General features: G+C 48.1%; 49 protein-coding genes (2 of these 49 running past the window's edge). 15 read left to right on the plus strand and 34 right to left on the minus strand.

Annotated features, from left to right (window positions below; translation table 11 throughout):
• Together V2I46_04870 and V2I46_04875 are read right to left on the minus strand one after the other, a co-directional pair.
• On the minus strand, positions 1-70 hold the 5' portion of the coding sequence (locus V2I46_04870) for an indolepyruvate oxidoreductase subunit beta (GenBank protein MEE4176823.1). The gene continues 512 nt to the left of window position 1, outside the view; the window shows 70 of its 582 coding nt (coding positions 1-70); it begins with the start codon at positions 68-70; its stop codon lies off the left edge, out of view.
• A 25-nt stretch (positions 71-95) separates the two neighbouring features.
• Entirely contained in the window at positions 96-1,718 is a 1,623-nt protein-coding gene (locus tag V2I46_04875) for a thiamine pyrophosphate-dependent enzyme (protein ID MEE4176824.1), read from the minus strand.
• 179 nt (positions 1,719-1,897) lie between these two features.
• Between V2I46_04875 and V2I46_04880 the strand changes: the two genes are divergently transcribed.
• Positions 1,898-2,503, plus strand: coding sequence for an ACP phosphodiesterase (locus V2I46_04880; GenBank protein MEE4176825.1), 606 nt, complete (start codon positions 1,898-1,900; stop codon positions 2,501-2,503).
• Here the strand turns inward: V2I46_04880 and rfaD are convergent, their stop codons facing one another.
• The 3 genes from rfaD to V2I46_04895 all read right to left on the minus strand — a co-directional run bounded on the left by rfaD (position 2,504) and on the right by V2I46_04895 (position 5,352).
• Entirely contained in the window at positions 2,504-3,469 is a 966-nt protein-coding gene (rfaD, locus tag V2I46_04885) for an ADP-glyceromanno-heptose 6-epimerase (protein ID MEE4176826.1), read from the minus strand. It lies immediately after the preceding gene.
• A 12-nt stretch (positions 3,470-3,481) separates the two neighbouring features.
• Complete coding sequence (locus V2I46_04890) at positions 3,482-3,832, minus strand: MerR family transcriptional regulator (protein ID MEE4176827.1); 351 nt, start codon at positions 3,830-3,832, stop codon at positions 3,482-3,484.
• A 548-nt stretch (positions 3,833-4,380) separates the two neighbouring features.
• Entirely contained in the window at positions 4,381-5,352 is a 972-nt protein-coding gene (locus V2I46_04895; GenBank protein MEE4176828.1) for a M23 family metallopeptidase, read from the minus strand.
• A gap of 179 nt (positions 5,353-5,531) precedes the next feature.
• Between V2I46_04895 and alaS the strand changes: the two genes are divergently transcribed.
• Positions 5,532-8,150: an alanine--tRNA ligase gene (gene alaS / locus V2I46_04900; GenBank protein ID MEE4176829.1), complete on the plus strand. Its 2,619-nt coding sequence runs from the start codon at positions 5,532-5,534 to the stop codon at positions 8,148-8,150.
• 16 nt (positions 8,151-8,166) lie between these two features.
• Here the strand turns inward: alaS and V2I46_04905 are convergent, their stop codons facing one another.
• The 3 genes from V2I46_04905 to V2I46_04915 all read right to left on the minus strand — a co-directional run bounded on the left by V2I46_04905 (position 8,167) and on the right by V2I46_04915 (position 13,632).
• Entirely contained in the window at positions 8,167-11,052 is a 2,886-nt protein-coding gene (locus V2I46_04905; protein ID MEE4176830.1) for a PD-(D/E)XK nuclease family protein, read from the minus strand.
• A gap of 93 nt (positions 11,053-11,145) precedes the next feature.
• A complete protein-coding gene (locus V2I46_04910; protein ID MEE4176831.1) occupies positions 11,146-11,883 on the minus strand; it encodes a sugar phosphate nucleotidyltransferase in 738 nt (245 codons plus the stop codon).
• A gap of 288 nt (positions 11,884-12,171) precedes the next feature.
• Positions 12,172-13,632 (minus strand): RNase adapter RapZ, encoded by a 1,461-nt coding sequence (locus V2I46_04915; GenBank protein ID MEE4176832.1) that lies wholly within the window; start codon positions 13,630-13,632, stop codon positions 12,172-12,174.
• Positions 13,633-13,760: 128 nt separating this feature from the next.
• Between V2I46_04915 and V2I46_04920 the strand changes: the two genes are divergently transcribed.
• The 3 genes from V2I46_04920 to V2I46_04930 all read left to right on the plus strand — a co-directional run bounded on the left by V2I46_04920 (position 13,761) and on the right by V2I46_04930 (position 18,047).
• Positions 13,761-14,267, plus strand: coding sequence for a ferritin family protein (locus tag V2I46_04920; protein ID MEE4176833.1), 507 nt, complete (start codon positions 13,761-13,763; stop codon positions 14,265-14,267).
• Between the two features lie 157 nt (positions 14,268-14,424).
• Positions 14,425-15,129, plus strand: a complete 705-nt coding sequence (locus V2I46_04925; protein ID MEE4176834.1) for an RluA family pseudouridine synthase — start codon at positions 14,425-14,427, stop codon at positions 15,127-15,129.
• Positions 15,130-15,164: 35 nt separating this feature from the next.
• Positions 15,165-18,047: a hypothetical protein gene (locus tag V2I46_04930; protein MEE4176835.1), complete on the plus strand. Its 2,883-nt coding sequence runs from the start codon at positions 15,165-15,167 to the stop codon at positions 18,045-18,047.
• On the opposite strand, the gene V2I46_04935 is transcribed toward V2I46_04930, so the two are convergent.
• The 9 genes from V2I46_04935 to V2I46_04975 form a co-directional block, all read right to left on the minus strand.
• On the minus strand, positions 18,037-19,116 hold the full coding sequence (locus V2I46_04935) for an MraY family glycosyltransferase (GenBank protein MEE4176836.1): 1,080 nt from the start codon (positions 19,114-19,116) through the stop codon (positions 18,037-18,039). The genes V2I46_04930 and V2I46_04935 overlap by 11 nt on opposite strands.
• A 22-nt stretch (positions 19,117-19,138) precedes the next feature.
• Entirely contained in the window at positions 19,139-19,681 is a 543-nt protein-coding gene (gene rfbC, locus V2I46_04940; GenBank protein ID MEE4176837.1) for a dTDP-4-dehydrorhamnose 3,5-epimerase, read from the minus strand.
• Positions 19,681-22,119 carry a polysaccharide biosynthesis tyrosine autokinase gene (locus tag V2I46_04945; protein MEE4176838.1) on the minus strand — a complete coding sequence of 813 codons (2,439 nt, stop codon included), beginning with the start codon at positions 22,117-22,119 and terminating at the stop codon, positions 19,681-19,683. Before V2I46_04945 ends, rfbC begins: the two co-directional genes overlap by 1 nt.
• 3 nt (positions 22,120-22,122) lie before the next feature.
• Positions 22,123-22,872: a polysaccharide biosynthesis/export family protein gene (locus V2I46_04950; GenBank protein MEE4176839.1), complete on the minus strand. Its 750-nt coding sequence runs from the start codon at positions 22,870-22,872 to the stop codon at positions 22,123-22,125.
• A gap of 81 nt (positions 22,873-22,953) precedes the next feature.
• Positions 22,954-24,156 (minus strand): glycosyltransferase, encoded by a 1,203-nt coding sequence (locus tag V2I46_04955; protein MEE4176840.1) that lies wholly within the window; start codon positions 24,154-24,156, stop codon positions 22,954-22,956.
• A gap of 61 nt (positions 24,157-24,217) precedes the next feature.
• Entirely contained in the window at positions 24,218-26,104 is a 1,887-nt protein-coding gene (asnB, locus tag V2I46_04960) for an asparagine synthase (glutamine-hydrolyzing) (GenBank protein MEE4176841.1), read from the minus strand.
• 103 nt (positions 26,105-26,207) lie between these two features.
• Positions 26,208-27,599, minus strand: a complete 1,392-nt coding sequence (gene lpdA / locus V2I46_04965) for a dihydrolipoyl dehydrogenase (GenBank protein ID MEE4176842.1) — start codon at positions 27,597-27,599, stop codon at positions 26,208-26,210.
• A gap of 28 nt (positions 27,600-27,627) precedes the next feature.
• A complete protein-coding gene (locus tag V2I46_04970; GenBank protein MEE4176843.1) occupies positions 27,628-28,401 on the minus strand; it encodes a geranylgeranylglyceryl/heptaprenylglyceryl phosphate synthase in 774 nt (257 codons plus the stop codon).
• A gap of 21 nt (positions 28,402-28,422) precedes the next feature.
• Positions 28,423-29,061, minus strand: a complete 639-nt coding sequence (locus V2I46_04975) for a 4'-phosphopantetheinyl transferase superfamily protein (GenBank protein ID MEE4176844.1) — start codon at positions 29,059-29,061, stop codon at positions 28,423-28,425.
• A gap of 173 nt (positions 29,062-29,234) precedes the next feature.
• Here V2I46_04975 and ahcY point away from each other — a divergent pair, with 173 nt between their 5' ends.
• On the plus strand, positions 29,235-30,656 hold the full coding sequence (gene ahcY / locus V2I46_04980) for an adenosylhomocysteinase (protein MEE4176845.1): 1,422 nt from the start codon (positions 29,235-29,237) through the stop codon (positions 30,654-30,656).
• Between the two features lie 355 nt (positions 30,657-31,011).
• On the opposite strand, the gene V2I46_04985 is transcribed toward ahcY, so the two are convergent.
• On the minus strand, positions 31,012-31,437 hold the full coding sequence (locus V2I46_04985; protein ID MEE4176846.1) for a hypothetical protein: 426 nt from the start codon (positions 31,435-31,437) through the stop codon (positions 31,012-31,014).
• Between the two features lie 175 nt (positions 31,438-31,612).
• Here V2I46_04985 and V2I46_04990 point away from each other — a divergent pair, with 175 nt between their 5' ends.
• The 4 genes from V2I46_04990 to V2I46_05005 all read left to right on the plus strand — a co-directional run bounded on the left by V2I46_04990 (position 31,613) and on the right by V2I46_05005 (position 33,897).
• Positions 31,613-31,891 carry a hypothetical protein gene (locus V2I46_04990; GenBank protein MEE4176847.1) on the plus strand — a complete coding sequence of 93 codons (279 nt, stop codon included), beginning with the start codon at positions 31,613-31,615 and terminating at the stop codon, positions 31,889-31,891.
• Positions 31,892-31,904: 13 nt separating this feature from the next.
• Entirely contained in the window at positions 31,905-32,438 is a 534-nt protein-coding gene (locus V2I46_04995) for a hypothetical protein (GenBank protein MEE4176848.1), read from the plus strand.
• A gap of 496 nt (positions 32,439-32,934) precedes the next feature.
• On the plus strand, positions 32,935-33,408 hold the full coding sequence (gene greA / locus V2I46_05000) for a transcription elongation factor GreA (GenBank protein ID MEE4176849.1): 474 nt from the start codon (positions 32,935-32,937) through the stop codon (positions 33,406-33,408).
• 93 nt (positions 33,409-33,501) lie between these two features.
• A complete protein-coding gene (locus V2I46_05005; GenBank protein MEE4176850.1) occupies positions 33,502-33,897 on the plus strand; it encodes an HIT family protein in 396 nt (131 codons plus the stop codon).
• 3 nt (positions 33,898-33,900) lie between these two features.
• On the opposite strand, the gene ruvC is transcribed toward V2I46_05005, so the two are convergent.
• A complete protein-coding gene (ruvC, locus tag V2I46_05010) occupies positions 33,901-34,461 on the minus strand; it encodes a crossover junction endodeoxyribonuclease RuvC (protein MEE4176851.1) in 561 nt (186 codons plus the stop codon).
• Here ruvC and V2I46_05015 point away from each other — a divergent pair.
• Positions 34,461-35,498, plus strand: a complete 1,038-nt coding sequence (locus V2I46_05015) for a lysylphosphatidylglycerol synthase domain-containing protein (GenBank protein MEE4176852.1) — start codon at positions 34,461-34,463, stop codon at positions 35,496-35,498. The two genes, ruvC and V2I46_05015, sit on opposite strands and share 1 nt — an antisense overlap.
• A gap of 4 nt (positions 35,499-35,502) precedes the next feature.
• Positions 35,503-36,624 (plus strand): glycosyltransferase, encoded by a 1,122-nt coding sequence (locus V2I46_05020; GenBank protein ID MEE4176853.1) that lies wholly within the window; start codon positions 35,503-35,505, stop codon positions 36,622-36,624.
• A 16-nt stretch (positions 36,625-36,640) separates the two neighbouring features.
• Here V2I46_05020 and V2I46_05025 read toward each other — a convergent pair whose 3' ends face one another.
• The 3 genes from V2I46_05025 to V2I46_05035 all read right to left on the minus strand — a co-directional run bounded on the left by V2I46_05025 (position 36,641) and on the right by V2I46_05035 (position 40,837).
• Positions 36,641-38,689, minus strand: a complete 2,049-nt coding sequence (locus V2I46_05025; GenBank protein MEE4176854.1) for an OmpA family protein — start codon at positions 38,687-38,689, stop codon at positions 36,641-36,643.
• A gap of 86 nt (positions 38,690-38,775) precedes the next feature.
• On the minus strand, positions 38,776-39,936 hold the full coding sequence (locus V2I46_05030) for a hypothetical protein (GenBank protein ID MEE4176855.1): 1,161 nt from the start codon (positions 39,934-39,936) through the stop codon (positions 38,776-38,778).
• 325 nt (positions 39,937-40,261) lie between these two features.
• On the minus strand, positions 40,262-40,837 hold the full coding sequence (locus tag V2I46_05035; protein ID MEE4176856.1) for a cation transporter: 576 nt from the start codon (positions 40,835-40,837) through the stop codon (positions 40,262-40,264).
• A gap of 400 nt (positions 40,838-41,237) precedes the next feature.
• Between V2I46_05035 and V2I46_05040 the strand changes: the two genes are divergently transcribed.
• On the plus strand, positions 41,238-41,429 hold the full coding sequence (locus V2I46_05040; GenBank protein ID MEE4176857.1) for a hypothetical protein: 192 nt from the start codon (positions 41,238-41,240) through the stop codon (positions 41,427-41,429).
• Between the two features lie 431 nt (positions 41,430-41,860).
• Here the strand turns inward: V2I46_05040 and V2I46_05045 are convergent, their stop codons facing one another.
• From V2I46_05045 to V2I46_05100, 12 genes are all read right to left on the minus strand, one after another.
• Positions 41,861-42,736: a protoheme IX farnesyltransferase gene (locus V2I46_05045; GenBank protein ID MEE4176858.1), complete on the minus strand. Its 876-nt coding sequence runs from the start codon at positions 42,734-42,736 to the stop codon at positions 41,861-41,863.
• A complete protein-coding gene (coxB, locus tag V2I46_05050) occupies positions 42,729-43,670 on the minus strand; it encodes a cytochrome c oxidase subunit II (protein MEE4176859.1) in 942 nt (313 codons plus the stop codon). Before coxB ends, V2I46_05045 begins: the two co-directional genes overlap by 8 nt.
• Before the next feature lie 9 nt (positions 43,671-43,679).
• Positions 43,680-43,964, minus strand: coding sequence for a cytochrome C oxidase subunit IV family protein (locus V2I46_05055; protein MEE4176860.1), 285 nt, complete (start codon positions 43,962-43,964; stop codon positions 43,680-43,682).
• A gap of 13 nt (positions 43,965-43,977) precedes the next feature.
• Positions 43,978-44,574: a cytochrome c oxidase subunit 3 family protein gene (locus V2I46_05060; protein MEE4176861.1), complete on the minus strand. Its 597-nt coding sequence runs from the start codon at positions 44,572-44,574 to the stop codon at positions 43,978-43,980.
• Positions 44,575-44,602: 28 nt separating this feature from the next.
• Entirely contained in the window at positions 44,603-46,216 is a 1,614-nt protein-coding gene (locus tag V2I46_05065) for a cbb3-type cytochrome c oxidase subunit I (GenBank protein MEE4176862.1), read from the minus strand.
• An 18-nt stretch (positions 46,217-46,234) separates the two neighbouring features.
• Entirely contained in the window at positions 46,235-47,017 is a 783-nt protein-coding gene (locus V2I46_05070) for an SCO family protein (GenBank protein MEE4176863.1), read from the minus strand.
• 12 nt (positions 47,018-47,029) lie between these two features.
• Positions 47,030-48,190, minus strand: a complete 1,161-nt coding sequence (locus tag V2I46_05075; GenBank protein MEE4176864.1) for a hypothetical protein — start codon at positions 48,188-48,190, stop codon at positions 47,030-47,032.
• Between the two features lie 12 nt (positions 48,191-48,202).
• Entirely contained in the window at positions 48,203-48,787 is a 585-nt protein-coding gene (locus V2I46_05080) for a cytochrome c (protein ID MEE4176865.1), read from the minus strand.
• Between the two features lie 17 nt (positions 48,788-48,804).
• On the minus strand, positions 48,805-49,317 hold the full coding sequence (locus V2I46_05085) for a DUF3341 domain-containing protein (protein MEE4176866.1): 513 nt from the start codon (positions 49,315-49,317) through the stop codon (positions 48,805-48,807).
• Positions 49,307-50,686 (minus strand): NrfD/PsrC family molybdoenzyme membrane anchor subunit, encoded by a 1,380-nt coding sequence (nrfD, locus tag V2I46_05090; GenBank protein MEE4176867.1) that lies wholly within the window; start codon positions 50,684-50,686, stop codon positions 49,307-49,309. Before nrfD ends, V2I46_05085 begins: the two co-directional genes overlap by 11 nt.
• A gap of 38 nt (positions 50,687-50,724) precedes the next feature.
• On the minus strand, positions 50,725-53,682 hold the full coding sequence (locus V2I46_05095) for a 4Fe-4S dicluster domain-containing protein (protein ID MEE4176868.1): 2,958 nt from the start codon (positions 53,680-53,682) through the stop codon (positions 50,725-50,727).
• Between the two features lie 63 nt (positions 53,683-53,745).
• Positions 53,746-54,978, minus strand: coding sequence for a cytochrome c3 family protein (locus V2I46_05100; protein ID MEE4176869.1), 1,233 nt, complete (start codon positions 54,976-54,978; stop codon positions 53,746-53,748).
• A 578-nt stretch (positions 54,979-55,556) separates the two neighbouring features.
• On the opposite strand from V2I46_05100, the gene V2I46_05105 reads away from it, so the two are divergent.
• Together V2I46_05105 and V2I46_05110 are read left to right on the plus strand one after the other, a co-directional pair.
• A complete protein-coding gene (locus tag V2I46_05105) occupies positions 55,557-56,792 on the plus strand; it encodes an adenylate/guanylate cyclase domain-containing protein (GenBank protein MEE4176870.1) in 1,236 nt (411 codons plus the stop codon).
• A gap of 123 nt (positions 56,793-56,915) precedes the next feature.
• On the plus strand, positions 56,916-57,671 hold the start of the coding sequence (locus V2I46_05110; protein ID MEE4176871.1) for a response regulator. It continues 1,590 nt past the right edge of the window; 756 of the gene's 2,346 nt are visible here — the first part of the coding sequence; the start codon lies at positions 56,916-56,918; its stop codon lies off the right edge, out of view.

Below are 57,671 nucleotides of genomic sequence, written 5' to 3' on the forward strand. Positions count from 1 at the left end.
AGCCAATGGTGGCGGCAATGGATAAGATGCCTTGCCCGCCCACACCGGCTAAAATGATATCGATTTTCATAATGCTATGCTTTTCTGTTTTTGAATTATTTTCCAGCGGCTTTTGTTTTTTCCTTGAATTTCTCGCGCATGCGTTTGTTGAGGGTCTGTATGCATTCACGGCGGGGGATGATGACCGATACGCCATCGTATTCCATCTCCTCTCTGATGACCTTCATATTCTCCTCATGTTTCTTCCGCAAGGGTTTGATGACACGGATGTGGTCTTCCTCTACCCCGATGCCTTTGCATATCTGTTCGATCTTGCCCAGTGCGGCCGAGGGCTGTCCGCCGGTCATCCCTGTGGTGGCATTGTCGAGGATAATCACGGTGATGTTGGACTTGCTGTTTACGGCGTCCAAAAGGCCGGTCATGCCCGAATGGGTAAAAGTGCTGTCGCCAATGACGGCCACGGCAGGCACCAGTCCGGCATCGGCAGCTCCCTTGGCCATGGTGATGGACGCGCCCATATCCACACAAGAGTTGATGGATTCATAAGGGGGTAAAGCGCTGAGGGTATAACAGCCAATGTCGGAAAAGACTCTGCCTTTCCCATAGGTCTCAATGACTTCATTTAGGTCAATAAAACTGTCGATATGCGGGCAACCAGCGCAGAATGATGGCGGACGGGGAGCCACCAGCGAAGGAATGCCAAGGGTTTCTTCCTGAGCTATTCCAAGGGCAGCAGCCACGAGGGTGGGGTTGAGTTCGCCGGTACGCGGAAGGGTTCCGTCCAGGCGACCTTTTACCGTTTTCCCGAGATTGAGAAATCCTTTGATCATCTCTTCGGCAATGGGATAACCCTCTTCCAGCACCAGTAAGCTGTCACATTCTTCATAGAGCTTGCGAATATGCTTTTCAGGCAAGGGGTATTGCATCACTTTCACCACAGGATAAGGAACAGAGCGATCGGAGTAGTTTTCCATGAGATAGTTAAAGGCCAGCCCGCAAGCAATGATTCCCATGCGCTTATCCTTACCGGGAACGTATGCGTTGAATGAGGATTGTTCTGATTCCTGCAGGAACATCGGCTGGTTCATCACCAGTTTCTGGTATTGCTTCCTGGCAATGGCTGGCAGCAATACAAACTGGCGGAGGTTGGCGGGTAGTCCTGCCTTGTTCTGTGGGCGGGCAGGTTTACGCACGACCCCGGAGCGGGAGTGCGCCAGGCGGGTGGTGATGCGGATCATCACGGGAACCTGAAACTTTTCTGATAAGTCAAATCCGTAATGTACCATATCGTAGGCCTCCTGCTGGTTCGAGGGCTCCAGGATGGGGATCATGGCAAATTTGCCATAGAAGCGCGAGTCCTGCTCGTTTTGAGAGGAGTGCATGGACGGGTCATCAGCCACGAGGAAAATGATGCCACCATTTGCTCCCGTGATGGAAGAGTTGATAAAGGCATCAGCGGCCACATTGAGGCCCACATGTTTCATGCAGGTCATCGTGCGCTGGCCGGCATACGACATCCCCAGGGCTGTTTCGGCTGCCGTTTTCTCGTTGGCACACCAACTTGCCACGATGCCTTTTTCGCGGGCTTCTTTGGAGGCCATTACATACTCATTGATCTCGGTTGACGGGGTGCCAGGATAGGCATAAATGCCCGACATGCCAGCATCAATGGCTGCCTGTGCAATGGCCTCATCGCCCAATAACAACATTTTTTGCATAATTATTACAGATTATATTTTTTTGGACTAATTTTTGTTGTTTGGCAAAACTAAAGAAAAAATTACATCTGCCCGGTAAACTTTGGCAAATTGGCAAAACAAAACCAAAATTCAGGAGTTTACTTAAAAAAGTAGTGCACGCATTTTTGTATCTTTCGGAGGAAAACTAATAGAATTTAATGAACTTTCTGGCCCATATTTACCTTTCCGGCGAAAACGAGGATATTCTCCTGGGGAATTTTATCGCCGATATGGTAAAAGGGCGCCAGATAGACAACTTCCACCAGGGCATTGTGGATGGCATCATGCTCCACCGCAAGATTGACACCTTTACCGACACCCATCCCATTGTTGACCAGAGCAAAAACCGCCTGCGCAACAAATATCGCCTGTATGCCGGGGTGGTTGTGGATATGTTTTACGATCATTACCTGGCCAAGAACTGGAGTGATTACTCCCGTTATTCGCTGACGCGTTTTGTTAAAGAAGCCTACCACGTCCTGCTGAAAAACTATTTTCTTTTACCTGTCAGGGCAAAAAATATGCTGCCCTATATGGTATCCTCTAACTGGCTGGTTAATTATGCCAGCCTGGATAGCATGGAGCAACTTTTCGAAGGAATGGCCAGGCGTACCCCCTTTAAGTCGGGGATGGAGAATGCGGTGGATGACCTGAGGCTGTATTATGGAGATTTTGAAAACGAGTTCAGGACCTTTTTTCCTGAGCTGGTTGATTATGTGGCGAAACAAGGGATCTCACACCAACACCATTACAACGGCCGCTGATCAATAATATGTCCCTGGCAGCAGGTAATCCTGAACGTAATCGGCAATGGCGTCTTCCAGTGAATAGAAGGGAAGCGTATACCCCACATTCCTGAGTTTATCCATTTTTGCTTCGGTGAAATACTGGTATTTATCGCGGATGTCTTCGGGGGTGTCAATGAACCGAATTTCGGGCTCCTTGTCCATAGCCCGGAAAGTGGCATTTGCAAGATCGAGGAAGGTCCTGGCCATTCCTGTGCCCAGGTTATAAATGCCCGGCTGTTCTTTGTGGAGCAAAAAGTAGAACAAAACATTCACTACGTCCTTGACATAGATGAAATCGCGCTTTTGCTCACCGTCATTATAATCGGGGTGGTGTGAGCGGAAAAGTTCCATCTTCCCGGTGTCCTTAATTTTGTTAAAGGCGTGGTAGACAACAGAGGCCATTCTTCCCTTATGATATTCGTTTGGCCCGAATACATTGAAGAATTTAAACCCAGCCCAGAAATAAGGCTTTTCTTTTTGCTGCAAGGCCCAGAGGTCGAAGTTGTTTTTGCTTTCCCCGTAAAGGTTCAGGGGTTTTAGCATTGGGATCTGCTGATGATCATCATCATAGCCGTTTTCACCCGCGCCATAGGTCGCTGCCGAAGAAGCATACACCAGGGGAAGCTCAAAACGGGCGCAGACAGTCCACAAATGTTTTGAATAGTTCAGATTCAGTTTGTCGAAAATGGCTTTCCTGGTCTCAGTGGTATCGGTCCGGGCGCCCAGGTGAAAGACAAAGTTTACTTCCCGGTAATGGTCTCGAAGCCATTCCAGAAAAAACTCCCGGTCAATTTTCTGCCGGAAAACTTTATTGTTCAGGTTCAGGTTTTTTTTAGGATTTGAAAAGTCATCAACCAGGACGATATCCGTATATCCCTTGTTATTTAGTTTGTTAACCAAACAACTTCCAATGAATCCTGCGGCACCGGTTACTACGATCATGGGTTCAAAAAATTAATGATTATCCTGTTTGATTTCTTTTTTCAGCTCAAGCAAGAAGTCGCGAATCTTGTCAAGCGACTTCACAATTTCAAAATCGCGCTGCACGTCCCGGGGGTTGTCCTTAAGTTTTTCACGGGCCCCTTGCAGCGTGTATCCGCGTTCTTTAACCAAATGGTAAATGAGGTGAAAATGATCCACATCCTTTGGGGTAAAGTAGCGGTTGCCTTTTTTATTCCTGTATGGCTGGATGATATCGAATTCCTTTTCCCAGAATCGAATCAGCGAAGTGTTGACCTTAAACATCCTGGCCACCTCGCCTATAGAGTAATACATCCTTTCAGGCTTATGATCGGGTTTTTGCATTTCGGCCGTATTGATATCGTAAAATTAAGGGAAAATCGCTAAAGGAAGAAAAGTTATTGATAAAACAGGACCCGGGTGATTTTTCTCTAAGCGGCATAATCCCTTTTGCGGCTCACAAGCCTTCCCCGGAGACCCTTTTTAGTTGGGGAGCAGCAATGCAGATTCGGCACCGGACCAAAAAAGGCTCGTTACAGGCTCAAAGTTAAAACGTATTTTACACGTAGATAAGACGTAGTTCAGACGTGCAAAAACGTTTAAACTACGTCTGAACTACGTGTTAACTACGTCTGAACTACGTCTGAACTCTGAACCTGAACCCTGGGAAAACGGGTATTGGAAGAAGGGGATCAATGGTCAACCGAGAATAGGAACCTGATGAAGAAACCGGCCTTGGAGCTGTGGGGGAGCGTTAGTAGTCTGGATTCTTTTCCCTCCTTATCCATTGAGGATAAGTGTTTTTATGGGAGAAGGCGGGCTTCCCGGGAACAATAAAAAAGCAGGCCGGGGGATGCGTCCCTGGCCTGCTTTTCATGCCTGAAAATATGCGATTAGGAAAGCGACTGGTTTACCCGTGAAGCCACCTCAAAGATGATTTCGAATTCTTCAGGCGACAAGTCGTTATAGAAATAATTTACCGGGTTAACCTTTTTCCCGTTCCTGACCACCTCATAATGCAGGTGGGGCCCGATGGAAAGGCCGGTATTGCCAACCAAGCCAATGATTTCACCTCGTTTTACCGTTTGCCCGGGACGGACTTTGATCTGGCTCAAATGGGCATAAATGGTCGTATAACCATAACCGTGGTCAATTTCGACCATCAGGCCATATCCCGAATTATTACGCAAGGCCCGTTTAACCACACCATTGCCAGTGGAGTAAATGGGTGTTCCCGTAGGTGCAGTAAAGTCAACGCCTGTATGCATGCGCAGGGATTTGTAAATGGGGTGGATTCGATATCCAAAACCAGAAACAAGGCGCTCGGTTCCTTTAGCTATGGGGATGATGGCAGGAATGGAGGCAAGCATGTCGGCTTTATTCTTGGCCATTTCAAACACTTCGTCGTAGGAGCGCGACTGTACGTACAGTTGCCTTGATATCCGGTCAATGCGTTCCATGGTTGAGGATACCAGTTCACTGTTGTCAAAACCTTCGAGATGGCTGTAGCGGTCAGTTCCACCAAAGGCTGCTTCTCTTATGGTACGGGGAATGGGTTCGGCTTCGAAAATAACCCTGTAAATGTGATCGTCGCGTTCCTGGATATCCGCAATGACAGAGTTTAGAATGTCGAGGCGGTCATTAATGATCTGGTATTGGGTTTTGTACTGATCAATTTCACGACGCAGTTTTTTCTCCTTGGGGGAGTCAAAGAAAGTATAGCCAATGCTGAGAACGATAACTGAAAACACCATCCCCGCAAAAACGATCCTTAAAAATACCTTTAGCTTATCCCAGAAAGTTTCATGGACTTTTTCAACGGCCAGGGACTTGGTGTTAAATTGATACTTAACTTTTTTACTCATGAGTTGAGTAGTTTCTTTCTGAAGGGATTTTTATTAATTAAGGCTTATTGCTTTGATTATGTGAAAGTAACAACGCAGCCTTTGAAAGGATGTTGCAAAACTACGGAAAATTAAATTAATTTTGCGGTTTGACCTTCAAAAAAATATATAAAAATTTCTTTAAAACAGGCTCATTATCAATGAACTCCATACAGATTCGCCAGGCTTTTCTCGATTTCTTTGCCTCCAAGCGACACTTCATCGCTAAATCGGCCCCAATGGTCATAAAAAATGATCCGACCTTAATGTTTACCAATGCAGGGATGAACCAGTTCAAGGATATTTTCTTGGGGAATTCTCCTGCAACACATCTTAGGGTGGCTAATTCTCAAAAATGCCTCAGGGTTTCGGGTAAGCACAATGACCTGGAAGAGGTAGGGCACGACACCTATCACCACACGATGTTTGAGATGCTTGGCAACTGGAGCTTTGGCGATTATTTCAAGAAGGAAGCCATTGCCTGGGCCTGGGAACTGCTCACGGATGTGCTTGGCCTGGAGAAGGATCGCTTGTATGTAACCGTTTTTGGTGGAGACCCAACAGACGGACTTGAGCCTGACCACGAGGCCTTTGATTTCTGGAAGGAGATTGTGCCGGAAGACCGTATCCTGTTTGGCTCAAAAAAGGATAATTTTTGGGAAATGGGCGACACCGGTCCCTGTGGCCCCTGTTCGGAGATTCACATTGACCTTCGTGATGCAGCGGAGCGGAAGGCCATTTCGGGCAATGAACTTGTCAACAGCGATCATCCCCTGGTGGTGGAGATATGGAACCTGGTGTTCATTCAGTTTAACCGCCTGAATAACGGCGAGCTGAAAGGCCTCCCCGCCAAACACGTTGACACGGGCATGGGATTTGAACGCCTTTGCATGGCCCTGCAGGGAAAGAAATCGAACTACGATACGGATGTATTTCAGCCTTACATCCACAAGCTTGCTGAAATGGCTGGCATTCCATACGGGCAGGGGAAGATGAGCGACGTGGCCATGCGGGTGGTTTCCGACCACCTGCGGGCGGTTGCTTTTGCCATTGCCGATGGCGAGCTCCCCTCGAACAACAAGGCTGGCTATGTCATTCGCCGAATCCTCAGGCGGGCCATTCGCTACGGCTATACTTTCCTTGAGTTCCGCGAGCCATTCGTTCATCAGCTGGTGCCGGTGCTGGTAGAGCATATGGGGCAGGCTTTCCCCGAACTTGCAGCCCAGCAGGATCTCATTAAGCGTGTAATCGCTGAGGAGGAGAGTACATTCCTGCGGACCCTTTCGGTGGGTATTCATAAATTTGAACAATACCTTTCGGCAAATCCGGAAAAGAAGATTATCGACGGTCAGTTTGCTTTCGAATTGTTTGACACCTATGGTTTCCCCATTGACCTGACACGCCTTATGGCTCGTGAACACGGCTGGGATGTTGATATGGAAGGGTTCCAGTCGGGCATGGAAGCGCAAAAGAAACGCAGCCGTGCGGCAGCCACCATTGAAACAGGCGACTGGATTGAGATCACACCCCTTGCCAGGGAAACCCGTTTCCTGGGCTATGATGAACTGGAAGCTGAAGTGAACCTGGTAAAATATCGTGAAGTCAATTCCAAAGGAAGGAAATATTTTCAGCTGGTGCTCGATCAAACGCCCTTTTATGCAGAATCGGGCGGACAGGTTGGTGACCGCGGCTTCCTTGATGGCGATGGGGTCAGGATTGAAATTGTTGATACACAGAAAGAGAACAACCTGGTGGTTCACATTGCAGAGGCGCTTCCCGGGAAACTGCCGGATCGGTTTGTGGCCAGGGTGGATGAAAAGAAAAGACAACAAACGGCCAACAACCATACCGCAACCCACCTGCTCCACGCTGCCCTGAAAGAAGTCCTGGGCCAGCACGTGCAACAGAAAGGTTCGTTGGTGAATGAAGAACGGCTGCGTTTCGATTTCTCCCATTTCTCGAAAATGACCCAGGAGGAGATTGAGCGGGTGGAGCAGATTGTGAATGCTAAGGTCCGTGAGAATATTTTCCAGGAGGAACACCGCGAAATGGAAATGGCAGAAGCGCAGGAGATGGGAGCAGTGGCCTTGTTTGGAGAAAAGTATGGCGACAAGGTAAGGGTTGTTGCCTTTGACAAGGGTTTTTCTGCTGAACTTTGCGGAGGAACTCACGCCCATTCAACCGGACAAATTGGCCTGTTCAGGATTGTTTCGGAAGGCGCCATAGCAGCGGGTATCAGGAGGGTGGAAGCCATTACGGGCGAAGAAGCCGAAAGCTTCGTCAACCAGAAGATCAGGGAGCTTGATACCCTGAAGGCCATGCTTAAAAACCCCAAAGATGCTGTTCAGGCCATTGAACAATTGCTTGAGCAGAATGAAATGCTCAGGAAAAAGATTGAATCCCTGCAAAAGGATCAGGCCGGCCTAATGGTGGAAGAGATCGTTGCCAAGGCTGAAAAAGTGGGAGCGGTGAATTTCATTGCGCAGAAAGTGGATTTGGATCCTAAAATGGCCAAGGATCTGGCTTATTCCATAAAGGAAAAGGTCGATAATTTTTTCCTGGTGCTGGGATATGTCAGTGATGGCAAACCTGGTATCGTGGTGATGATCTCCGAAGAATTGACGAAATCCAAAGGGCTTCATGCCGGAAATATTGTCAGGCAACTGGCCGCTCACATTCAGGGCGGTGGCGGGGGACAGCCCTTCTTTGCCACGGCTGGCGGCAAAAACCCGGATGGGCTGGATAAAGTTCTTGCTGAGGCCAGGAAGCTTTTGGCTTGATTTTTGCCTTCTTTCTTTAGCTTTCAAAGCGGCCGCAGAGCGCCTGGAAAGGACAGTATTTGCAATTGTCTTCGTTGGGCGTTTGCATAAATGGCTCTTCTGGTTCCAGCATTCTGCTGACTAATTTCTCAAGCTGCTCCTGGAATGCTGTTTCCGGGTTCACGCCTTCCTGAATTATACTGGCATCCACTTCTGATTTGAGGAAGCCGGGTTTGAGATTGCGCATCGAGAAAATGCCTGATTCTACTTCTGGTACATCCGGATTCATCTGGCGGTAAAGCCAGGCATAGGCCTGTACCTGGAAGGCCTTTTCATATTTAACGTCTTCAACCAGTTCGTCAAAACTTTTGATCTTCAGGTCGCTCGCCTCCACTTTGCCGGTCTTGTAATCCACCACCCGGACTGTTGAACCCAGTCGGTCGATGCGGTCGGCTTTTCCAGCGATCGTCACATCCATCCATTCGCCATCGGCCATTACCTGTATGCTCCCCTGCAGAACGCCTTCCGTATTTAGAATGGTGAGGTAAAGGCCACGCTGCTTGTAATTGGAAATGAGAGAGGCTTCGGCTTTCAGAAAATTCTCAACATATCGTTTGGCCAGGTTGAAAAGCAAAAGGTTTTTCCCGCTGGTGATTTCTCCATCCGGATAATGTTTTCTGAAACGGTGAATTGTCGCTGCCTCGACCTGATCCTGCATGGCAGAAATGTGTTCGGGTTTAACGACTTGTCCGGTCAGTGGGAAATACAAGTCTTCAAGGACCCCGTGGACGACATTCCCCAGGGTGCTGGCCTCAATGGTTTCTTCCACTTCTTCGGCTTCCCTGAGGCGGGCCACCTTTTCAAGGTAAAACTTCAGCGAACAGCGAATGAAAGTGTTCAGAGCGGATGGGGAAAGCCCCCGGGCAGCCATTTGCTTCAGACGTTCAAGGATCTCTGGCGTTTTTGGGATGCTGATCTCCTGGGTGCCCGTTTTAATCGAAGGCCTTAGGCTCACCAGTTGGTTGTGGAGTTCAATGTCAGGATTATACGACTTGATCTCGTGCTCAATCTGGGTGATGAAGCGGCTTTTTTCATTGCTTCCCATACCGCCTGACTCGGTATTGTAGATGAGGAAAACATTATCAGCCCGCTGCAGCAGGCGATAGAAATGGTATGCGTAAACCGAATCCCGGTCAGCGGTTACTTGTAGCCCGAACTTTCTTTTTACCTCAAAGGGGATAAACGAATTGCTTGTTTTTGATTTGGGTAAAACATCTTCATTTGCTGACAAAAGAATGATGTTTTTGAAATCGAGGTTGCGGGTTTCGAGCACTCCCATCACCTGGAGGCCTTGCACAGGCTCCCCTGAGAAAGCCATCCGGGTTTCAGACACCGATTGTTTGATGATCTGCCAGAAGATCCGGAGGGTGCGTATTGTTTTCCCCTCGTCCAAAACGGTTTCCATCCTTGAAAGTATCCTTCCAAAATAATACAGGGCCTCGAAATCTATGAAGAAAGGGCTTTGCTGCAGACTCCCGAATGCCTGGTCTGCTTTTTGACGAAATGCCTGGTCAAGTTTATCGCTCAGGCTTCGAAAGACAGGGATGATTTCGTCAAGAGCCGTGAGCCAGTTTTGTGAAAGGAAATGGAATAAATCCGGAAACCCAGTTTCAATTTCTTCAAGGTGGGTGAAGTCTTCATACTTATAGAATATCTTGTTTGAAAGGCTGATCTTCTGGATCAGGATGTCAAGATTTGCCTGGCCCGAATGCATCTCAAACAATATGGCAGCACAGGGATTGGATAACAGCCGCAATAAATCCTTGTAATAAAACGATGGCGCTTTACCCTCGAGGGTGGTTTTCAGACGGTCAGCGGTGAGGTATAACTGGATGATTGCTTCAAAGAATCCAAACAGGTTGGTTTTTACCAGGGGATAACCCATCGTAATGTTGATGGCGGCAGCCTTTTCGGGTAGGGCATTCAGGACGGGTAGCAAAAGGTTTTCGTTGGCCAGCACAATGGCAGTCTGCTCATCCATTACGAGGTCTGAATGGAAATCGAGGATATTGCCTGCCAGCTGAGCCTGGTTTAAGTCGCGGGCAATTCCCAGCACCTGAATCTTTTTGGGTGTGCTAAACCAGGATGCTTTCTCTTTGTTGAGGGGAATGTCCCATTTTTTTCGGTATCTCCTGATGAAATGCCCGGCTTCGTGCTGAGGATTGTCCTCATAATAGGGATCGGAATCGCTTAAGATCTCAGCCAGGCCGTCCTTAACCAGGCTGTTAATAATGCTTTCTTCAGCCTGGTTGAGGGCATTGAAGCCGGCAAAGATTACTTTTTCATACGGAAAAAGGCGGGGATTTTCTTTGAGAAGCGTTGCCGCCTTCCTGTATGACATTCCCTGGTATGCAAGATTTTTCTCCTTAAGGTAAGCGATGAAAGCCTTGTGGTAGAGTTTGAACTTTTCGAAGAAGGAGAGGTAGTTTTTCTGGAATTCACTAAGCGCTAAGCCTTCTGGATTCCAGGTTTCAATGTACTTGATATCGACCAGGTAAGTAAACAGCTCGTCAGGGTTCTCAAGGGATGAATCAATTTCATCAAAGTCCCTGAGCAGGACGCTGCCCCAGCGCAGGAACTCATCCAGGGGGTCGCTTTTATCCCCCTCAATGGTTTGATAAACATGATAAAAATGAAACATCAGGCTCAGGTTATCAGCCACCTGATAACCGCTGATCCGGTTTACGAAGTCCTCAATACTCAGGAAGGCAGGAGACCAGGTGGGCTGGGTAACCCTTTTGGCGATGTGCTTGCGCAGGAAAAGCCCTGCCCGCCGGTTAGGGGTTACCAGGCAGATATCTCCAGTATTGCTGCCATATTTCTCAAGGACGTGAACCGCAACTTCTTCAAGAAAACTTTGCATAAGGATTGGGCCGGTTTCTGTTTAGGATGGCAAATTACTCAGTTTTACTGAAACCTCTTTAGGAAAATCAAAGAATTATTGCAGGGATTGAAATCAGAATAGATCCGGATGGCTGGCAAACATAGCTTCTGCATGGGCCAGCTTCTGAGGGGTTCCAATATCGGCCCAGTATGCCGGATCGTGCTCAAAGGCTAGGATTGGGTGCTGACTGGCCAGCCTGAGGTATACCTCGTTGATGGAAAATATCCCCTGCTCAACGATCAGGTTAAGCAGTGCCGGCTGTATGATGTGAATGCCGCTGAATGCCTTAGGCTCCGGCTCCTGTCCGGGTTTGTGATCACAGAGAATTTTTTGATTCGTATTGATATTCTCCCATCCTGCAAGGTGGTTGTTGTTCCAAAGGAAATAACGGGAAGTACTTCTTTGGGATACAGCAAGTGTTGCCAGTGCCCCCTGTGATGTATGGAAATCCAGCATTTCCCGGAGGTCAATGGCGGAAAGCACGTCTACATTGTGCAGGATAAGCGGTCCCTCGCCTGTCAAATGATCTTTGGCTTTCAGTAATCCCCCGCCCGTGTCGAGCAACTGGCTCGTCTCATCAGAGAGGATGAAGCTTACTCCCGGATAATTTAATTGTGCAATGAACGCCTGCATTTTTTCAGCGTGGTGGTGAATGTTAACAACGATTTCGCTAACCCCAAGTGGTATCAGTTTTTCAGCCAGCCGCTGAAGCATTGGTTTGCCCCCAATTTCCACAAGGGCTTTGGGGGTATGTTCACTAATGGGATGCAGGCGTTTTCCTATCCCTGCAGCGAAGATCATCGCTTTCATTTCCAGGGTCCTTTCAGATACATTTGAATTTATTTCCCCTCAGGTTTGCAGAGGTGTTTTTCCTTGCTTGCTTTCAATCCGCATTTCTTGCAACGGAATTTTTCTTTTCCCGCTTTTTCATCCAGACCTTTGCAACGTTTCTTTTTTCCCATAGCTCAATAGAAAATGAATTTATTTTCCAGGCAATTTTTCCAGGGTCAATATCTTTGTTCTTATTTCAGATGTAATCGTTCTATTGGTATCAGTGTTTTTTCCCAAAAAAGCCTGAAAGGACAATCTTGCCATACATCAGTTGCTTTTGGGCCAGTTATGGGCTTCCCGGTGCTTGAGGTCGATGTTGACATCGTATTTTTCTCCCAGGTATTTTGCCAATTCTTCAGCGCAATAAACCGAACGGTGCTGTCCCCCTGTGCAGCCAAAGTTAATCATCAGGTTGTTGAATCCCCGTTCAAGGTAGTTATTTACCGCATTTCCAGTAATGTTCCTGATGTTCCCCAGGAAATCAGCCACGCTGTCTTCCTTTTTAAGAAAACGAATAACGGGTTCGTCTTTCCCCGTATAGGGCTTAAACTTATCTTCCCTGCCTGGATTGGGCAAGGCGCGACAGTCGAAAACAAAACCCCCGCCATTTCCCCATTCATCCGCCGGGATGCCGTTCTTGTAGGAGAAGCTCCGGATATGAAGCGTAAGCCCTTTTGCAGGCTGGGGAAGTATATCAGAAGGAGCTGTTGCGGCCATTTTTTCGATGATGCTGCTAAGATGTGGGGTGATCTTTGGGAGGAAATCCATTTCAGCGAGCCAGCGCAAGTTCTTCAGGGCATAAGGCACGCTTTGCAAAAACAAGGCTTTTTTCTCAACCCCGCCCCTGAAACCATAACTCCCCAGGGCTTGGAGGATGCGCATCACTACGAAGTCGTAAAAGGTTTTTTTGAAAAGGGCCTGGTCAAAAGAAACCCATTTGTTGAGGCTTTCAACGTAATAGTCGAGCAGCACCTGGCGCTGTTCAAAAGGGATATTGGCTTTGGCGTCAAAAAGCAGGGAGGCCACATCGTATTGCAGGGCACCCTTGCGGCCACCCTGGTAGTCTATAAAATAAGGCTCCCCTTCAACAATCATGATATTTCTTGACTGGAAGTCGCGGTACAGGAAGAATTCGGATGGCACACTTACCAGATGCTTGGTAAACCGTTCAAAGTCATCTTCCAGTTCCTGTTCGTCGAATCCGATGCCAGAGATTTTAAGAAAATAGTATTTAAAATAATTGAGATCCCACATCATTGAATGCCTGTCGAAAGCATGACGGGGGTAACAAATGCTGAAATCAAGGTCTTGTTTGCCCTTTACCTGGAAAGCTGGCAGCCAATCGAGCGCCTTCCGGTAAAGATCCATCGTTTGATTGTTGAATGTTTTTACGGCTGGGTCGTGTGGCAAGAGGGAAAAAAGGGTTGTATCACCAAGGTCAGAAACCAGGTAGCATAAACCATCAGCATCTCTGGTAAAAACCTCTGGAACAGGGAGCCCCAACTTCTCAAAATGGTGGGAGAGGGTTAAAAAAGCATTGTTCTCGCGAATGTCAGGGTTAAAGGCTCCAATACAGGTTTTATCCTGGTAATATATCCGGAAATACTTCCGGTTTGATCCCGAGGGTGCCAGGGGGGCTATCCGGTCAGGTTTCTGGTTTTGCCACGATTCAAAGAGATTGGTAATCGCCTGTTCAATGTTCCACTGCATATCCTGAAAATTAAACATCAAATTTACATTTTTTTGCCGCCCCATGGGTGATAATTTGAAAGCACAGGGTCATAAATGCCCATTCTTGAGAGAAAAAAACTATATTTGCTTCAGGATAATTCATTTAAAATCTTAATAAAGAAAAAATGGAAAGTAATAAGGTAACCGGCATTCTGAAACAGGCCATTATTATGGAAAGCCGTGGCAAATCGCTTTATGCCATGGTTGCCGGGCAAACCAAGAGTGATGACGTCCGCAAGATCTTTGACATCATGGCCAAAGAAGAACAGCTTCACATTGATTTTCTTTCAAAACAATTTGTGAGCTATCAGAAAAGCGGCAAGTTTGATAAACTAAGCCTTGAAGAGGCTACGGGTGAAGATGCCATTGCCAATATGATTCTTTCTGAAAAGGTTAAGAAGGATATTTCAGGCGCAGGCTTTGAGGCGGCCGCCATTTCCGCCGCCATCGACATGGAAACAAAATCCATCGAGGTTTATTCCGCCAGGGCTAAAGAAGCCAACGATCCCAATGAGAAAGAACTATATGAGTGGCTGGCTGACTGGGAGAAAGGACACCATAAAATGCTCATTGAACTTAACAAGGAGCTAACCGAAAAGGTTTGGTATGATAATAACTTCTGGCCATTCTAACAAACTGAAAAGCATAGGTTTCACCGCAACCTTCCCTGACTTTAACAAATGGAGGTTGCGGTTTTCTTTTTCCGCAAACAGGTATGCGAAACAATTCTTAAATTTGATAGGGTGAAGGAAAGCTGTTCCTTCTTACCAATCATAAAATCATTATTTGATGTCAACAGACCAGTCCGACCTGACCAGCAGGATTCTTTTCGAGGATAATCACCTCCTGGTGCTTAACAAATTGCCCTCAGAAATCGTGCAGGGTGATAAAACAGGTGATCAGCCCCTGGTGGAAACTGCCAAGGAATACATTGCAACTGAGTACCAGAAACCTGGCAACGTATTTCTTGGGGTGGTTCACCGCATCGACCGTCCTACCAGTGGACTGGTGATCTTTGCACGCACATCCAAGGCTTTGGCCCGGATGAATGAAATGCTGAAAACCAGGGATGTTTCAAAGAAGTACTGGGCGGTAGTGAAAAACATTCCCCCCGAGACCGATGGGAAGCTCATTCATTTTCTCAGGAAAAACGAGAAGCAGAACAAATCCTACGTTGTGAATGCTGAAGCTCCGGGTGCCAAGAAAGCTGAAATGATATATAAGGTGTTGATGCAGGGCGACCATTATACTTTGGTGGAAGTGGAACTTCTGACGGGGCGGCATCATCAGATCAGGGCACAGTTTGCAGCCATAGGATGCCCGATAAAAGGCGACCTGAAGTATGGGGCTGATCGCAGTAATGCCGATGGCAGCATCCACTTGCATGCCAGGGAACTTAAATTTATTCATCCGGTTAAAAAGGAATGGATACATTTGATTGCGCCTGTGCCAGATGAAACCTTATGGCAGTTTTTTGAGCAAAGGATGCAGTAGAAATAATCAATTCAAAATAAAAGCAAGACGTCTCAATGGGTACGACTTCATATAACCGGATGATTGTTTTTTTCTTTTTATTGTCTTTGCCAATGCTTGGTTCTGGCCAGTATTTTATTTGGGGCCAGGATCCAGCTTCCCTGAAGTGGAAACAGATCCAGACCGAGCATTTTCAGGTCATCTTTCCTGAAGATTTTGAAAAGCAGGGGGCTTTTTTATCCGATGCGCTAGAGTATTCCTATGAGGTGGGTACCCGAACCCTTGGCCACCGGCCCAGGAAGGTGCCCGTTATCATTCACAACCAGACCGTTGTGGCAAATGGTTTTGTTTCCTGGGCTCCGCGCCGCCTGGAGATGTTCTCCAATCCCCCTCAGAACAACTATTCGCACGACTGGCTGGAACAACTAGCTGTACACGAATTCAGACACATCGTTCAGGTTGATAAGCTAAACCAGGGTGCCACACGCTTTCTTTCCTTCCTGATCGGAGAGCAGGCGCCTGGAGCGGTATTTGGATTATTTGTTCCCATGTGGTTTGCTGAAGGAGATGCCGTTGCTGTTGAAACCGGACTCTCCAATAGCGGTCGCGGCCGTTTGCCTTCTTTTGAGCAGGGCCTTAGGGCACAGGTCATTGAAAAAGGCCGGTATTCGTTCGATAAAGCATTCTTTGGATCGTTCAAGGATTATGTGCCTAATTACTATGAACTGGGGTATCAGTTAGTTACCGCTGGAAGGTTAAATTATGGGGTTGACATCTGGGATAAGGTGCTGACCAATGTTGGAAGGAAACCACATCCCCTGTTTCCCTTTTCCCATAGTTTAAAAAAATATGCAGGAGTAAACGATGCCCAGCATTACAGGCAAACCTTTGAGGCGCTGGATTCGGCATGGAGGGTTCAGGACCGGCGCAATGAAGTGACGCCTCTGGAAATCATCAGTCCACCCAATAAGCTTTATGCCGATTACCGTTATCCTTCCTTTGTCAATGACACCCTTCTCGTTGCACTGAAGACAGGTTTTGAGAAGATACCCCAGGTTATTTCCATTGGTCGTGAGGGTGAGGAAGAAGTCCTGTTTTCACCCGGATTGATCAATGCCCATGGCTTTTCAGCAGGGAGCGGTAAAATCGTATGGAGTGAGCAACGCACAGATCCCCGATGGGAACACCGTTCCTGGTCGGAGGTGCATTGTTACGATCTTGAAACACTGAAGCACAGCAGATTAACCCGCAGGACGCGTTTCTTTGCACCTGCCATTTCTTTTGATGGAACAAAGATTGCCGTTGCAGAGGTTACCGATAAGAATGAATATGCATTGGTGGTCCTTGATGCTGCAAGCGGCCAAGAGATTAGCCGCTTGACAACCCCTGCCAATGATTTTTTAATGACCCCTGCCTGGCACCCTGATAACCGTACCTTGCTGGCCATTGCCCTGGATGAATCCGGGAAAAGGATTGTTGCCGGGGATATGTATACCGGTGACTTCTTCACAGTTTTTCACGCTGGATATACTGAGATTTCAAGACCTTCCTTTACTGAAAAAGGTGAGATCCTGTTTAACGGGGCCTTTTCTGGACTTGAAGGGATTTTCCTCTTAAATCCAGAAACCGGCACCGTTGGCCAGGTAGTTTCTTCAAAGTACGGCGCAAGGGATGCAGTACTTCAGCCCGGCATACCTAACCTTTTCTGGTCAGAATACACAGCTGGTGGTTATGTGGTTGCCAAAAGGGAAGAGATGACCGCTGAAGCTTTTCATTCTTTGGAAAAAGTTGTTGATCACTCCCTGAAATTCCACGCTGCCCTCAGAGATCAGGAAGGTGCCCTGGTGACTCAAAGCCATATTCCAAGAAATGAAAGGGAAATAAAACCGTATTATAAATTCCCGAACCTTTTCAACCTGCATTCGTGGTCGCCCGCATACATCGATGCCGGAAACCTGGATGTGAAACCCGGAGCAGCACTCTATTTCCAGGATGTACTCAGCACTTCGGTTGCCGTTTTAGGATATGATTATGACCTGAATGAAGAGGTAGGGACCTATTCTATCAACTACAGTTACGAGGGCTGGTATCCGGTTCTGAACTTTTTCGCAGGGACAGGTTTAAGGCGTGCACAGTACCAACAGGGAAACGATATGATTCCTTTTCACTATCGGGAGAATGCTTTGAAGGTGGGCCTGAGCCTTCCCTTGTCTTTCCGACATTATGAATGGTATTATGGGGTCAGCCCGCTGGTCAGAATGGCTTTTACCCAGGTGGGCGCAACCAATAGCAGCCCGGACTTTTTCCGGAGGAATAATATGCGGTCGATGGAGTATCGCTTCTATGCCTATCGTCAGCAAAGATCTGTACAAAGGGATATCAGGCCTCGTTGGGCCCAGGTCGTTGATGTCAATTACCGGCACACTCCATTTTCAGGAGCTGATATGGGCAGTGTTTTCTCCGCAAGAGTTACAGGGTTCTTCCCGGGAATTCTTCGTCATCATTCCTTGAGGCTTTCGGCAGGATGGCAGGAACATATCTCAGGGACCCCTGTGGAGCAAACCATAAACTACCGTTTTTCCAATCTTATAAATTACCCCAGGGGGATTACCGGGCATCGCGATGATCAGGTTGCCGTGTTTTCAGCTGATTATGCCTTCCCCATTTTGTATCCCGATTTGAGCATTCCTTACATTGTCTATCTGAAAAGGATTAGTGCCAATCTATTCATCGACCGGGCCTATATAGAAACGATGATTCAACCTGAAGAGGGTCCTTCCTACGTGAATAAAGATGTCCTCAATTCAATGGGCGTTGAACTTACCGGAAATATGCATTTCTTCCGGTTTATCAGCCCCATTGACCTGGGGGGCAGGATGTATTACCTGCCCGAAAATAAGGAGACTGGATTCCAGCTATTGTTTGGGGTTAGCTTTTAGGAAGTTCGGGCGGAGGCCTTAGGGCAACAATAAAAAGAAAAAGAAACAAGGCCGAAAGATAAGCGATAAAAAGGTAGGAGTAGACAGGCTCCCACTTAGGTGCAAGGCGGTTGATGAGAATGGTAAGGACTGTTGAGATCAAGGAAAAAACCAGGAAAAAGATGGCGACTCTTCGGTCGCTTAATCCCAGATAGGAGAGGTGGTGGGTGGTATGGTCCTTTCCTCCCACAAAAGGATTCCCCCCTTTCGAAATCCTTTTGTAAAAAACAGTCGTGGTATCGATCAGTGGTAGGGCAAAGGCCATGGCTACCATAATGACCCTTGGCATCCGGCTTACTTCATCTCCACTACCGACAGCATTCCAAAAATAGAGAATCCCCAGACCTGCAAGTAAAATGCCCAGAAACTGGCTCCCGGTATCTCCCATATACATTCTGGAAGGGTTCCAGTTGTAATATAGGAACCCAATCAGAGACGCCAGGCCTCCGATCAAAATGATGATCACGGGATTGGAAAAATCATGCCCCATCAAAACAATGCCCAAAATAGCCAGTAAAATGCTTATTGAAACCACAGTAGTAATTCCATCCATATTGTCCAGCATATTTATGGAATTCATTATTCCCACTACCCAGAAGAGGGTCAGCAGGTAGTTCAGCCATTCGTTTCCAAAAAATTGGATATTGGTGCCGGATAATATTAGCAAAACACCACACATCAGCTGCCCGGCAAATTTCAGCCAGGGGTGAGTGTTATAGGCATCATCGTAAAGGCCAACAAGAAATCCAAGCGAAACAGCTGCTAACAGCCCAAAAGTTCCTAGGTTGGAAAAGTCATTGGCATCATTTTTTAGCAGTGAAAGGCTAATCAGGGAAAAAAGGAAAATAATAAAAAAGGAAATTCCACCGAGGGCTGGTTTTGCTTTAGAGTTCCAGCGAATAATGGTTTCCTGGTTGTTCCTGATGCCCAGGGTTTTTGAGAACTTTAGCAGTAAGCCGTTGATGACCAGGGAAAATACCAGGGCAGCCACAAAAAAAACTGAATAAATTAAGGCGAGGTAAATGCTCATCTATCTTCTGGGTTTTCCAAGATTAAAAGGGACTCACAAAATCTTTTAAAAAACCAGCCTGCCGATCTTTATCGGAAAGGATAGGGGTGTCAACATCCCAGTCGATGCCCAGGTCAGGGTCATCCCAGCGCAAAGCGCTATCACATTCCTTATTGTATACCTTGGTGCATTTATAAACGAAAATGGTGTTTTCTTCAAGGGAAACAAAACCATGGGCAAAACCTGCGGGGATATAGAGCATGGTATGCATGCGGTCATCCAGTCTTAGTTTAAAATGTTGTCCAAAGGTGGGCTCATCCTTTCTTAGATCCACAACAACATCAATGACTGCTCCGCGGACGGTCCTTACCAGTTTCCCTTGCTCAAAGGGGGGTACCTGAAAATGCAAGCCCCTGATTACTCCTTTTTGAGAAGAAGACTGGTTGTCTTGGGAAAAGGCCACGTCCAGGCCTGCCTTTTGAAAGCTTTCTTCATTCCAGGATTCAAAAAAATAACCCCTCTCATCGCCAAAAACTTTAGGCTGAATGACTAACAAACCACGGAAGGGCGTTTCCTCAATATGCATTATTTGAATAATTTTTTTATTCTCTTTCTGATCCGTTTAAAAATTGAAGCTCCTTTTGAGCTGGAGGTCATCGATTCTTCATAGTAGCCATAACCGTATCCACCATAATACCCATAGGCATAGCCCTTATCGTAACCGTAACTTGAGTATTCCCTGTCGACCGCATTTAAAACAATAGATAAATTGGTAATGTTGCTTTCCGATACCAGGCGGTTGACGTTCTGGATAAAGATCCGTTTTGAGTAATTGGCCTTGAAAATATATACAGGATACTCGGCCATCAGGACGCTCTTCATACCGTCCGTAACGATACCCACCGGCGGGTTGTCAATAATGACGTAATCGTATTTCGATTTAAGATAGGCCACCAGCTGATCCATCTTTGGGGTAAGGATAAGCTCGGATGGGTTGGGCGGAACCGGTCCTGCCGTGATAAAGTCTAGGTTCTTCACCCGCGAGGGTTTGATGCAATCCTCAATTTCGTCAATTCCCGAAAGGATGGTGCTGACCCCTTTGACGTTTTCGGTGTTAAATCCAAGGTGAATCTTGGGCTTACGCATGTCGAGGTCAATCACGATGACCCTTTTGTCGCTGAAGGCGAGTATCCCCGCCAGGTTCATGGCAAAAAAGGTCTTTCCTTCACCCGATATGGTAGAGGTGACCGCTACCAGTTTGCTGCCGGGTTCATTGTTGATAAACTGCAGATTGGTCCGGATTGATCGCAGGGATTCGGAAATGAGCGATTTTGGTTTTTTTAATACCAGCAACTGGTTCGGGGGAATCTCACTCTTGTATTTGGGAATAACCCCCAGGACAGGTGAATTAGTATATTTCAGAATATCGTGAAGCGATGGAATTTCGTTATAGAAAAGGTATTTCAAAAGGATAATCCCTGCCCCCAGGAAGATAGCTGCCAGCAAACTGCTTAAGTAAACGTTTCTGGCAATGGGCGATATGGGTTTTGTTGGAGTCTTTGAACGTTCCAGGATGATGCTCTGTGAAACAAAACCTGCCCTCGAGATGGAGTATTCTGCTTTCTTTTCAACAAGCTGATTGTAGAACCGTTCGTTAATGCTGTATACGCGCTGCAGTCTGCTAAATTCAATCATATTGTACCGGGAGGCGCGGTTAGTGAGCACCGATTCAAAATCATTGATTTTTTGCTCCAGCTCTTCTATTCTTGAACGGATATTATTTTTCAAGGCCGCAATGCTCTCAATGAGCATTCGTTTCTGTATGCCTATCTGGTAGTCAAGGGCTTCTATCTGACGGCTGTTTGGGGTCACCTCATACAATAACTTTTCACGTTCCATCAGTTGTTCCTGCAAGGCCTGAAGCAGGTTGGAAATAGTGCCTCTGAATTCGCTGCCCGAAAGAAAAGCAATCAGTTTATAAATGTCAATGTCCTCATCGGAGTTGAGGCTTTTTTCTATCTCCGAATAGATCCTGTCCTCCATTTCAAGCATGACGATCTGGTTCTCATAATCGCCAATGCGCGAGTGAATGGCAGGCAAGGGTGTAATGGTTGCCTCGTCTATGTTGTGCTCCTTCTTGAAACTATCCAGATCCATTTCTGAACCGGCCAGCTCATCAAAAACAAGGTCTAGCTGACGGTCAATGAATTCAAGAATATTGTTGGCACTTTCCGCCTTCTTTTCCAGGTCAAATACATTGAATTCCTCAGCCATGGCATTCACAATATCCGAAGCTTTCTGGGGGTTTGTTCCCGTATGGCTGATCAAAATGGTGCGAGCTGCAGCATTCAGGACATTAATTTTGATGTCCGGCGAGAATTTTGAGATTGCGGTTTCCGGGTTGTTCAGCACGAAGAAATAGGGGTTCCTGGTGAAAACGCTTTGCTGCTCCTGGAAAATACGGGGGTTGTCTACTTCAACCTTGATGTCGAGATCGGCCAGGGAAATGCTCCGGCCAGACTGAAACTCTTGCCGCTGAGGACCCTTACCGTTGATTTCGTAATTGATCACCACTTTTTCCTGATCCACAAAATCAATGTTGATGGGGATCCCGTATAATGACCCGTTCTTCACCTTTGCTTCTACACGAAATGGGGCATTTTTGTAAAGCTCGAAATTGAGCACTCTGCCTTTTGTGAAATAACTTACGTCGAGTGGCAGTTGGGATAATGCCCTGTGTTGAAAAACCGAAGACCGAATTAGCTCGATTTGCTTGGCCATGTCATCCTCGTAAATGTTTACCGTTGAAAGGATGCTGCTGGTCTGGTTCTGTCCGCCCAGTTGCAAAATAGCTGAGGTTTGATAAACGGGAGGCGTATAGCGCAGGTATAACCAAGACCCCCCAATGGCCAGGGCAATAAAGGCAAGGGGGAATAGAATGTTTCGCTTAGCAATGTAAAGAAACAGTTTTACATCAAGCTCATCGTTAAGAACGGATATTTTTTTTAAAGGTTCTCCAGCCATTGTTTAATTGGTGAACAGGGAATAAACCAATAGTGCGGTTGTTATAAGTGAGAGATATGGGGTCACATTCTCCAGGATACGCTGGGGCACCCTTTCGCGGGGCTCAACGTAAATGATATCGTTGGCCTGGAGGACTAAATTTGCATTCTTCACCCCATCTATGGTTGAAAGGTTTACCAGGTAAACCCTTGGGTTTTCTGGGCCGCCCCTGATTAGCTTTACCCTGGAGGATTTCCCGTCGGCAATACCACCCGATTGTGCAAGAGCTTCAAAAAGGGTCGTGTTGGGGTTTTCCAGGTATAAAACGCGGGAAGTGCCTCCTCTCCCCCCGGGGAAAATTATGACCCGGTTGTTGACTACCCGGAGTTGCACAAAGGGATTGTTATAAAATTCTGTGAAAGCATTCTCAAGCATGGCTTCTGCCTCACGCGTGGTCAGCCCTGAAACTGTTGTGCGGCCCAAAACAGGTAGCTTAATGGTCCCGTCATATTCAACACGGTAGGTTAGTTGCTGCTGTCTTAAGTTTTGATTCGACAGCATGGTCACGGGGTCAATTAAGCGTTCTCCGTCATTGGTAAACAACTGAAAACTGATCTCATCATTGGGAGCAAGGCGGTATTGATCGGTTATCAACAAGTCATTCAGGTCCGAGTATTCATAATCCCGGGGCGTTCGTAACATTTGTTCGGGATTGAGTACACTGCACGAAGAGAAAACCAGCACAAACAATAAGGGGAAAAAGTGATTCTTCATGAGGGTTTTTTCGATTAGAAGGACAAATTTATAAAAAAGCGTGGTCAGTTTGAATAAAATAATTACTCATGGTATCGCTTATTATGGTTTTATTCCTTTTCCGGAAAGCAATTCATAGTAATATTCAACCGTATCATTTACCAGGCGCTGGTAATGAAACTTATGGCTCACCAATTCCCAACCACCCCTGCCCATTTTCTCCCTGAGGGCTTCATTTTCCACAAGCAATAACAACTGGGATGCAAACTCCTCCGGATCAAAACTTTTAGTTAGCAAGGCTGTTTCGCCAGGGAGAACAATGTTCCCAATCCCTCCCACATTGGTTGATACAATGGGTTTACCGGCAGCCTGGGCCTCAATGAGGCTCACAGGCGTGCCTTCGTTCAGCGAACAGAGGGCAATGATGTCCATCCCGGCATTCACCTGACCCATTTCTGTGATCCATCCGGTGAAAGTCAGAAAAGCAGTTCGCCGATTTTTTTGCCAATCCACAAAACCAAAATTCAAATGCCGGGCCTTCGTTTCTATTGATTGTCGTGACTCCCCATCGCCAATGATAAATGCCCTGATTTTGGCCTGGCTCTTTTGCCTTAAGATATGAAGGGCTTCCAGAAACAAATTGTGGTTTTTAATAGGTACCAGCCTGCCTACAATGCCTATGGCTAATTCATCTTCTTTTATCTGGTATTTTTCACGAAAAGCTATCCGTTTTCTTTCCTGATCTTCGCGAAACCGTGAAAGGTCAAAGCCCAGGGGAATGACCCTGATTTTTTCTTCAGGACACATCCTGTATTTAATGCTAAGGTCATATTTCTGAATATCACTGATGGCAATGATCCCTGTGCTGACCCCGGCAAGATACCGTTCGATGTTTTTGTAAAAACCGGCTTTCAGGTGGCTGAAATAAGCATCAAAAACATGCCCGTGAAAAGTGTGAACGATTACCGGCACTTTTTCTGCTCTGGCTGCCAGGCGTCCCAGCGCCCCTGCTTTTGAAGCATGCGTATGAACAATGTGGGGTTTGTATTCCCGAATGATCTTTCTGATCTGGCGAAAGGCGGATAGGTCCTGTGTCGGAGATAAACTGCGGCGCATGGTTTCGACGATCACAGGGGTAACGCCAAGCTGGTTTGGGATAAATTCTGAATTCTTTTCCGAAGGGTCGTTTTTGCCTCCCACAAGCAGGGTCTCAAATTCAGCGGGAAGGTATCGCGTCAGGTAGGCGGCGTTGTAGGTGGGGCCACCCAGGTTGAAGCGGTTAAGTATCCGGAGTACCCTGATCATCTATGCAAATATATGTGCCAAAAATACAATAAATTTTGATTAAACCATTAAAAAAACTTATCTAGATCATATTCTTTTTCCACCAGTATTGAAAAACCAGTAAACCCCATAGCCTTGCAGGAGCGTCCCCCGGATTCCTTGAATTCAGTTGCTGAATCAGGCGCTGAACCTCCTGAAGGTTGAAAATACCCTGCTCGATAATCAGTGGCTCAGCCAGCAGGTCGTCCTCGATCAGACTTTTCAATTCATTGCGAAACCAGCGAAGCAAGGGTACTTCAAAACCCTGCTTATTCCGATTGAATAATTCTGGCGGCAACTCATCCCTGAATGCCTCACGAAGGATCTTTTTCCGGGCATTCCTGTCTATCTTGTAGGCTTCCGGCAGGGAAAACACAAAGTCCACAAACTCGTGATCCAGAAAAGGGACCCGCACTTCCAGGGAATTGGCCATCGACATCATATCTACCTTCGTAAGCATATCGTAAGGCAGTACAAGCTGGGTGTCGGTCTGCAAGACCCCGGTGATGGTACCTCCCTGCGAAAGGTTTTTTAACCACTGCTCCTTGCGTTTTTCCAATATTGTGGTGTCTCCTTCCATAAGAAAGATTTTTGAAACCTCAACGGTCCGTGTGAAACCTGCCCACTGCCAGTATCTTTCCGTTGCCGGAAGCTTCATGCCGCTGGTAAATCGGTTGAGTTGTCTGAATTTATTCAGGAGGAAGCTGTTTCTCGACTGGGGCAGACGCGAAAGAAGCGGGTGCAAGGGCAAAAGCATCTTTTCAGGAAGACTCGGGTTCAGTGTCTTCCATTCTGCACGGTGTTTGTTATAGCCTGCAAACAATTCATCAGCTCCATCGCCGGACAAGGCTACGGTCACCTTCTTCCGGGTTTCACGGCTTAGAATATATACCGCAAGGGCCGAAGAATCAGCGAAGGGCTCATCGGTATAATCCAGGACTTCGAAAATACTTCCCAGCAAATCATCTGTGGTAAGCCTGAACTCCGTATGATTTGTTCCGTGCATCTTTGCTACGGCCCGTGCATAATGGGTTTCATCAAACAAGGGCTCATCACGGAAACCTATGGAGAAGGTATTCAGCCCTTTGACCTCTTTGGCTGCAAGCGCGGTAATAATGCTGCTGTCAATGCCCCCGCTAAGAAAGGCACCCAGTGGGACATCTGCCACCAAGCGTTTCCTGACCGCTACTGCTAATTTCTCCCGTAAGGTCTGCTTTGCTTTATCATACGAGATTTTCTCAGGATCAAGGGGGTTTGGCAGGAGCGTGTAATATTCTTTTTCTTCAATCCCTTTGTGGCTTAACTTTATGTAATGCCCGGACATGAGTTTGAAGACATTGTCAAAAATAGTCCAGGGTCCCGGTATGTAATTTAAATGCAGGTAAGCCGAAAGTGAAGCTTTGTCAATTATTTTTGGTATTCCCATGGCGAGCAGGGCTTTCATCTCGGAAGCAAAAAGGAACTTTTCCCCGTTTTGATGAAAGAACAGGGGTTTTATCCCATAGCGGTCGCGCGCCACCAAAAGTGTCTCTTCCTGCCTGTCGTAAAAACCAAAGGAAAAAAACCCATTTAAGTCCTTCAACCCATCCGCCCCTTTTTCAATGAGCCAGAAAAGCAACACTTCGGTGTCGCTTTCCGAACGGAAATTGATGTTTTTTTGCTTCAGCTGCTCTTTCAGGGCACGGAAATTATAAATCTCGCCGTTAAACACCAGGGTATAACGTCCCGAAGGATCACTGAAAGGCTGGTTGGCTGCGGCTGTGGTATCTATAATGGATAAACGGGTATGCCCCAGGCACACATTCCCCTCTGCATAGGTGCCCCGGCTATCAGGTCCCCGCAGATGTAACCGCTCCAGGGCCTGGACCATCCCGTTGGGCTTGCTCCGCGCAAAATCATTGAAAAAGAAAATACCTGCTATGCCACACATGGTGCCTGTTTCATAAAACAGAAAAAGCACGGCAGGAAGTCATGGCCTTGCTGTGCTTTTTCATCATTGTTATTTCGTCAGAAAATAGGTGTTCCCTGAATCTTTAAATGTGTATAACTTCATCATAAGCAGCCGCTGCGGCCTCCATGATGGCTTCCGACATCGTCGGGTGGGGGTGCACCGCTTTGATGATCTCGTGGGCAGTCGTTTCAAGTTTGCGTGCAACAACTGCTTCGGCAATCATTTCCGTGACATTGGCACCTATCATATGCACGCCCAGTAACTCACCGTATTTGGCATCGAAGATGACCTTGACAAAGCCTTCCTTACTCCCTGCTGCACTGGCCTTTCCCGAGGCAGTGAAAGGGAACTTGCCTACCTTAAGCTCATAGCCGGCCTCTTTGGCAGCAGCTTCGGTGTAGCCCACGGAAGCCACCTCAGGAACACTGTAGGTGCAGCCTGGAATGTTGTTGTAATCCATCGGCTCAGGATCGTGACCTGCCATCTTTTCCACACATATGATTCCTTCCGCTGATGCTACATGTGCCAGGGCCTGCCCGGGAACCACATCCCCAATGGCATAATAACCTTCAACATTGGTCCGGTAATATTCATCTACCAGGATCTTTCCCTTCTCTGTCTTGATCCCGGTTTCTTCAAGTCCAATACCTTCTATGTTGGTGGAAATGCCAACGGCTGAAAGCACTATGTCAGCTTCAATGGTTTCTTCGCCTTTCTTGGTCTTTACCAGGACTTTGCATTTTTTTCCGCTGGTATCCACCGATTTGACCTCACTGGAGGTCATCACCTTCATTTTCGATTTTTTGAACGAGCGTTCCAGTTGCTTGGAAACTTCTTCATCCTCCAGGGGTACAATATTCGGCAAGTATTCAATAAGGGTTACCTGTGTGCCGATGGTGTTATAAAAATAGGCAAATTCTGTACCAATGGCGCCTGAGCCAACCACAACCATACTCTCGGGCTGTTTGTCAAGCACCATGGCTTCACGGTAACCAATGATCTTCTTCCCGTCAATGGGCAGATTGGGAAGCTGGCGGCTTTTTGCCCCCGTTGCAATGATGATATTTTTGGCTTCATAGGTAGTCGTTTTTCCATCCTCGGCCTTGACTTCCAGCTTTTTACCAGGCACGACTTTGCCGAATCCCTGGATCAGATCAATCTTGTTCTTCTTGAACAGGAATTGAACCCCTTTGCTCATACCTTCTGCCACCTCGCGGCTTCTTTTTACCATGGAAGGGAGGTCGGCCTTGGCTTGGCCATCCAACTTGATGCCATAATCTCCGGCGTGGTTCAGGTAATCGAATACCTGAGCGCTTTTCAACAGGGCCTTGGTAGGGATACAGCCCCAGTTGAGGCAAACCCCACCCAATTCCGATTTTTCAACAACGCCTACTTTCAGCCCCAGCTGCGATGCCCTGATGGCCGCAACATATCCTCCGGGCCCACTGCCCAGCACGATCAAATCATAGCTCATATCACAATTGTTTATTTTTCTAAATTGCTTACACGAATTTAATATTTTTTTCGCGGTTTATGGCATTCAGTTCCTGTTTCGCCTGTGAAACCTCAAGGATAATTTCTGGGTGGGTTTCTGCTGCATTGCCAATGGTGATGATATCTGCACCAGCCTCCCAAGTCTCATAAGCCGTCTCTGCCGTTCGGATACCACCCCCCACGATAAGGGGCACAGCAATGCTTCCCCTCACAGTCATTACCATATCCATTGGAACCGGATGCAAGGCTCCGCTGCCCGCATCCATAAAAATAACCCTTAATCCAAGCATGGTCCCTGCCATGGCTGTCGAAACAGCGATATCCGTTTTATCGAATGGAATGGGCATGGTATTGCTCATGTATTGTACTGAGGTGATCTTCCCGCTTTCCACCAGCATATAGCCCGTAGGGATGATCTCCAGGCCGCTCTGGCGGATCATTGAAGCCGCCACGACATGGTTGCCGATCAGCATATCGGGATTTCTGCCCGAAATCAGCGACAGCAGCAGCAAGGCATCGGCTTTTTCATCGATTTGAAAAACAGAACCCGGGAAAAGCACCAAGGGAAGCTCACATTGTTTTTTTACCTCTTCAATGCAAAAGGTAAGGTTGTCGCGCGTCAGCAGGCTGCCGCCAATGAAAATATAATCAACGCCCGATTTGCAGGCCAACCCTGATATCTCTTCCAGGCTCGATCGCGTGCTCTTGTCAGGATCTACCAGAATGGCTAATTGCTTCTTCTTTTGCCTGGTTTTTTCTTCTATGTTTTCTAATATGTGCATGATCATTTTGAAATGGCCAGCCTAACGGTCGACCGCATAAACAAGAATATAATCTTCAAGTGTCTGATAAGCGACATCATAAACCTGGGTGCCCTCTTTTCCGGTGATCTCTCCCCGGATGGCCCCCTGTCCTTCAAATTCAAATGGAAAGATACGGATATGTTCCCTGAACTGCAAGTCGCGTCGCCCGTGTAATTTAAATAAGGCTTCCTTGGCAGCCCAGATCACATACAAACCTTCCATGGCGTGTGAGGAGAAAACAATACGCAATTCACAATCGTTCAAGAACTTATGAGCTACCTTAAATATCTTGGGGCTCATTTGCTCAATGTCGATGCCCACGTTTTTACTCCCGCTGGCGATTAAGGCCGAAAATTTGCCTGAATGGGTGACGGAAATGTGCCTTACCCCGTTGTTCAGATAAGGCTTGCCATCTTTGTCGTATTCAATCCCTGTCAGTTCGCCCGGCCTGATCAGGTGGGGCAGGATCAGCCTGTAGCTGAGCCAGTGCTGCCTGCGCGTATCCGATCGTAAATATGAGTAATATTTGAGTTCCTGCTCGGAGAGATTTACGCTTTTCCAAAGTTCTTCCACCGTCTCACTGATCTCCCAGACCCCAAGGGCGGCATCTTCAAGTTTTTTTTTCAGGAAGAGACTCATTTGGTATGTATTAAAAACCTGGAAAAAGGTTTCATAAAAAAAAGTATATCGGGAACCATTTTCCGGGGAACCATCGGCATCCTGGCTTGTGTTCCTGCCAATACTTCATTATCTGTTTCCCTTCTGCGGGAATGTATTATCTTTGCAAAACAAAAATCAAAGGTAAAAAATAAATGGAAAATCTGATTACTGAAAAAGCTTTAAAATACAAGGTTAAAGATATTGCCCTGGCTGACTTTGGCCGCAAAGAGATAGAAATTGCCGAAAAGGAGATGCCGGGCCTGATGTCATTGCGCGAGAAATACGGAAAGGAGCAACCCCTCAAGGGTGCGCGCATCACCGGCTCGCTGCATATGACCATTCAGACCGCCGTTTTGATTGAGACGCTGGTTGCCCTGGGCGCCGATGTACGCTGGGCTAGCTGTAACATTTTCTCAACCCAGGATCACGCTGCTGCCGCTGTAGCTGCCGCAGGCATCCCGGTGTTTGCCTGGAAGGGTGAAACCCTCGAGGAATACTGGTGGTGTACCAAACAAGCCCTGAGCTTCCCCGATGGGAAAGGCCCCAACCTCATCGTTGATGATGGGGGCGATGCCACCCTGCTGGTACATAAAGGCTTCCAGGCCGAGAAAGACCCCTCGACGCTTAATGTCGAACCATCCAGCCGTGAAGAGGCTGCCATCCTCCAGCTCCTGAAGGACACCCTGGCCGAAGATCCCCAGAAATGGCACCGTACCGCCGGCGAGATCAAGGGTGTCTCTGAAGAGACCACCACGGGTGTACACCGCCTTTACCAGATGATGGAAACCGGTGAACTACTGTTCCCCGCCGTTAATGTGAATGATTCGGTTACCAAATCGAAATTCGACAACTTGTATGGCTGCCGCGAATCCCTTGCCGATGGCATCAAGCGGGCTACCGATGTGATGATAGCCGGCAAAGTGGTCGTCGTTTGCGGCTATGGCGACGTGGGCAAAGGCTCCGCCAAAAGCATGCGAGGCTATGGCGCACGGGTGATCGTTACCGAAATTGATCCTATTTGTGCCCTGCAGGCCGCCATGGAAGGCTTTGAAGTGAAAACCGTTGAGGATGCCCTAGAAGAAGGCAATATCTTTGTGACCGCCACCGGGAACAGGGATGTGATCACCGTTGAACATATGGCCAGCATGAAAGACCAGGCCATCGTTTGCAACATCGGTCATTTCGACAACGAAATACAGGTCGATAAACTTGACGCACTCCCTGGCATCAAAAAGGTGAACATCAAGCCCCAGGTCGATAAGTACATCTTCCCCGACGGGCACGAGATCTTCATGCTGGCTGAAGGACGCCTTGTGAACCTGGGTTGCGCCACTGGCCATCCCTCTTTCGTGATGAGCAACAGCTTTACCAACCAGGTGCTGGCACAGATGGACCTCTGGAAAAACGATTATAAGATTGATGTTTATCGCCTGCCTAAATACCTCGACGAAGAAGTGGCACGCCTGCACCTTGAAAAAATCGGCGTAAAACTTACCAAAATGTCGAAGGAACAGGCTGAATACCTGGGCGTAAAATTACAGGGTCCCTTCAAGCCCGATCATTACCGCTACTAATATCCCTTAGAAGCCCCCCTGCCTTTAATTCCTGAAAGTAGGAAATCCAGGGGTCTCTTCAAACGGAACTTTAAAAGGTCCCGGATGTGAGCCGAAAGAGGCTTCGTATCCGGGATTTTTCTTTATATGGCCTGGCCTGGCTCATAGTTAATACGGAGTTAATACGGAGTTTATACGGTTTAAACCGTATAAACTCCGTATTAACTATGACTGAAGTTGGAAAAATCAGGGAGAATTGACCGGTTTTGACCATAAAAAAAGTATTTGCCGATTACTTTGGGTAAACGCCAGAGGAAAAGTAAAAATGAGGACAGTCAGATATTTAAAATGCAAAAAGTGAGCACTGTTGAGGTTTCTACCAGTTTGTCACCTGCAGGTAGGGGGGATTGTAATAGGTGCGATATTGCTTGAGGGGAAAGGTTGAGGGCCCTTCTACCACAGAGCCGTCAATGAGGAGGTATTGTGATCCGCAGCAATCGCATTTAGCAAGTGGCGGGTCTTCCACCGTAACAATGCCGCAGGGGTCGAAGGGATGGAAGGGGCAGGCCCGGTCGAAAGCCGTGAATTCATCAATGCTCCAGCGATAAATGATAATGCCCTTATACCCACCGCTAAAGAAGGCCCAGCCACCGATACCGTTCAACTCAATATATTGGGTAGAATCCAGGTTAATGGTAAATTCAACCCTGTAATCCGGAACGGGGTGATCTTCCTTCCCGCACGATATGGGAAGGAAAAGCAGGGTGCTGAACAAGGTCAATAATAACAGGTTTCTGAGCATCCGGTTTTTGAAAGTGGAATTAAACCCCTTGCGGATTCCGGTTTGGTTAAAAAACGGCAAGGTTACGGGTTTGTTTCCCGTTTCCATGCAAAATTACCAATAAAATGGTATTTTTGTTAAAATAATAGGGCCTCTGGTTTCGTTAGCTTACTGAAAATCAGTTTTTTTAATTATTATGCGGATTTTTGTATATCTTTTGATTTTTTTCCTTCCTTTGTTTGGGTGCCAATCAAACCGGCAGGCGATCCGTGCCGAGCGTAAGGCAGAGAAGGTCGAAAAACAAAGGGACCGTGAGGCCATGCAGGCATACGAGACAGGGCTCGATCGCCATTTAAGCCTTCAAACGCCCGATACCCGGGACCGGATGAAGGCCAACCGGAAAAGAAGCGAACAATGGCTGAAACCCAAAAAAAGAGACCCCTTTTATAAACGGTGGTTTAAAAAAAGAAGGTAAAACATAATAGGTTATGGAAGATTTTGTATATATCATTCTAGTCATTGCCTGGCTGGTTGTCAGCATCATGAAAAGAAAATCAAAAAACCAGGCGCCTGCCAAACCCACTCCTGCATCTCGTCCGCAGCAGGCAAGCCCTCCACGCGAATTTGACCTGGAGGAAGCGCTGAAAGAAATGTTTGGAGGAAAGCCAGCATCCAAGCCTGAGCCTGCTCCGGAGCCTGTGGCCCAAAGGGCCCCTGCTGAAACCGTTTTTGAAAACCAGGAGCCTGAATATGAATCAATGGCCGAAGAGCTCAGTACTTACCAGGAGCCTGTCTATCAAACCATTAAGGCCCCTGGTTCTGTTCCTGAGGAATACCAGTTCTCTACCGAAGTTCGCGACCAGACGATTGAAGATTTGATCCGTGCCAATGCAGCTGAAGAAGCCCGCTTGCAGGCCGCCGAAGAAATGCTGGAAGCTGAGGCCTTGCGTGCTGCTGACATTGATTTCGATGCCCGCAAAGCAGTGATCTTTTCAGAGATCATCAACAGAAAGTATTCCTGATTTTTATTTGCAGATTATTGTTTTATTACTTACATTTGCTAAGTATTTAAATCCTAGTTCTCCCCAGCCCCGGTTGGGGGTTTTTTCTGTTAAGGCCCCGCATGAGGGCAATTACGAAAGTGTTGTCAGTTTTAGGTTACTTTGGCTGCCAGCAGTTTTTTTTTTGCCCTGCTGGCGAGAAAAATAGCTTGATGAAGAAAAGGTAAAATGAACCTGTTGCAAAAAAATATTGGTGCATACGCTGGTCCTGGTCCGGAGGGCCGGGGCGGATTGTACCCTTTGGGCAACAAGGGTTCGGGCCATCTCAATAATCTTTTCTTGTCTGATTTCCCCAAAGTCTTCCTAAACTCCAGTACGCCGGTCTTCCATATAAAGACAAGCCTGGAAGGGGGACCGGAAAACAATCGTTAAGATATTCCACGTTTTTTTAAAGTCCCCTTAAACCATACATAAACTGTATGCAAAAGCATTTTTAATATCATTAATACGCATTGAAATGAACGAAGTGAAGTATTTTACCAAAGAAGGATTACAGAAGCTAAGGGATGAATTGGAGAAGTTAAAGTCGGTCGAGCGGCCGGCCATCTCGCAGCAAATTGCAGAAGCGCGCGAAAAAGGCGATCTTTCAGAAAATGCCGAGTATGATGCTGCAAAGAATGCACAGGGCATGCTCGAACTTCGTATCTCCAAGCTCGAAGAGACCCTGAGCAATGCGCGGGTGATAGACGAAAGTCAATTGGATGATAATAAGATATCCATCCTTACCAAGGTTAAACTGCGTAACTTGAAAAATAAATCGGAGACCTCTTATACGCTGGTACCTGAAAATGAGGCAGACCTGAAAAGCGGGAAGATCTCAGTGAATTCGCCTGTAGCCAAAGGCTTGCTTGGAAAATCGGTGGGCGAACTGGTTGATATCCAGGTGCCGGCCGGTGTCCTGTCGTTTGAGATCATGGAGATTTCAAGGTAAAGCGATTAAACGCCCAGATTGTGCCGGATGGTTTTATCAACAAGCCATCCGGCATTTTTTATTAATTTTGATTTCAACCAAAACAAACTGATCATGGCATCCATATTTACTAAAATTGTGAACGGGGAGATCCCATGCTATAAGGTGGCCGAAAACGATCATTATCTGGCTTTCCTCGACATCAATCCCCTGGCTAAAGGGCATACGCTGGTTATCCCCAAAAAGGAAACCGACTATATCTTCGATATTGAAGATGAGGAATACCAGGGCTTGTTCCTGTTTGCCAAAAAGGTGGCCAAATCCCTTAAGAAGTGCATACAGTGCGAGAAGATCGGGCTGGCGGTCATTGGCCTGGAGGTGGCCCATGCTCATATCCACCTGGTGCCCATCAACGGGATTTACGACATCGATTTCCGTAAGCCCAAACTGAAGTTAGGTCCCGAGGAATATAAAATGATCGCTGAACGGATTGCTGCCCACCTGGAGTAGGCCTTATTTGCTGACGCGTCCAGGGTTTTCGGCAATGAAGGCTTTCCAGCCAGTGAGGGTGGTTGGGGCCGTTTGCTCAGGGCTTTTTTTCTGAAAGTAATGGCACATGGCCACCGCCAGGGCATCCGTGGTATCGAAGTTCTGGGGAAGCTCGCTGATCGCAAGGATGCGCTGAATCATGGCTGCCACCTGTTCTTTTGAGGCGCTACCCTTGCCGGTGATGGACTGTTTGACCTTGCGGGGAGAATATTCGAAGACGGGAATATCTCGATGAAGGGCTGCAGCAATGGCCACACCCTGCGCCCGGCCTAGTTTCAGCATCGACTGGACATTCTTGCCGAAAAACGGCGCTTCAATGGCCAGTTCATCAGGGTGGTAATGATCAATGTTGCGAAGTACCGTTTCAAAGATCTTTTTGAGTTTTAAAGGATGATTTGCCAGTTTATCCAATTTTAATACATCCATTGCAATGACCTCGGCCTTGTTCTTTTTAATGCCAATCACACCCACGCCCATATTGTTGGTGCCGGGGTCAATGCCTATGATGATCCTATCGTATTCCAATGCTGAAATTATTTGAAGGTAACCACCCACAGGGAGGTAAGGCAAAAGTAAGTAAAATATTCTGGGTGGTCATTCGCTATGTTGTCCCATTGGCTGCTTTGGCTTATATTGTTTATTCCCTTGTTAACATACCTCCCGAGCAGCTCTCATTCTGGAAGGCATCGCTTGACTGGTCGTTTCAATCCTTTTTGCTGGTGGTTTTAGTTCTTTTACTAACCCTGTTAAACTGGCTGCTTGAAGCCATGAAATGGCGCAGGCTGGCCCAGCGGTTTGAGACCGTGAGTCTCAGGCGGGCTTATGCGGGGGTGCTGTTTGGCATCAGCCTGGGGATGATCACCCCGCGCCGGGCAGGAGAGTTTGCCGGCAGGGTTGTGGTGCTTCAACCCGAGAACCAGTTGCGGGGGATGGTGATCAACACTGCCGGGAGCTTTACCCAGTTTCTGGTTACATTGCTTTTTGGGCATGTGGGTGTCGCGCTGGCCATCATTGGGAAAGCCAGCGAATACAGCGCATCACGCGAAGGACAACTGCTGCTGTTCACGGGCATTGCCCTTATATTGTCCATGCTTCTTGTGACGTATGCCAAAAAGATCCTGGCCTGGCTGCAACAACGAAGCTGGTTCCCCAAAAAGTTGAAGATCACCGAGGTGTTTATGACCCTGACCCGCAAGGAAATGGGGGTGCTGTTCTCACTCAGCATGTTGCGCTATGCCATATTCATCACCCAGTTTCATTTGCTGCTTTTGCTGCTGGGCCTTCAGTTGATGTTTTTCGAGACCTTTATGGTGCTGAGCATAATTTACCTGGTGATGGTTGGCATTCCTGTTTCAGGGCTTGCCGAAGCGGGCATCAGGGGTTCGGTGGCCTTGCTGGTCTTTAACATTTATCTGGGCCCTAAGCTGGCAGGACTGCCTGCCATAGAATTGACCATTGTTTCGGCTACACTCTTGCTGTGGTTGTTCAACCTGGCCCTTCCCGGGCTGCTGGGCGCAGGGCTATCACTCAGCGGAAAATTAAAGCCCATTGCAAAATCCTGAGCCGATGACCCTTTCGTTGATTTTTATTCTGATTGCCGTCCTGTATACAGGCCTGATCGTGGCCTTCACTGCCGGTTGGATGCGGCTGCCAATATTCTGGTATAAAGAAAGCAGCGAAACCCCTTTCTCGATCATTATCCCCGCCAGGAACGAGCAAAAACACATCATGCAGCTTTTGATCCTGCTGCGCAATCAGCACTACCCTAAAAACCGGTATGAAGTCATCGTGGTCGATGATCATTCCACCGATGCCACTGCCGCCATCGTTGAGCGAAAAATTGCCTCTGGGTTTTTCACCAACGTCCGATTAATTAAGGCAAGAGATTTGACTACGAAACCGGGAAAGAAAAACGCCCTGGCCCTGGGGATTGAAATGGCAAAAAACAACTGGATCGTCACCCTCGACGCGGATGTCCTGCTTTGGACCCATTGGCTGCAAAGCCTGGCCGGCTTTATTGAACAGGAACAGCCTGCAATGATAATCGGTCCGGTGGCAATGGCTCCCGGTAAAACCATCTTTTCGCAGATGCAGGCCCTTGAGTTTATGAGCCTGGCAGGAAGCACCGCCGGAGCAGCAGCCATCGGCAGGCCCGTGATGTGCAATGGCGCCAACCTGGCATTTCGCAAGGACCTTTTTTTGCAGGTGGGCGGGTATAGCGGGAATGAACACCTGGCTTCAGGCGATGATGTGTTCCTGCTGCATAAGTTCAAAAAGCTCCCGGGGGCAAAGATCCCTTACATGAAAAGCCACGGGGCAATCGTTTACACCCGTGCTGTATCCACTGTCAAAGAATTCCTTCGCCAGCGGGGCCGCTGGGCAGGGAAGACGGGCAGTTACAGGGATGCCTTTACCCTCCTGGTGGGGTTTGTGGTGGCTTTGATGAACCTAACAATTTTTGCGGGAATACTGGTTAGTCCTTTCATTTCGCAGAAAGCCCTGCTGGGGGCACTCCTTTTGCTGGTATTCAAGGCTTTGGTCGATTTCCCCTTGCTTTTCAGTTTGTCGGATTACCATCGCAGGCGCGACTTGATGTGGCTGTATCCGGCTCTGGCCCTGGTGTATCCCTTTTATGTGGTGGCTTCACTCTTTGCAGGTTTTGTCATCAAACCCCGCTGGAAGTCCTGAAAATAGTACAATAACCCTAGGGGTGCTCGCCGGGCGCTGGGGAAGCAATGATTTTTATCTCTACCTTCCGCTCTTCTTCACTAAACTCCTCAGAGGCAAAACGGTCGCCCAAAGCTTCGATGATGATGCGATCAGGGTCAATGCCAAATCCGGCAAGACATTCCATTATGGCCTCCGCCCGCTGACCTGACAAGATCATATTATAAATAGTATCGCCGCTCTTATCGGCAAAGCCTGAGATTTTACACAACAGGCCCGGATGGGCTTCCAGGTCCTTGGCCACCTGATGCAAAACATCCTGGTGTCCCTCTTGAAGGCTGGCACTATTGAAGGGGAAGGTCAGCACAATGGGATACCTGTATTCCAGGGAGTCGGGTACCATTATGGGTAAAATTTCTGCTGGAATGGGTTCTGGCTCAGTAACCGCTTCTTCCACCTGCGTTGTTTCCGGCGCCTTAAGCGATCTTGCCCGGGTTTCGACCTGCTTTTTTTCCTGCTCTTCTTTCACGACTTGTTCTTCAATGGCTTCTTCAGGGCTGGCTTTTTCCTCAGTTTCTTCAATAGTCTCAGGGATCTCTTCTTCAACCTTCTCTTCAACCATTACAGTTTCAACGACTGCTTCCGTTTCTTCCAATTCCTCAACGGCCTCCAACGGTTCCGTTTCCTCAATTTGTTCAGCGACCTCCGGTAATGTTTCTTCCGCTTTTTCTTCAGCGACCTCTTCAGGAATTTCTTCTGAAAGCTCTTCTTCTGTCTCAGCAAAGAGCTCTTCTTCAACTTCTTCGGTGGTTTCTTCAGGGCTGGTTTCAATCTCAGTTTCTTCAATAGTCTCAGGTACTTCTTCTTCAACCTCCTCTTCAACGATTACAGTTTCAACGACTGCTTCCGTTTCTTCCAGCTCCTCAAAGTCCTCCACATTTTCCGTTTCCTCAATTTGTTCAGCGACCTCCGGTAATGCTTCTTCCGCTTTCCCTTCAGCGACCTTTTCGGAGATTTCTTCTGAAAGCCCTTCTTCTGTCTCAGCAGAGACCTCTTCTTCGACTTCTTCGGTGGTTTCTTCCACAGGCTCTAAGATGATTTCTTCCTGAACCTCTCCGGTTTTGGTTGTAATGGTCTCTTCCCCTTTAGTGCCCGTTTCGGGTTCTTCCAGGGGTTCTTCGGCCTCCTCTTGTTTTCTGCCTTTCTCCAAAACCTCCTCTTTGTTTTTCTCTGCGGCAGGTTTCCCGAACATTTCTGGTGAGATATTGATGATAACGGTCTCTCCTTCCTTAACGCTAATCTGTAGCAGGGAGTCAGTCTTCAATATTTGAATGCGGGGTTCTTCCGGAAGGCTATCTTCCTCCATTACAATGATTGTCTCTTCCACAATGACCTTGGGTTGGGCAAGGGGTTGAGGTAGGCTATCCTGCTCGGTCAAAGGACTTAATTCCGGCGGAGTCACGGTCTCCCGTTGAACGGAGAAAATCTGCCCGGCATTGAAGACTGGTCCGCGGTACCTGATCTTGCGTGCCCCGAAATAATAAGAGATGCCTGCCTTCCATTGATGGTAAAACATCAACTCCGACCATTTCCTATCCTGATTTTCATCTAATGGATAATACAGCCCAAATCCCAGTCGTGCCGACAAGCGGTCACTGAGGCGAAACTTCAATCCATGGGTGGTTCCGGCTGCAAAGTCGTGATGGACTGACCCGTCTGAACGTTTTTCTCCTGTCAGGTAGCCCGCCTCCAGGGAATGGTAAGGCGCCAGGAAAACGCGCTCACCCAGCAGCCAGCCGTTATCCCACCTGAAGCCAAACGTAAGGCCAGCGTATCCGGTGTTCTTCAGAATGCCGCCCATAGGTCGCCCGGTGAAAAGGCTGAGACCTGTGCTGAAACTGCGATTCAGTGTCCGCTCAATGTGCAGACCAAAGACAGCATGTTTCAGGTCTTCTGGAAAACCGAAATGGTCCTCATAAACAAAGGATCCGCCCCCGGCCGTCAATTTCCAGTTAAAAATGTCAGTCTGGGCTCTCAGGGAACCCATACTAAAGATCAGGATTAGCAGGATGATATATTTTTTCATTTCCAGGTATCTTTTGCCAGTTAATAAATCTGTTTCAACGGCCCAATCTGACTTACATCCAGTACAAGGGGCCTGAAAAATTAACATTAACGGCTTAAACCCAGCCAGAGGTTTAGTTCAACGCTTAATCCCACAAAAGGCCTGATGTAAATTTTGCTGTTGTCGTTGCTGTTTTCATCTTGCAATAGGGTCATTCCGGCATTCAGCCTGAGGAAATAGGCGGTTTTATAGCCATAGGCCAAGTAGATGGGCCTCCCGATCAGCGGACCGGTTATTTCCTCATCGTCTCCAAAATCAAAATTGTTGATGAAAATACCCGCCGAAATGGAGCTGTTGCTGCGGAATTTGCTGTTAAGGGCAGGATTTCCCAATGGGAAGGACACGCCTGCATAAGGCGCACTGTCATAGGAAAGGTCCTCAAAACCGCCTGTGTTATAAACGCCTCCGTAGCCGAAGTTGATGGGAAGCGTTGTCCGGGTTTTTTCTGTGGGATAGTTTGGAATAACCCGGGAATCAGCCAGCACCAGGAACTCAAAACCCAAATACTGGTTTATCTCCTGCATACACATCTGTTTGAGCTCTTCCAGGTTTTGCTGAAAGAAAGCCACCTTCAGGTCCTGTTCATTGGTATCCTTACTGCCCAGTATGTTGAACCGGGCCTTGCCAAGGCTCAGGTCGTCAATTTGCTGGAGTTTGTTGTATATCAGGTCGGAAAAACCCGGGAAATCAATGCCCGTCCGGTTTCTGTATAATTCAAGTACCTTAACCACGATCTGATCCAGTTCCTGACGCATCAGGCGTGGATGCTTAGAAAGAGAAATACTGTTGCGGTCGGAGCGCACTGACATGATCAGATAGGAAGAAACCGCCTCACCGATCATGACTTTTAACTGTTCAATCTCGGCAGGGGCCGCTGGCCTGAAATAATTGATGCGAATGGTATATTCTTTATTGCCCCTGAGCATATAGTTAACCGGGATTGAAAATGTCCTTTCCTGAAACCCTGATGCACTCCGGTAATCGGACGAAAACAGTGGTTTCTTGTCCAGGTCATTGCTTCCGAAAAGTTCCATTTCAACCATGTCGATGCTGGCAGGCATCGAACCATTGAGCATCCATTGGCTTTCTGCCGGAAGGGGTTGGTTTTCGCCGAGCCAGTTTTTTTCGTAATTGTATTGTACGCTCTTGTATTGCGCATTGAGGGTTAATACCGGGAAAAACAGCAGGAAGGTAAATTTCTTGAGCATGGCGATGTATGTTTTAAATGATTTTATGATAAACCTTGACAGAAAACCTTTTTTTTAATATTTTATAAGTACGAGGAGGTATTGTAAAGATAACAATAATTTGCGAACTTTAGGTTGATTTCAGGCCGAAATTGGCATTGAGAGGGGTAGAAAAATGCCAGGGGCACCATAAATGGTGCCCCTGGCAAAAGCTTTTCAATCACCTAAAAAACATGTTGATAACCCAGCCGGTGACAATCAGAAATCCCGGATGCTGAATCCTGCACGCGAGCCAGGCAGCATCATACTAACTGGCCCTTAAAGACTGGCATTTTCTTGCCGGATACTATTCTTCCAGTATACCTGTGACGGTATATCCCGCAGCCATAATGGCGCCAACGATCAGGTCTTCGGTGACTTTGGTCTGGTCATACACCACCTGGGTCTGCGCAGCCTGCCAGTCAGCATTTACTGTCTGGACACCATCGAGCTCTGCCACCCGGTTGATGATAGCATTCTCGCAGCCGGTGCAAGTCATCCCCTCAATCAGAAAAACAGTTTCCACGCGGTTTTCCGGGGCAATCTCCGTGGTTTTAGTCGCTGTGGGGGCTTTGTCTTCCATATTGTTTAGAAACCAGGGCAGGGCCAGCAGGACGACTAAAAATACTGTTACAAACCCAAGGGTTGTAACAGGGTTTAATCCGGCTGCCGCCTTTCGTCCGCTTTTGCGCCGGCGACGCATGGTCTTGATGCTCTGATACCAGAGCACCGCCAGTAAAAGCAAAACCAGGATTACCACAAAAGGCCAGAACGACAGAATCTTTTCTATGGTACCCGTTTCTTCGGTCGCGGCCTGTCCAAACGATAAACTGCTGGTTAACAGCAGGCTGGAAAACAAACTGATTTTAGTCAATTTCTTCATGGCAGGATTTTTTTTGTAAATATAGGGCGAATTATAGTATTTGCGGAACCTTCAAAGCAAAATCAGCTGAAAGTTTCGTGTAAAAAATTAAAATGTAATTAAGTAAAAGAATGCATAAATATTAAAAAAATCATTAACTTTAAATTAGAAGCAATCAGTTCAGTCTCTTAACCCAAAAACTACATCCTTATGAAAACCGCTTTTCCAGCCTTAAAGAAGAAATACCTTTTTGTTTTTCCTGTTTTTATTTCAGCCTGGAATATATCAATCAGCCAATGCCTGTGAGGCCTGAAACCGTTTGTTCGTGGGGCAGTTTTAGAATCAGCGGGCAGGAAATGTTAGCCACCATAGCAGCCCAGGAGAACATTGGCCGCAATAACCCTGCCGGACAGGCCGATGGATGGTCGAACAGTTCCTGCGCATCATTACCCCCTTTGGCATTGGCTCACCCGACGCAGATGTGCCCGTGGTGTATGGCCCGGAAACCAAGGTGGTGACTGTACGCATCATCGGCAATTCCTACCATCCAAAGGTGATACAGGTGACCCCAGGCACTACGGTTAAATGGATCAACGAAGATGTATTTACCTAGTATGGAGGGCGAATTCGCCGGCATTCACAACGTGATCGTGAAGTCGGGCCCCGATCATAGCAACCTTTGCCCTGATGATCGCTTTGATCAGCCTGATCAATAAATAGCAAGGGATTCAGGCAATGGTCCTTGTTGGAAAGGCAAAAAGGGGCCACCCTCAACCCTTCTTAAGGACTTTCCCAATGTAATATCATCTCCAAACCATCCTCGGGGTTCAGTCGGGTTTTAGTCGTTTTAAACCGTATAAAACCCGACTCAACCCTGTCTGTGGTATTACCCTCAAGAAAATTTACAATTTGGCCATTGCTTTCCCTGCAGAAAAGGGTTCTAACCCAGAATTGGATATAATTGAAAATAAGCATCCCAGGACTTGCTCTTTCCAGGAAAAGGATGATTGGTTGTTCGAAGGGATGTCGGGGTCTGATGCGGGGCTATCTTATCAGGGCATCGGCAATGAATATCAGCATCATGAGAAGGAAGAAACCGTTGATGGTGATGAAGGCGGGTTGGGGATCGGGATTATCGGTGGTGCGGTACCATTTGCGGAAGGACCAGAGCAGTGCAAGGGCCAGTGAGAAAACGAGCATAGACAACAGGGGTGAGCGGATCACCCCGAAGAGGGCCGGCAGGATGGCCGCCATGGCAGTAGCGGCTACCCAGATGAGGGTGAGGTTGGCGATCTGTCGGGTGCTGAAAAGGCGGGTAATGGTGGGGAAGCCGGCCTTCTCGTAATCGTTGCCGTGCCTGAGCAAAATGAGCCAGAAGTGGGGGATCTGCCCGATGAAAAAGAAAAAGGCGACCAGGATAATGTGCGGGTCAAGCCAGTAGCCGCCTGCTGCTGTCCAGCCTATGATGGGGGGCAGTGCACCCACCAGGGAGCCGGGTACAACCGCAAAGGCAGTCTTTCGCTTCAGCCAGGTGTATACCAGGTTGTACCACAACAGGGTGATAGCACCCAGGATAAAGGGGGCCCTGTAATTCAGGTTTGCCAGGAGGACAAAACCCGCCAGGCTAAGGATCACGAAAAAAACAGCGGCTTCGGCACGAGAGACCTTTCCCGAGGGGATGGGGCGGTTAAAGGTGCGTTTCATCAGCCTGTCGGGCCCGGCCTCCTGGAGGTGGTTCAGGTTGGCTGAACCGGCCGCCAGCAGGTAGACCCCCAGGGTAACCAGCAACCAGTCCTCAGCAAAAAAGCCCTGACTAAGGATAAAACCCGTCAGGGCAGTCAGCGCAACCGATAGGGTTACGAGGGGTTTTGTCAGCTGAACAAGGGCTTTGGCTTTTTTAGCAATACCAGCTTTATTCATTCAGTGATTTGAGAAACGCAACGATCAGTTCAATTTGTTGTTCAGTGATCTCTCCCTGGTAGGAAAACATCTGCCCGGGGCGGTAGCCTTGGTGGATGTCGGCATCGGGCTCATAAATGGACCGCTGCAAATAGGCTTCATCGAAAGGCACCTCCCGTTCCTGCCCATTGGTGACTACAGGCACGTTACTTCCCCAGGCCCCCAGGAAGCTGGGCCCTATGATGGTTGAGCCATCGAGCGAATGGCAGGCCAGGCAGCCCTTGCTTTCGACGAGCTGACGCCCCAGGAGGGCAAAGTCGGCCCCTTCCTCAGCAGGTATCACTACGCCGGTGGTGTCCGAATACCATTCCCAGAACTCATCGGGCTCCATCACCACCACCTCGGTATGCATAAAGCTGTGCTGCAGGCCGCAGTATTCAGTGCAGAAAAGCGAGTAGTTGCCCACCTTGTTGGGTTCGAACCACATCTGGTTGTTGGCCAGTCCGGGCACCATATCTTCCTTGACTCTGAATGCTGGTATGTACAAAGAGTGTATGACATCAATGGCATTCAGTTTGATGATTACGGCAGTATCGACCGGGACATAAAGTTTATCAGAAATCCTTCCATTCTCATACTGGAAACTAAAGCTCCACATACGGGCATTGGCAGTAATCCTTACCCCTTCGCTGGGAATTCTTTTCATCGGTTTCCAGCCCACATACCCGAAATAAAACATACCCATCACCAGGGCAAGCGGAATGACGGTCCAGATGACTTCGAGCTTGGTGCTGCCTTCGATCTGGACAGCCCTGGGATGCTTTTTCTTGTTGTAACGAATTAGAAACAGGATCATTACAAGGGTAATCCCGATCAGGAAGAAAAGGGATATCCCGAGAATGAAAATAAAGGCATTGTCGACACCTTCTACAAAAGTTGAGGCTCCTGAGTTCATATGCTTATTTTATCTGTATGAATAATCGAAAAAGGTGACAAGGATTACCAGCAGGAACAGGATGATTACGGCCGATACCATCACGGTGAAGAAGCGACTCTCGAATTTGAGGTGCATAAACCAGGCCAGGACAATGGTGGCCTTGATGCAGGCAATCAGGAGGGCGGCTGCCGTATTAAGCGGCCCCAGTTCCACACGGGTAATGGCCACGCTGAGGGCCGTAAGCACCAGCAGTGCCAGCAAAACAAACACGTGGGTTTTGTAACTGACGATATGATGTTTTTCTTGGCTCATAACATTGTGATTTTTAATGGATCAGGTATAAAAGCGGGAACAGGAATATCCAGATCAGGTCGACCAAGTGCCAGTAGAGGCCCGTGTTTTCCAACCATATGTAGTCGGTCTGATGGATCTTGTCCTTTCTGACCTGCCAGAACACATACAGGAAGAGTCCTATTCCGATCAGGATATGCAGGGCGTGGAGGCCGGTCATTACAAAATAGAGGCCGAAAAACAGGATGGTTCCGTGCCCCAGTTGGTGCAGTTCCGCCCCGCCGGGGTTGAAACCATATTCGACTTTGGTACCCCACTCAAAATACTTGTTGACCAGGAAGACCACTGCAATGATCAGGGTCACCGTCAGCAGGGCCAGAGCCAGTTTTTTGTTTCCTTTCTGGATGGCTGAAATGGACATGGCCACGGTCATACTGCTGATGAGCAGGATCACGGTATTCAGGGTGCCCAACACCACATCCAGCTCCTGCCCGGCCAGTTTGAAGGCTTCGGGGTGCATGGAGCGATACACGGCATAGACCACAAACAGCATCCCGAAAAGCAGCAGTTCGGTAAAAATAAACAGCCACATGCCCATTTTCGATGCCAGGTCGTCGCGATGTTCTATCATATTGTCCTGTTTTTATGAATTGAATACCTTAATCTTCAAAATCGTAAGGTCCTTTTTCAATGACCGGGATCTCTTCAAAGTTCTCGAGGGTAGGGGGTGTATCTACCTGCCACTCGAGGGTTTTGCCACCCCAGGGGTTCTTTTCAGTGGTTTTCTGCCCGTAGCGAGCTGAGCGTATCAGGTTTGCAAAAATGATCACAATGCCTGATATCATTACCCAAGCCCCGAGCGAAGAGATAATATTTCCGCCGTGGAAGTCGGGCAGGTAGTCGTAATACCTGCGGGGCATGCCCTGGATGCCCAGGAAGAACATGGGCAGGTAAAGAGTATTGAATCCTATAAAGAAGATCCCCCAGCCAAGGTTGGCCCAGCCCAGATCATACATCCGGCCAAACATTTTCGGGAACCAATAGTGGATGGCTGCCATAAAGGCAAAGCCCGTGCCCCCGAATACAATGTAATGAAAGTGGGCGACCACAAAATGGGTGTCGTGCACGTGGACGTTGGTAGCCAGCGAGCCCAGCACCAGTCCGGTAAGTCCCCCTATCATAAACACAAAAATGAAGGATACCGCCCAATAAAATGGGGTCTGCATGTCGAGCGAGCCTTTGTGCATGGTGCTTACCCAGTTAAACACCTTGATGGCCGAAGGGATGGCCACCAGAAAGGTCAGGAAGGAAAATGTGTAAAGGGCACGTCCGCTCATCCCGGAGGTGAACATGTGGTGGCCCCACACAAAATATCCTACGAAGGCGATAGCCATCGTGGACAAGACGATGGCCTTGTAGCCAAAGATGGTTTTCCTCGAGAATACGGGTATTACTTCGCTGATCACGCCCATTCCCGGGAGGATCATGATATAAACGGCCGGGTGCGAATAAATCCAGAACAGGTGCTGGTACAAGATGGGGTCGCCACCAAGGGCAGGATCGAAGATGCCTATGCCCAGGATGCGTTCAGCCACGATAAGCAGCAGGGTAATTCCGATCACGGGGGTGGCCAGGATTTGTATCCAGGCGGTGCCGTAAAGGGTCCAGGGGAAGAGAGGCATCTTGAACCAGGTCATCCCTGGAGCCCGCATTCTGTGGATGGTTACCACAAAGTTGATACCCGTAAGGATGGAGGAGAAACCCATGACAAAGGCACCGAAAACGGCGGGCAGCACATTCGCCGGGGTGCGGAAGCTGTAAGGAGCATAGAAGGTCCATCCGGTGTCGGGCGGACCGTCTCCCAAAAACTGAGAGGTAAGCACAATTAGGATTCCCAGGACGTACAACCACCAGGAGAGGAGGTTGAGACGGGGGAAGGCAACATCTTTGGCCCCTATCATAATGGGAAGGAAAAAGTTGCCAAAGACCGCTGGCAAGCCGGGTACCACAATGACAAAGATCATGATAATGCCGTGGAGCGTAAAGAAGGCATTGTAAGTCTGGGGTCCCATGAGGGTGTTCCCCGGTGCAATGAGCTCGGTTTTCATCAGCAAGCCCAGGATGGCGCCTACCGAGAAGAAAGCCAGCATAGTGTAAAGATACAACAAACCGATCCGCTTGTGGTCGGTTGAGAATATCCATCCTAAAAGTCCTTTGTATTGCCCCTTGTAATCAAGGTAACTTACATTATGGGCGTAGTTTGCTTCTGACATATTGTTTCAGGATATGGGTTAAGCCTTACGGTTCTTTGGTTTAATGACAAGAATTAACAGAATGACCAGGGCAAAGAACAAGATGATGGTGCCTGCTACCTTGGTGATGTTTAGCACATACTGCTGACCAGCCGGGTCAAAGGTATAGCAATAAGCCAGCACCCTGCTGAGCGAAGGCCCTGATTTTCCTTCAGCAGTTTCAATCACGGCCATCTTGAGGTCGATGGGCAGGAAGTAAGTGCCATGAAGGTAACGGGTGATTTTGCCTTCGTTGCTGAGGAATATCATGGCTGAGGTGTGCAGGAAGTCGAAGCCGGTACGCTTGTATTTGAACCCTACGGCTTCAGTGATGCGTGCGATGTTGGCACTGTCGGCCACGAAGAATTGCCAGCCATTGGGATCAATTTCCTTCTTAACCAGGTGGTGGTAGTTGTTGCGGTTCTGGCGCGCCAGTTCAGGGCCTTCCCTAGGGTCAAAGCTGATGGAAAGGATCTGGTAATCCTCGCCGATGACTAGGTCACTGCGTGTTACCACTTCAGCCATCGATTCCATAAAAGGGCTGCAAATCCCCGGACAGCGATAATACACCAGGGCGATCACCGTAGGCTTATCGACCAGTTGTTCCAGCTTTACCTTTTGCCCCAACTCATTGATCACCTCAATGTCGAGCGGAACATAGGTATCCAGGCGTTCAAAAATCCCGATCTCGCCTTCTTCAGGATTATAGGCCATTTCAAGATCCTGGGAAAACAGACCTAAGGGGATAAAAACGCCAAAAAGAAAAATCATTATCTTGTTCATGATCCTTTGTTTTTATAAATGATGATGAATACTTTCGTCGAGCATGGGATGGTTGAGCGGGACAATGGAAAGCCCTGACAGGCAAAGGAAAACCATCACAAGGTACAGACCTGCATAGCCGATCCACATCCCAACCTCAATGAATCCAAATTTCAGCACGCCATAACTCCCGGGCATAATTTGCAGGAAGAGGCTCATCCAGAGGCCGATCATCAGCAGGGCACTGATGCCAATCAGTACCGGTTTTTTTTTACCGATATCGTCAGACATCACCACCACAAAAGGAATGGCCCAGTTAATGATAGGTTCAGCATAAAAGAAAAACTTCCATTCGCCCAGGAAACGGGGCGTATAGTAAATGGTAGATTCCGGAATGTTGGCATACCAAAGAATGAGGAATTGCATGAACCAAAGGTAGCCAAATACGATGCTGAAGCGAAACAGGTAACGGGCCAGGTCGTGGCGGTGTGCTTCGTTGATCTGGGGAAAGAACCCCATCCCTTTTAAAAGGAATATCAGCAGGATTATGATTGCGGTACCGTAATAAATGCTGGTGATCATGGCGCGGAAGCCAAATATGGTGCTGTACCAGTGAGGATCGATAGTCATCACCCAGTCAACGGCGGCAAGTGAGAAGATCAGGACTGCGGAAAAAATAAAAACCTTGGAATAAAAGGTGCTTTTATGATACCATTGCTCACCGCCTTCCAGGTCTTCCTTTTTAGCCATTCGGCGAAGCAGGAAAAAGAGAGGCACCCAAAGGGCAAAATAAATCACGATACGGATCATAAAGAAGGGCACATTGAGGAAGGGGGCCTTATGGGCAATGAGCTTATCGGTTTCAGTGATGCCCGGATGTGACCATTCATAGATGTCGTGTAGCCCGAAGTAAATCAGCAGCATCAGGATTAAGCCGATGGGCAGGAATGCACCGGCAGCTAGGGGGATGCGCTGAATGAGCGCTGACCAAGAAGAACCTGATATGTATTGTACGCCAAAGAACATCAGGGCCCCGATACTGAGGGTGATGAAATACATATTGTTAAGCAGGACATTGGGCCAGGTCCTTGCAGGATCGGAGGCAAAGCCTGCAATGACTGCAACAAGTCCGATGAGGATCATTGCGGCAAAGATCAACAAGAGCTTTTTGGTGGGTTTGAAACTTGTATCCATAATGGGTTCGGTTTACTGTTCCTGGATTACCTGATCGATGAAAGCCACAATTTTCCAGCGGTCTTCAGGGCGGATGAGCGGTGCGTGGGCGCCCATGACTCCCCAGCCAACAGAAATGACATGAAAGATCTCACCCTGTGGCTGTGCTTTTACTACAGGGGTGATGAGGGATGCCGGTGGAATGACGTATTTTCCCCTGGTGTGCAGGCTGCCTTTGCCATCGCCTTGCTCCCCGTGGCATTGCTGGCAATAGACGCCGTAAAGGGCTTTGCCTTCCTCAAGCAGTTCAGGGGTGGTCGCCAGGGGGTTTACCAAGTTCTCACCTGCCAGTGCGCGTCCTTCAAAATCATTGGCGTAGGTATAGGGCACCATATGGCGGGGAACGGTCCCCTTGACCGGCTCGCGCATTGTTTTTCCGTCATCCATGGCTTCGTTGGACGACCAGGTCTCGTAGGACTGACCATGAGTCATATCGGGAAAATATTCATAACCCTTGTCCATTCTGGTCCGGTCGCAGCCTATGAGAGCCACCAGGGCCACAAGCAGGGCCCAGGTGCTGCGGGTTTTAAGGGGTGCTGGTTTTTTGTTGCCAAACATAATGGAATAGATATAGGTTATGCTTCGGTTTCTTGTTCAATGATTTCTTCAGCGCCTTCCTCCTGGAGCCACTGGGTGATCTCGGCGGGATTGAAGTTGCGGCCGAGCACCAGGTAGAAGCGGTCGATGGCCGCCCGGGGATGCACCAGGCCGGGGTTCTTGCCCGGAAACATCTTCTCGCTGGTGAGGAACGAAAAGGTGGTGAATGCCCCGGTGACAAGAATGCACAGCAGGTAAATCACCACCACCATGGGAGGAAAGGCAAAAACGGGTTTGCCACCGTAATGCAGGGGATAATCGATGACCGTCACATAATACACAAAGGCAAAGGTCAGGATAATGGTGATGATCCCTGTGACGACCGAGAGATAAGGCAGTCTGGACTCGCGTGTAAGATTCTTTATCATGTCATGATCTGCACTGGGGCCCTGAATGTCCCTGATGTTGACGCCATGCGACTTAAGCTTTTGTGCAGCCTTCAGCAGCAGGGCCTCATCATCAAATACGCCGATGATTTGTTTAGTGCTCATGGTTTTGCTTCTTTTGTTTTCTTAATTTTTCAGCCCGGGCAATGGGTTTGATCTCATTGACGGCAATGATGGGGATGTATCGGATGAACATCATCATCCCGCAAGTAAACAGGCCGAAGGTGCCCAAATAAATACCGATATCAACCATGGTAGGGTGATAGGCTGTCCAGCTCGAAGGCAGGTAGTCTTGGGCCAGGGTTGAAACGAGGATGATGTAACGCTCAAACCAAATCCCGATGTTGATGACGATTGACACAAGGAAAAGAATCACCAAATTCCGGCGGGCCTTTTTGAACCAGAATAGTTGTGGAACCACCGCATTGAAGGTAAACATGATCCAGAATGCAGTGGAGTAAGTGCCAGTGGCCCTGGCACGGAAGAAGGTAAAAATCTCGTATTCCACCCCTGAATACCAGGCAGTGAATAGCTCAGTGACATAGGCCAGGCCTATAATCAGTGAGCCAAACTTCAGTACGTGGGCTATGTTATCCAAGTGTTTTTCAGTGACATAATCCGTGAGGTTAAAGGCTCTTCTGAGCAGGATCATGATGGTAAGCACCATGGCAAAACCACTGAAGATGGCGCCCACGAAGAAGTAGGGTGGGAGAATGGTGGTATGCCAACCGGGCATCACCGAAACGGCAAAGTCAAGCGCCACGATGGTATGCACTGAAATTACCAGGGGGGCTGCCAGACCGCCTAGGATCTTCATCAGGCTTTCATAGCGGTTGTAAGAATAAAGCGAACCGTTCCATCCCATGCTGAACATTCCGTAAAGGAATTTGCCAACTTTACTTTTGGTGCGCTGGGCAATGGTTGCCAGGTCAGGTACCATGCCCATATACCAAAGCATTATGGATGTGATCAGGTAGGTGGTGATGGCCAGCACGTCCCAGAAAAGGGGGGAGTTGAAATTGAGCCACAGCAAGCGGGTATTGGGATAGGGAACGATGTAAAACGCCAGCCAGGGTCTTCCCATATGCAGCAGGGGGAACATGGCAGCACAGACCACGGCAAATACGGTCATGGCTTCGGCCGAGCGGTTGATGGACCCTGCCCATTTCTGCCTGAATATCAGGAAGAAGATGGAGAAAGCGGTACCTGCGTGTCCGATACCAATCCACCAGACAAAATTTATAATGTCCCATCCCCAGGCCACGCTGTTGGTCAGGCCCCAGGTGCCCAGTCCCTGGCTTAGTGACATATATACTGCCCAGGCTCCGATGGCCAGGAGAATGGTTCCAATAGTCATGGCACCGTACCACCAAAGCGGCGGTTTCTGCTCTACGTTGGCCAGCAAATCATCGGTGATCTGGCCGTATGTCTTATCGCCCTTGACCAGGGCATATCGTATTGGGTTGTTGAGCATGAACGTTGTTTTATTGTGGATTCAACATCATGGTTTCTTTATGAGCGTGGGTTTCTGATCTTAGTCAGGTAACCAACGGAAGGCAGTGTGTGCAGTTCCTCCAGCAGATGATAATTTCTGGGATCCTTGATTAGTTGTGACACCCTGCTTTCGGGATCATTCAGGTCGCCAAACACAAGGGCATTTGAAGGGCAGGACTGCACACAGGCGGGCATAATCTCACCGTCTTTGAGGGGACGCCTTTCATTCTTGGCGTTGAGTTTGGCTTCCTGTATGCGTTGTACGCAAAATGAGCATTTCTCAACCACGCCCCGCTCCCTTACTGTAACATCAGGATTGAGCACCATCCGGCCCAGGTCGGTGGTGGTGTGGGTGTTGAATTGCTCTTTGGTGGCATACTCATACCAGTTAAACCGCCGGACCTTGTAAGGGCAGTTGTTGATGCAGTATTTGGTTCCCACGCAACGGTTGTAGGTGATCTGGTTTATGCCTTCCTGACTGTGTGTGGTAGCCGCAACAGGGCAGACGTTTTCACAGGGGGCATGATCACAATGCTGGCACATCAGGGGCTGGAACACCACGCTCGGGTTTTCGGCATCGCCGGTATAATAACGGTCAATGCGCATCCAGTGCATGATGCGCCTGCGCCTTACCTGGTCCTTGCCAATTACAGGGGTATTGTTTTCGCTCTGGCATGCAATCACACAGGTACTGCACCCGGTGCAGGCATTCAGATCGACCATCAGCGCCCAGTGATGCCCGGGAAACTCGCTCTCCGGATATAAGGTGTTGTGATGTTTCAGGTGATAGGCACGTAACTCATTGCCGGCTGCGGGGTTTTCCTTGTATTTATCCAGGGTTGACTCCCTGACGATGGCACGACCTTCCATAGAGAAATGGGTCTGGGTGCGTGCAAAGGTGTGTCCGGTACCGGCTTTCGACCACGAGCTTAACGTTCCATGGAAGTTGCGATCAGCACTCAGCAGGAAGGCATTTCCGCCCCTGCCGTCAGCGCTGATGCCTGCCTTGCTGCGGCCATAGCCCAAAGCAATGGCCAGCATGCCGGCGGCCAAACCGGGCTGGATCAGCACAGGAACCTCCATTTTTTCATTGATGCGGATCACATCGCCCTCTAAAAAACCAAGCTGGGTTGCCGTGGCTGGCGAAACGGCCGCGAAGTTATCCCAGCAAACCGAAGTGATGGGGTCGGGCAGTTCCTGTAACCAGGGGTTGTTGGCATCGTGCCCATCGCCCATCGAAAGACTGGGGTATACCACAAATTCCAGATCAGACCCTCTGGTTTGTCCTTGCAAATTGGCAATGATTCCCGTGAGACCAGAGAAATTGGGCGAAAAGCTTCCTGAGACTTTTGCGGGGACTTCAAGAACTCCTGACTGCAAGGTTTTCATCCAAAAGCTCTCTGCATCGGAATATTCTGTTTGCTGGGGGAAAAGATTAGTTTGCCACCAGGCTTTCAGGTATTGGTGAAAATCAGCTTCCCTCCCCATCCATGTCAAAAGGGTATCCTGGAACTGTCGAGTCTTAAACAGGGGGTGAATCAGCGGTTGCATCAGGCTGTATTGGCCAGATTTAAATTCAGCATCTCCCCATGATTCCAGGTAATGATTATCGGGCAATATATACTGGCAAGCCTCAGCGGTCTCGTCCATTGTTGTGGCAAAGGAGAGGGTCAGGCCGGTGTTCTTGATGGCATTGAGCACCCCTTCCGTATCGTAGTGATGGTAGACGGGATTGGTCTGGTAGAACATCACTGCTTCCATCTTGCCTTGTTTCATATCGTTGACCAGGGCTTCGAAAGCGCCTTCGTCTGACATTCCTGTCATCAGCGTAGCAGTGGGGTCAATGGTGTTCCCGTATGCCCCGCAAAGCTGGTTGATGGCAGCTACAATTGTTTGCACTTCTGCCTGGGGGCTGCCGCAGACTACTAAAGCTTTGCCCCTTTGTTTCATCAAATGCGCAGCCAAGCCATTCACATCATAGTTAGTGTAGGCCTCTCCAGCAGGGCTTTGGCCGGCAAGGGCAGCCATCCTGTTATAAAGAGCAAGCAGAATATTCAGCTCCTCAGAAGGCTTTACCGGAACGCGTTCATCGGCATTGGCGCCGGTGAGCGAAAGCATCCCCTCGAACTGTATGTGGCGCGACATCTCTGGTTTGTCCTGGCTGACACGGCGACGTTCGGCATAGCGCCCGGCAAATTCAATCGGGGAGAGCCAGGTGCCCAGGAAATCACAACCGAAGCTGACAATCAGATCTGCCTTGTCAAAGCGGTAGTCCGGAATTATGGCCTGTCCAAACAGCGTCTCGTGGGCTTTTCGGATGCCAGAATAGGGAATGGCATCCCAGGCAACTACCTCGAGACCAGGATATTCGGTTTTGAATTCTTCTATCAGTGCACGGGTACTGGGGCTTAGCAGGCTAGGGGTCACCAGGGCCATACGGCCACCATTGGCCGAGACTTCTCTAAGCTTTATGCCGAATGCTTCATCGGCGGCTTCCCAGGCAATGGCTTCTCCGTTATGCAAGGCATTTTTGTATCGGGCGCCCGTGTCATAGAGGCTGAGTACGGATGCCTGAACCCTTGCCGAGGTCCCGCCCCGGGTCACCGGTGAAAGCCTGTTGCCTTCAATTTTGATGGGGCGTCCATCCCTGCTCTTTACCAGCACGGGGCAGTATTCATTACCGTGCAGATAAGTGGAAGCATAATACGATGCTTTCCCGGGAATCAGTTCCTCGGGCTGGTTGAGGTAGGGGATGGCTTTCTTTACCGGGTTCTCGCAGGCCGAAAGCACAGTGGCCGAAACGAAACTTATGCCGCACCACTTCAGGAAGTCACGCCGTGAAGAAGATTGCGGGTTCTTGTCGTCAGCCAAAATCTCCATCATTGACCGGGCCTGATCTTCCGCACGAAGATCATCGGTTTGCAAATGCCCGGCAGGTTGTACTTCGTGTAAACTTTTCCAGTATTTTTTTTCCATTGGAAACAGTTTGTATTTCTGAAAGCTTAATTAACAATTATTTCGAGGGGGTGTCTTCCATGATTAATAATGGCACTTCATGCAGTCCTCGCCACCTATCTGGGCAGCCTTCACGGCATCGATCCTTCCTTCCCTGATGTCCTTGTGAAGTTCTTCATATATTCCAAAATAGGGATTATTCAGGAAATCCACGTCATTGTCGCGGTGGCAGGTAAGGCACCAGCCCATGCTCAGGTCAGCGTTTTGATAAAGGATGTGCATTTTTTCCACCGTGCCATGACATTCCTGACATTCCAGTTTGCCGGCATTCACGTGCTGGGCATGGCTGTAAAAGCTATGATCGGGAAGGTCATGGATGCGTATCCACTGGATGGGTTCTCCGGTTTCCAGGGCCTGGTGGATCTTATTGATCTCAAAGCGCCCGGAATTAGTCCCCTCGCGAATAACGGTATGGCAATTGAGGCAGGTGTTGTTGGAAGGAATGCCCGAACTGAGGCTGAACTGGTTTACGGTGTGGCAGTAGTTGCAGTCGATGGCGTTTTCACCGGCATGCACCAGGTGCGAGAACTTGATGGGCTGATCGGGCATATACCCCTGCGTGCGGCCAAGATTGCGGCTCTCGGCAACGGCATATTGCATATGCACCACAAGGCCAATGATCAGGATCAAAACGTGCAGGGCTTTAAACCGAATCTTTTTTGTGATCAGAAGGTCAATCAACGCCAGGAGCATCAACAGGCCCATTCCCCAGAAAATAAAGGTATTAACAGGGTAAGCCTTCAGTTCGCCCGGGCCTTTTTTCAGAACGGATTCATAATAGGCTTCCAGTTGTTTTTCCTCGTCGGGGGTAATGATCATGCCCGGGTGATCGGCCATCATACGCATGCCGGTGGGGCTGTTCATCTTCTCGAGGATGCGATAATCCGGGTTGTCATACCACAACTGGGCCAAATCAAAAGCTGAAGGGTTCCAGTTCAGGGTATCGGTGCGGGTGGGGTAGTGGCACGAAGCACAATTGTGGGTTCCACTGCCAAAAGGTACCAGTCCCTTGAAAAGCCTTTCTCCCCTTCTTAAATCCTGCTTGCTGTAGTCGCCACGGGTGTAAACCTCATCGGGCTGGCTTTCCGGAACTTCTTCTGCTGCTTCGGCAACCACTTCAAGGATGCTGTCGGTGGTTTCTACGATCTCTTCCGCTTCCCCGGGAAGGGTATCCTGGCTTTGGACAGAAAAGGGAAACCAAAAAAAGATACTGTAAAGCAGTATCAGAATACCCGGGAAATACCACCCGGATCTCATAATACCTCGATTTGGTGAGTTGTGCATGATGTATTGATTTTGAATGCAAACAAGGCGAATCATTCATGATATCCGGCCTTATCAAATCAGGTTAATCGATAATTTAAGAAAGCTCTGAAAATCAATTTGATAGAAAGACTAAATTTTCCTAAAGTGACTGGAAATAAAGGCTTCGGGAGTAAAATTATAAAAAAATGGTTCTCTTTTAACTCCCTTTGCTAATTCATAATCATTCAAAATAAAACCTATAATATTGATAAAAATATAAGGAAGAGTTAATTATTTGTACGATCTTTGCTTTCTTTAATAAATTCCTGGCGCCTTTGTCATAATTATTGACCGGCATGATTTTGTGAAGAGATAAAAAAATCAGTATGTTTACGGTTCTTTTTTTGGGAATTTCTGCTTTCTTTTGCCTTTTCTTAGAAATGCAGTCCTTTTTTGCTTCAAATAACATAAAATAACATAATTCACGTTATTTCTTTTGTCAGGATTGATAATCTCTTAAAATAATGAAGGCCAATACGCCACGGTTTCTTGGCGGGCAGATTTAACAAACACTGCTTTAACGAATCCTAATGTTAAGAAAAGAAAGCATTTCCAAATCTTCTGGAAACCAGCCACCTTCTTCCGTGTGGGTGCTCGACGATGATATGATGATGGTAAAGGCCATTGAGAAGAAACTTTCGACCAATGGTTATGCATGTCGCGGGTTTACAGATGCAGGTTCTTTTAAGGATGCTTTTTTTGCTGACCACCTGGATGGCTTGCTTTTACTAGTCGATTATCAACTGGGCTCCACAACAGGCCTCTCGGTTATCAGGGAAATTCAGGCCAAAGGCATTCAGCCTGATTTCATGGCCATGACAGGCTATGGTGACGAGAAGGTGGCGGTCTCTATTATGAAGGCCGGTGCCATCGATTACCTCGTGAAGGAAAAGGGTTTTATCGATCACATCCCCCTCGCGGTTGAGGCTGCTTTTAAGCGGATGGAGCTAGACCGGAAACTAGAAAAAGCTACTGCGGCCCTCAAAAGAAGCCTTGATAAACATAAAAAGCTGAATAAGCAGATCCGGGAGCAACACCAGGAGCTAACCATTGAGAAAGCGAAGGTGGAGAAACTGCTTCAAAATATCCTTCCTTCAAAAATTGCCGGGGAGCTTCTGACCATTGGGACTGCCAAGGCGAGGTATTTTCCCTGCGTCAGTGTACTGTATGCCGATGTAGAGGATTTTTCCGCCAAATCATCCCTGTTCTCACCAATAGATTTGGTTGAGAAACTCGATGAATATTTCAGCAAGTTTGATACAATCATTGACCGGCTGAAACTGGAAAAGATCAAGACCATCGGTGATTGTTACATGTGCGCCGGGGGTATTCCCGAGGCCGATACGCTCAACCCGCCGCGTGCGGTTTTGGCAGGGCTTCAGATACAGGATGTCATTTTACGTGAAGCACGCGAAGCCAATGCCCAGGGCCTGCCATACTTTACCATGCGCGTGGGCGTTCATACCGGCGAAGTGGTGGCTGGGGTCATCGGCCGAAGGAAATTCTCCTACGATATTTGGGGCAATGCCGCCAATAAGGCGCACTGGATGGTCCAGTCAAGCCTCGAAAACATGGTCAACATCTCGGCAGAAACCTATGAATATGTGGCCGAATATTTCGAATGTTCATTCCGGGGTATGGTGAAAACAAAACATTTTCAACAGGAGGGGATGTATTTTGTCCACCGTCTCAAACCCGAATATGCTGACGACCCCGACGGACTCAAACCCAATATTGAGTTCATGATGGCTGCCGGGCTGGCCTGAACCAACTTCACGCCCCTGTCATTCGCCTGGTGAACGTTTTCCCCTATTCAGCATTGCTTATTGTTTAAATAATAGAATATTGTAAATTTGCTTCTTCATAAGGAGTTGCAATAAACCCTCGCAATGGAGCAATATTTAGATGACCCTGGCAGCCAGCAGTTCATTATCTCAGTTGTTGAAGATGATCTCTCGCTGAACCGCTTAATCCAGAAAACGCTGGAAAAAGAAGGGTATGTCACCCGGGGTTTTCTGTCGGGGGCCGAAGCCCACGGTTGGCTCAGCAGCAACTCAAACCAAGATACCCTGATCCTGCTCGATTACCAGCTTGCCGATATTCAGGGTGAGGAACTTATCAAACAGCTGCGAAAGGAAAATCTCGACTTGCCTTTTGTTATCATTACCGGCCATGGTGACGAACGTACCGCCGTGGAAATGATGAAACTTGGAGCCCTCGATTACATGGTGAAAGACAACAGTTTTATTGACCTGTTGCCTTCAGTGATCCATCAAGTGGTCAGCAGGCTGAGCATTCAGAAACAACTCGTCGAGTCGCAGGAAGCCCTTCGCCAAAGCGAGGAAAAATACCGAAGCATCTTTGAGAATATTCAGGATGTTTATTTTGAACTGACCCTTGAGGGGAATGTCATTGAGCTTTCGCCGTCAATCGAACAAATCTTTCTTTACCATAAGGAAGATCTCCTGGGCAAACCTTTGTTTGGAGAAAAGAGCAAACTGGACCTGTTTTTTGAGCAGCTTAATGAAAAGGGCTCTATGTCCGATTTTGAGATGGTCCTGAACCGGAAAAACAAGGAAAGTGTTCCCTGCTCCATTACCAGTAAATACATATACGATCACGATGGAAACGCCATTATGATCGTT

It is taken from the genome of Bacteroides sp. (assembly GCA_036351255.1).
Taxonomy (GTDB): Bacteria; Bacteroidota; Bacteroidia; order Bacteroidales; family UBA7960; genus UBA7960.

Coding starts and splice junctions, on each gene's coding strand:
- V2I46_04875 (MEE4176824.1), bottom strand. CDS start 1,718: ATGCAAAAAATGTTGTTATTGGGCGATGAGGCCATTGCACAGGCAGCC.
- V2I46_04880 (MEE4176825.1), top strand. CDS start 1,898: ATGAACTTTCTGGCCCATATTTACCTTTCCGGCGAAAACGAGGATATT.
- rfaD (MEE4176826.1), bottom strand. CDS start 3,469: ATGATCGTAGTAACCGGTGCCGCAGGATTCATTGGAAGTTGTTTGGTT.
- V2I46_04890 (MEE4176827.1), bottom strand. CDS start 3,832: ATGCAAAAACCCGATCATAAGCCTGAAAGGATGTATTACTCTATAGGC.
- V2I46_04895 (MEE4176828.1), bottom strand. CDS start 5,352: ATGAGTAAAAAAGTTAAGTATCAATTTAACACCAAGTCCCTGGCCGTT.
- alaS (MEE4176829.1), top strand. CDS start 5,532: ATGAACTCCATACAGATTCGCCAGGCTTTTCTCGATTTCTTTGCCTCC.
- V2I46_04905 (MEE4176830.1), bottom strand. CDS start 11,052: ATGCAAAGTTTTCTTGAAGAAGTTGCGGTTCACGTCCTTGAGAAATAT.
- V2I46_04910 (MEE4176831.1), bottom strand. CDS start 11,883: ATGAAAGCGATGATCTTCGCTGCAGGGATAGGAAAACGCCTGCATCCC.
- V2I46_04915 (MEE4176832.1), bottom strand. CDS start 13,632: ATGTTTAATTTTCAGGATATGCAGTGGAACATTGAACAGGCGATTACC.
- V2I46_04920 (MEE4176833.1), top strand. CDS start 13,761: ATGGAAAGTAATAAGGTAACCGGCATTCTGAAACAGGCCATTATTATG.
- V2I46_04925 (MEE4176834.1), top strand. CDS start 14,425: ATGTCAACAGACCAGTCCGACCTGACCAGCAGGATTCTTTTCGAGGAT.
- V2I46_04930 (MEE4176835.1), top strand. CDS start 15,165: ATGGGTACGACTTCATATAACCGGATGATTGTTTTTTTCTTTTTATTG.
- V2I46_04935 (MEE4176836.1), bottom strand. CDS start 19,116: ATGAGCATTTACCTCGCCTTAATTTATTCAGTTTTTTTTGTGGCTGCC.
- rfbC (MEE4176837.1), bottom strand. CDS start 19,681: ATGCATATTGAGGAAACGCCCTTCCGTGGTTTGTTAGTCATTCAGCCT.
- V2I46_04945 (MEE4176838.1), bottom strand. CDS start 22,119: ATGGCTGGAGAACCTTTAAAAAAAATATCCGTTCTTAACGATGAGCTT.
- V2I46_04950 (MEE4176839.1), bottom strand. CDS start 22,872: ATGAAGAATCACTTTTTCCCCTTATTGTTTGTGCTGGTTTTCTCTTCG.
- V2I46_04955 (MEE4176840.1), bottom strand. CDS start 24,156: ATGATCAGGGTACTCCGGATACTTAACCGCTTCAACCTGGGTGGCCCC.
- asnB (MEE4176841.1), bottom strand. CDS start 26,104: ATGTGTGGCATAGCAGGTATTTTCTTTTTCAATGATTTTGCGCGGAGC.
- lpdA (MEE4176842.1), bottom strand. CDS start 27,599: ATGAGCTATGATTTGATCGTGCTGGGCAGTGGGCCCGGAGGATATGTT.
- V2I46_04970 (MEE4176843.1), bottom strand. CDS start 28,401: ATGCACATATTAGAAAACATAGAAGAAAAAACCAGGCAAAAGAAGAAG.
- V2I46_04975 (MEE4176844.1), bottom strand. CDS start 29,061: ATGAGTCTCTTCCTGAAAAAAAAACTTGAAGATGCCGCCCTTGGGGTC.
- ahcY (MEE4176845.1), top strand. CDS start 29,235: ATGGAAAATCTGATTACTGAAAAAGCTTTAAAATACAAGGTTAAAGAT.
- V2I46_04985 (MEE4176846.1), bottom strand. CDS start 31,437: ATGCTCAGAAACCTGTTATTATTGACCTTGTTCAGCACCCTGCTTTTC.
- V2I46_04990 (MEE4176847.1), top strand. CDS start 31,613: ATGCGGATTTTTGTATATCTTTTGATTTTTTTCCTTCCTTTGTTTGGG.
- V2I46_04995 (MEE4176848.1), top strand. CDS start 31,905: ATGGAAGATTTTGTATATATCATTCTAGTCATTGCCTGGCTGGTTGTC.
- greA (MEE4176849.1), top strand. CDS start 32,935: ATGAACGAAGTGAAGTATTTTACCAAAGAAGGATTACAGAAGCTAAGG.
- V2I46_05005 (MEE4176850.1), top strand. CDS start 33,502: ATGGCATCCATATTTACTAAAATTGTGAACGGGGAGATCCCATGCTAT.
- V2I46_05015 (MEE4176852.1), top strand. CDS start 34,461: ATGCTGAAATTATTTGAAGGTAACCACCCACAGGGAGGTAAGGCAAAA.
- V2I46_05020 (MEE4176853.1), top strand. CDS start 35,503: ATGACCCTTTCGTTGATTTTTATTCTGATTGCCGTCCTGTATACAGGC.
- V2I46_05025 (MEE4176854.1), bottom strand. CDS start 38,689: ATGAAAAAATATATCATCCTGCTAATCCTGATCTTTAGTATGGGTTCC.
- V2I46_05030 (MEE4176855.1), bottom strand. CDS start 39,936: ATGCTCAAGAAATTTACCTTCCTGCTGTTTTTCCCGGTATTAACCCTC.
- V2I46_05035 (MEE4176856.1), bottom strand. CDS start 40,837: ATGAAGAAATTGACTAAAATCAGTTTGTTTTCCAGCCTGCTGTTAACC.
- V2I46_05040 (MEE4176857.1), top strand. CDS start 41,238: ATGGTCGAACAGTTCCTGCGCATCATTACCCCCTTTGGCATTGGCTCA.
- V2I46_05045 (MEE4176858.1), bottom strand. CDS start 42,736: ATGAATAAAGCTGGTATTGCTAAAAAAGCCAAAGCCCTTGTTCAGCTG.
- coxB (MEE4176859.1), bottom strand. CDS start 43,670: ATGAACTCAGGAGCCTCAACTTTTGTAGAAGGTGTCGACAATGCCTTT.
- V2I46_05055 (MEE4176860.1), bottom strand. CDS start 43,964: ATGAGCCAAGAAAAACATCATATCGTCAGTTACAAAACCCACGTGTTT.
- V2I46_05060 (MEE4176861.1), bottom strand. CDS start 44,574: ATGATAGAACATCGCGACGACCTGGCATCGAAAATGGGCATGTGGCTG.
- V2I46_05065 (MEE4176862.1), bottom strand. CDS start 46,216: ATGTCAGAAGCAAACTACGCCCATAATGTAAGTTACCTTGATTACAAG.
- V2I46_05070 (MEE4176863.1), bottom strand. CDS start 47,017: ATGAACAAGATAATGATTTTTCTTTTTGGCGTTTTTATCCCCTTAGGT.
- V2I46_05075 (MEE4176864.1), bottom strand. CDS start 48,190: ATGGATACAAGTTTCAAACCCACCAAAAAGCTCTTGTTGATCTTTGCC.
- V2I46_05080 (MEE4176865.1), bottom strand. CDS start 48,787: ATGTTTGGCAACAAAAAACCAGCACCCCTTAAAACCCGCAGCACCTGG.
- V2I46_05085 (MEE4176866.1), bottom strand. CDS start 49,317: ATGAGCACTAAACAAATCATCGGCGTATTTGATGATGAGGCCCTGCTG.
- nrfD (MEE4176867.1), bottom strand. CDS start 50,686: ATGCTCAACAACCCAATACGATATGCCCTGGTCAAGGGCGATAAGACA.
- V2I46_05095 (MEE4176868.1), bottom strand. CDS start 53,682: ATGGAAAAAAAATACTGGAAAAGTTTACACGAAGTACAACCTGCCGGG.
- V2I46_05100 (MEE4176869.1), bottom strand. CDS start 54,978: ATGAGATCCGGGTGGTATTTCCCGGGTATTCTGATACTGCTTTACAGT.
- V2I46_05105 (MEE4176870.1), top strand. CDS start 55,557: ATGTTAAGAAAAGAAAGCATTTCCAAATCTTCTGGAAACCAGCCACCT.